Annotated in this window: 54 protein-coding genes (1 of these 54 running past the window's edge); 21 read left to right on the top strand and 33 right to left on the bottom strand. The window is 59.4% G+C overall.

Annotated features, from left to right (window positions below; genetic code table 11):
- Both nusA and rimP read right to left on the bottom strand, forming a co-directional pair.
- On the bottom strand, positions 1 to 759 hold the 5' end (the start) of the coding sequence (gene nusA, locus GSQ80_RS04835; protein ID WP_158786408.1) for a transcription termination factor NusA. Its footprint begins 879 nt before the window's first position; only the first 759 of its 1638 coding nucleotides appear in the window; it begins with the start codon at positions 757 to 759; the stop codon falls past the left edge of the window.
- Between the two features lie 67 nt (positions 760 to 826).
- Positions 827 to 1408 carry a ribosome maturation factor RimP gene (gene rimP, locus GSQ80_RS04830; protein WP_158786406.1) on the bottom strand — a complete coding sequence of 194 codons (582 nt, stop codon included), beginning with the start codon at positions 1406 to 1408 and terminating at the stop codon, positions 827 to 829.
- A 260-nt stretch (positions 1409 to 1668) separates the two neighbouring features.
- On the opposite strand from rimP, the gene guaB reads away from it, so the two are divergent.
- Positions 1669 to 3192: an IMP dehydrogenase gene (gene guaB / locus GSQ80_RS04825; protein WP_158786404.1), complete on the top strand. Its 1524-nt coding sequence runs from the start codon at positions 1669 to 1671 to the stop codon at positions 3190 to 3192.
- Positions 3193 to 3205: 13 nt separating this feature from the next.
- Here guaB and GSQ80_RS04820 read toward each other — a convergent pair whose 3' ends face one another.
- The 8 genes from GSQ80_RS04820 to GSQ80_RS04785 form a co-directional block, all read right to left on the bottom strand.
- A complete protein-coding gene (locus GSQ80_RS04820; protein ID WP_254059446.1) occupies positions 3206 to 4288 on the bottom strand; it encodes an N-acetyltransferase in 1083 nt (360 codons plus the stop codon).
- Positions 4289 to 4309: 21 nt separating this feature from the next.
- Entirely contained in the window at positions 4310 to 6037 is a 1728-nt protein-coding gene (locus tag GSQ80_RS04815; RefSeq protein ID WP_371315681.1) for an ArnT family glycosyltransferase, read from the bottom strand.
- Between the two features lie 211 nt (positions 6038 to 6248).
- Positions 6249 to 7274: a bifunctional oligoribonuclease/PAP phosphatase NrnA gene (locus GSQ80_RS04810; protein WP_158786400.1), complete on the bottom strand. Its 1026-nt coding sequence runs from the start codon at positions 7272 to 7274 to the stop codon at positions 6249 to 6251.
- Positions 7275 to 7299: 25 nt separating this feature from the next.
- Positions 7300 to 7719 (bottom strand): 30S ribosome-binding factor RbfA, encoded by a 420-nt coding sequence (gene rbfA / locus GSQ80_RS04805; protein WP_158786398.1) that lies wholly within the window; start codon positions 7717 to 7719, stop codon positions 7300 to 7302.
- 54 nt (positions 7720 to 7773) lie between these two features.
- Positions 7774 to 8079, bottom strand: coding sequence for a DUF503 domain-containing protein (locus tag GSQ80_RS04800; RefSeq protein WP_158786397.1), 306 nt, complete (start codon positions 8077 to 8079; stop codon positions 7774 to 7776).
- A 19-nt stretch (positions 8080 to 8098) separates the two neighbouring features.
- Positions 8099 to 9163 carry a LacI family DNA-binding transcriptional regulator gene (locus GSQ80_RS04795; RefSeq protein WP_158786395.1) on the bottom strand — a complete coding sequence of 355 codons (1065 nt, stop codon included), beginning with the start codon at positions 9161 to 9163 and terminating at the stop codon, positions 8099 to 8101.
- 120 nt (positions 9164 to 9283) lie between these two features.
- On the bottom strand, positions 9284 to 12913 hold the full coding sequence (locus GSQ80_RS04790) for a carboxypeptidase regulatory-like domain-containing protein (protein WP_158786393.1): 3630 nt from the start codon (positions 12911 to 12913) through the stop codon (positions 9284 to 9286).
- A 216-nt stretch (positions 12914 to 13129) separates the two neighbouring features.
- A complete protein-coding gene (locus tag GSQ80_RS04785) occupies positions 13130 to 14731 on the bottom strand; it encodes a protease pro-enzyme activation domain-containing protein (RefSeq protein ID WP_158786391.1) in 1602 nt (533 codons plus the stop codon).
- Between the two features lie 131 nt (positions 14732 to 14862).
- On the opposite strand from GSQ80_RS04785, the gene GSQ80_RS04780 reads away from it, so the two are divergent.
- From GSQ80_RS04780 to GSQ80_RS22875, 3 genes are read left to right on the top strand one after another with little or no spacing between them, the layout of a single operon-like run.
- Positions 14863 to 16056, top strand: coding sequence for a Xaa-Pro peptidase family protein (locus GSQ80_RS04780; protein WP_158786389.1), 1194 nt, complete (start codon positions 14863 to 14865; stop codon positions 16054 to 16056).
- A gap of 50 nt (positions 16057 to 16106) precedes the next feature.
- Positions 16107 to 16532, top strand: coding sequence for a DUF6677 family protein (locus GSQ80_RS04775; protein WP_158786381.1), 426 nt, complete (start codon positions 16107 to 16109; stop codon positions 16530 to 16532).
- Complete coding sequence (locus tag GSQ80_RS22875) at positions 16532 to 16705, top strand: hypothetical protein (protein ID WP_174241305.1); 174 nt, start codon at positions 16532 to 16534, stop codon at positions 16703 to 16705. The genes GSQ80_RS04775 and GSQ80_RS22875 overlap by 1 nt, the downstream gene beginning before the upstream one ends.
- A 136-nt stretch (positions 16706 to 16841) precedes the next feature.
- Here the strand turns inward: GSQ80_RS22875 and GSQ80_RS04770 are convergent, their stop codons facing one another.
- The 8 genes from GSQ80_RS04770 to GSQ80_RS04735 form a co-directional block, all read right to left on the bottom strand.
- Positions 16842 to 17783, bottom strand: coding sequence for a type II secretion system protein (locus tag GSQ80_RS04770; RefSeq protein WP_158786379.1), 942 nt, complete (start codon positions 17781 to 17783; stop codon positions 16842 to 16844).
- Between the two features lie 161 nt (positions 17784 to 17944).
- The gene (locus tag GSQ80_RS04765) at positions 17945 to 18622 is read right to left on the bottom strand and encodes a hypothetical protein (RefSeq protein WP_158786378.1); all 678 of its coding nucleotides are present in this window, start codon (positions 18620 to 18622) and stop codon (positions 17945 to 17947) included.
- Positions 18619 to 19323 (bottom strand): GspMb/PilO family protein, encoded by a 705-nt coding sequence (locus tag GSQ80_RS04760; RefSeq protein WP_216850142.1) that lies wholly within the window; start codon positions 19321 to 19323, stop codon positions 18619 to 18621. Before GSQ80_RS04760 ends, GSQ80_RS04765 begins: the two co-directional genes overlap by 4 nt.
- On the bottom strand, positions 19320 to 20069 hold the full coding sequence (locus GSQ80_RS04755) for a PilN domain-containing protein (protein WP_158786376.1): 750 nt from the start codon (positions 20067 to 20069) through the stop codon (positions 19320 to 19322). The genes GSQ80_RS04760 and GSQ80_RS04755 overlap by 4 nt, the downstream gene beginning before the upstream one ends.
- A complete protein-coding gene (locus GSQ80_RS04750) occupies positions 20069 to 21238 on the bottom strand; it encodes a hypothetical protein (protein ID WP_158786374.1) in 1170 nt (389 codons plus the stop codon). Before GSQ80_RS04750 ends, GSQ80_RS04755 begins: the two co-directional genes overlap by 1 nt.
- A gap of 103 nt (positions 21239 to 21341) precedes the next feature.
- A complete protein-coding gene (locus tag GSQ80_RS04745; RefSeq protein WP_158786372.1) occupies positions 21342 to 22979 on the bottom strand; it encodes a GspE/PulE family protein in 1638 nt (545 codons plus the stop codon).
- 37 nt (positions 22980 to 23016) lie between these two features.
- Complete coding sequence (locus tag GSQ80_RS04740; RefSeq protein ID WP_158786370.1) at positions 23017 to 24210, bottom strand: type II secretion system F family protein; 1194 nt, start codon at positions 24208 to 24210, stop codon at positions 23017 to 23019.
- Positions 24211 to 24299: 89 nt separating this feature from the next.
- The gene (locus GSQ80_RS04735; protein ID WP_158786368.1) at positions 24300 to 25166 is read right to left on the bottom strand and encodes a Crp/Fnr family transcriptional regulator; all 867 of its coding nucleotides are present in this window, start codon (positions 25164 to 25166) and stop codon (positions 24300 to 24302) included.
- A gap of 238 nt (positions 25167 to 25404) precedes the next feature.
- Between GSQ80_RS04735 and GSQ80_RS04730 the strand changes: the two genes are divergently transcribed.
- Positions 25405 to 25557 carry a hypothetical protein gene (locus GSQ80_RS04730; RefSeq protein ID WP_158786366.1) on the top strand — a complete coding sequence of 51 codons (153 nt, stop codon included), beginning with the start codon at positions 25405 to 25407 and terminating at the stop codon, positions 25555 to 25557.
- 280 nt (positions 25558 to 25837) lie between these two features.
- Here the strand turns inward: GSQ80_RS04730 and GSQ80_RS04725 are convergent, their stop codons facing one another.
- On the bottom strand, positions 25838 to 26224 hold the full coding sequence (locus GSQ80_RS04725) for an iron-sulfur cluster assembly accessory protein (RefSeq protein ID WP_158786364.1): 387 nt from the start codon (positions 26222 to 26224) through the stop codon (positions 25838 to 25840).
- A gap of 560 nt (positions 26225 to 26784) precedes the next feature.
- Between GSQ80_RS04725 and GSQ80_RS04720 the strand changes: the two genes are divergently transcribed.
- Together GSQ80_RS04720 and GSQ80_RS04715 are read left to right on the top strand one after the other, a co-directional pair.
- A complete protein-coding gene (locus GSQ80_RS04720; RefSeq protein WP_158786363.1) occupies positions 26785 to 27063 on the top strand; it encodes a hypothetical protein in 279 nt (92 codons plus the stop codon).
- A 266-nt stretch (positions 27064 to 27329) separates the two neighbouring features.
- Positions 27330 to 28523 (top strand): pyridoxal phosphate-dependent aminotransferase, encoded by a 1194-nt coding sequence (locus tag GSQ80_RS04715; RefSeq protein ID WP_158786361.1) that lies wholly within the window; start codon positions 27330 to 27332, stop codon positions 28521 to 28523.
- Between the two features lie 96 nt (positions 28524 to 28619).
- Here GSQ80_RS04715 and GSQ80_RS04710 read toward each other — a convergent pair whose 3' ends face one another.
- Both GSQ80_RS04710 and GSQ80_RS04705 read right to left on the bottom strand, forming a co-directional pair.
- Positions 28620 to 29090, bottom strand: a complete 471-nt coding sequence (locus GSQ80_RS04710; protein WP_158786359.1) for a hypothetical protein — start codon at positions 29088 to 29090, stop codon at positions 28620 to 28622.
- A gap of 103 nt (positions 29091 to 29193) precedes the next feature.
- Positions 29194 to 30060, bottom strand: coding sequence for a prephenate dehydratase domain-containing protein (locus GSQ80_RS04705; protein ID WP_158786357.1), 867 nt, complete (start codon positions 30058 to 30060; stop codon positions 29194 to 29196).
- A 148-nt stretch (positions 30061 to 30208) separates the two neighbouring features.
- Here GSQ80_RS04705 and GSQ80_RS04700 point away from each other — a divergent pair, with 148 nt between their 5' ends.
- Together GSQ80_RS04700 and GSQ80_RS04695 are read left to right on the top strand one after the other, a co-directional pair.
- Positions 30209 to 30358, top strand: coding sequence for a lmo0937 family membrane protein (locus GSQ80_RS04700; RefSeq protein WP_158786355.1), 150 nt, complete (start codon positions 30209 to 30211; stop codon positions 30356 to 30358).
- Positions 30359 to 30477: 119 nt separating this feature from the next.
- Complete coding sequence (locus tag GSQ80_RS04695; protein ID WP_158786353.1) at positions 30478 to 30822, top strand: CsbD family protein; 345 nt, start codon at positions 30478 to 30480, stop codon at positions 30820 to 30822.
- A gap of 85 nt (positions 30823 to 30907) precedes the next feature.
- On the opposite strand, the gene GSQ80_RS04690 is transcribed toward GSQ80_RS04695, so the two are convergent.
- From GSQ80_RS04690 to GSQ80_RS04675, 4 genes are read right to left on the bottom strand one after another with little or no spacing between them, the layout of a single operon-like run.
- Positions 30908 to 31774 carry a UbiA-like polyprenyltransferase gene (locus tag GSQ80_RS04690; protein ID WP_158786351.1) on the bottom strand — a complete coding sequence of 289 codons (867 nt, stop codon included), beginning with the start codon at positions 31772 to 31774 and terminating at the stop codon, positions 30908 to 30910.
- Positions 31775 to 31828: 54 nt separating this feature from the next.
- The gene (locus tag GSQ80_RS04685) at positions 31829 to 36232 is read right to left on the bottom strand and encodes a translocation/assembly module TamB domain-containing protein (RefSeq protein WP_158786350.1); all 4404 of its coding nucleotides are present in this window, start codon (positions 36230 to 36232) and stop codon (positions 31829 to 31831) included.
- The gene (locus GSQ80_RS04680) at positions 36229 to 37101 is read right to left on the bottom strand and encodes a peptidylprolyl isomerase (protein ID WP_158786349.1); all 873 of its coding nucleotides are present in this window, start codon (positions 37099 to 37101) and stop codon (positions 36229 to 36231) included. The genes GSQ80_RS04685 and GSQ80_RS04680 overlap by 4 nt, the downstream gene beginning before the upstream one ends.
- 2 nt (positions 37102 to 37103) lie before the next feature.
- Positions 37104 to 40490, bottom strand: coding sequence for a POTRA domain-containing protein (locus GSQ80_RS04675; protein ID WP_254059445.1), 3387 nt, complete (start codon positions 40488 to 40490; stop codon positions 37104 to 37106).
- Positions 40491 to 40779: 289 nt separating this feature from the next.
- Between GSQ80_RS04675 and GSQ80_RS04670 the strand changes: the two genes are divergently transcribed.
- The 3 genes from GSQ80_RS04670 (at position 40780) to GSQ80_RS04660 (ending at position 43199) form a co-directional block, all read left to right on the top strand.
- Entirely contained in the window at positions 40780 to 41955 is a 1176-nt protein-coding gene (locus GSQ80_RS04670) for a ThiF family adenylyltransferase (protein WP_158786348.1), read from the top strand.
- A gap of 252 nt (positions 41956 to 42207) precedes the next feature.
- Complete coding sequence (locus GSQ80_RS04665) at positions 42208 to 42903, top strand: RNA polymerase sigma factor (RefSeq protein ID WP_158786347.1); 696 nt, start codon at positions 42208 to 42210, stop codon at positions 42901 to 42903.
- Positions 42900 to 43199, top strand: a complete 300-nt coding sequence (locus tag GSQ80_RS04660; RefSeq protein WP_158786346.1) for a hypothetical protein — start codon at positions 42900 to 42902, stop codon at positions 43197 to 43199. Before GSQ80_RS04665 ends, GSQ80_RS04660 begins: the two co-directional genes overlap by 4 nt.
- Before the next feature lie 193 nt (positions 43200 to 43392).
- Here the strand turns inward: GSQ80_RS04660 and GSQ80_RS04655 are convergent, their stop codons facing one another.
- Positions 43393 to 44454 carry a cytochrome c3 family protein gene (locus tag GSQ80_RS04655; protein ID WP_254059443.1) on the bottom strand — a complete coding sequence of 354 codons (1062 nt, stop codon included), beginning with the start codon at positions 44452 to 44454 and terminating at the stop codon, positions 43393 to 43395.
- On the opposite strand from GSQ80_RS04655, the gene GSQ80_RS23230 reads away from it, so the two are divergent.
- The 4 genes from GSQ80_RS23230 (at position 44453) to GSQ80_RS04635 (ending at position 47683) form a co-directional block, all read left to right on the top strand.
- Complete coding sequence (locus GSQ80_RS23230; RefSeq protein ID WP_254059442.1) at positions 44453 to 45037, top strand: hypothetical protein; 585 nt, start codon at positions 44453 to 44455, stop codon at positions 45035 to 45037. The two genes, GSQ80_RS04655 and GSQ80_RS23230, sit on opposite strands and share 2 nt — an antisense overlap.
- A gap of 164 nt (positions 45038 to 45201) precedes the next feature.
- Positions 45202 to 45927 (top strand): hypothetical protein, encoded by a 726-nt coding sequence (locus GSQ80_RS04645; RefSeq protein ID WP_254059441.1) that lies wholly within the window; start codon positions 45202 to 45204, stop codon positions 45925 to 45927.
- Between the two features lie 128 nt (positions 45928 to 46055).
- Positions 46056 to 46739, top strand: coding sequence for a hypothetical protein (locus GSQ80_RS04640; RefSeq protein WP_158786344.1), 684 nt, complete (start codon positions 46056 to 46058; stop codon positions 46737 to 46739).
- 326 nt (positions 46740 to 47065) lie between these two features.
- A complete protein-coding gene (locus GSQ80_RS04635) occupies positions 47066 to 47683 on the top strand; it encodes a shikimate kinase (protein WP_158786343.1) in 618 nt (205 codons plus the stop codon).
- 28 nt (positions 47684 to 47711) lie between these two features.
- Here the strand turns inward: GSQ80_RS04635 and GSQ80_RS04630 are convergent, their stop codons facing one another.
- Entirely contained in the window at positions 47712 to 47909 is a 198-nt protein-coding gene (locus GSQ80_RS04630) for a hypothetical protein (RefSeq protein ID WP_158786342.1), read from the bottom strand.
- Between the two features lie 14 nt (positions 47910 to 47923).
- Positions 47924 to 49297: an amidohydrolase family protein gene (locus GSQ80_RS04625; RefSeq protein WP_158786341.1), complete on the bottom strand. Its 1374-nt coding sequence runs from the start codon at positions 49295 to 49297 to the stop codon at positions 47924 to 47926.
- A 195-nt stretch (positions 49298 to 49492) separates the two neighbouring features.
- Here GSQ80_RS04625 and GSQ80_RS04620 point away from each other — a divergent pair, with 195 nt between their 5' ends.
- From GSQ80_RS04620 to GSQ80_RS04600, 5 genes are all read left to right on the top strand, one after another.
- The gene (locus GSQ80_RS04620; protein WP_158786340.1) at positions 49493 to 50272 is read left to right on the top strand and encodes a glutaminyl-peptide cyclotransferase; all 780 of its coding nucleotides are present in this window, start codon (positions 49493 to 49495) and stop codon (positions 50270 to 50272) included.
- Positions 50273 to 50364: 92 nt separating this feature from the next.
- Positions 50365 to 51627: an AI-2E family transporter gene (locus GSQ80_RS04615; RefSeq protein ID WP_254059440.1), complete on the top strand. Its 1263-nt coding sequence runs from the start codon at positions 50365 to 50367 to the stop codon at positions 51625 to 51627.
- Between the two features lie 189 nt (positions 51628 to 51816).
- Positions 51817 to 52500 (top strand): RNA polymerase sigma factor, encoded by a 684-nt coding sequence (locus tag GSQ80_RS04610; protein WP_158786339.1) that lies wholly within the window; start codon positions 51817 to 51819, stop codon positions 52498 to 52500.
- A complete protein-coding gene (locus tag GSQ80_RS04605) occupies positions 52497 to 53126 on the top strand; it encodes a hypothetical protein (RefSeq protein WP_158786338.1) in 630 nt (209 codons plus the stop codon). Before GSQ80_RS04610 ends, GSQ80_RS04605 begins: the two co-directional genes overlap by 4 nt.
- Positions 53127 to 53145: 19 nt before the next feature.
- A complete protein-coding gene (locus GSQ80_RS04600) occupies positions 53146 to 53739 on the top strand; it encodes a Spy/CpxP family protein refolding chaperone (RefSeq protein ID WP_158786337.1) in 594 nt (197 codons plus the stop codon).
- A 723-nt stretch (positions 53740 to 54462) separates the two neighbouring features.
- Here the strand turns inward: GSQ80_RS04600 and GSQ80_RS04595 are convergent.
- The 5 genes from GSQ80_RS04595 to GSQ80_RS04575 form a co-directional block, all read right to left on the bottom strand.
- Positions 54463 to 55530, bottom strand: coding sequence for an aldose epimerase family protein (locus tag GSQ80_RS04595; protein ID WP_158786336.1), 1068 nt, complete (start codon positions 55528 to 55530; stop codon positions 54463 to 54465).
- A gap of 34 nt (positions 55531 to 55564) precedes the next feature.
- Positions 55565 to 56413 carry a class I SAM-dependent methyltransferase gene (locus GSQ80_RS04590; RefSeq protein ID WP_256369870.1) on the bottom strand — a complete coding sequence of 283 codons (849 nt, stop codon included), beginning with the start codon at positions 56411 to 56413 and terminating at the stop codon, positions 55565 to 55567.
- A gap of 169 nt (positions 56414 to 56582) precedes the next feature.
- Positions 56583 to 56855: a hypothetical protein gene (locus tag GSQ80_RS04585; protein ID WP_158786335.1), complete on the bottom strand. Its 273-nt coding sequence runs from the start codon at positions 56853 to 56855 to the stop codon at positions 56583 to 56585.
- Between the two features lie 170 nt (positions 56856 to 57025).
- Entirely contained in the window at positions 57026 to 57475 is a 450-nt protein-coding gene (locus tag GSQ80_RS04580; RefSeq protein WP_158786334.1) for a zinc ribbon domain-containing protein, read from the bottom strand.
- Positions 57472 to 57671 (bottom strand): hypothetical protein (locus GSQ80_RS04575; protein ID WP_158786333.1); only part of this gene is annotated, 200 nt, incomplete at its 5' end. The genes GSQ80_RS04575 and GSQ80_RS04580, both read right to left, overlap by 4 nt.

Genomic DNA, 57671 nt, shown 5'->3' with positions numbered 1-57671 from the left:
GCACGCGCCAACCGGATCAACATCCTTATCGCGGCTCATCACCGCAATCTTGCTGCGCTCCCCTGCCTCGCGGGCGATAGCGCGAATCGTCACCGTGCCGTCGTAGATTTCGGGCACTTCGGACTGGAACAGCGACTGCACCAGCGCCGGCGCCGCGCGCGACACGATCACCTGGGGACCTTTGGCCGCGCGATCAACGCGCAGCAATACCACGCGCACCCGCTCACCAACGGCAAACTGCTCCAGCCGCGACTGCTCACGCTTCGGCATCCGCGCCTCGGTCTTACCCAGGTCGAAGATCACATCCATCGGCTCCAGCCGCTTGACCGTCGCCGTCAGAATCTCACCCGCACGATGCGCATACTCGTTGAACACGGTATCGCGCTCGGCCTCGCGAACTTTCTGGAAGATGACCTGCTTGGCCATCTGCGCGGCAATGCGTCCCAGCGGTGTGGTGTCCTTATAGAAGCGCAACTCTCCGCCTACTTCAACCTCAGGCGCCAGCTCGCGAGCCTGTTCCAACGTCAGCTGGTTGTCCGGGTCCTCGACCAGCTCCGGCGTCTCCACCACGGTCTTGTACACGTACGCACGAATCTCGCCGGTCTCGCGGTCCATCTCGCCGCGCATGTTCTCGACCGTCTTGTAGTACTTGCGGGTCGCGAGCGCGATAGCGTCTTCAACCGCGTTCACCACGATCTCAGGGTCAATCCCCTTCTCGCGTCCCAAAATCTCAATCGACTGATACAGAGCACTTGCCATGTCGTCTCTCACTTCTTTCGGCGATCTACCGCCGATGATTCAATTTCCTTACCGTCTGAAACCTTGCCTAAATCTCCGCCACCAGGTTCGCCTTCTCCACATTTGCCAGCGGTATCTCGACCGTCTGCGCCGTCTGTGTCTTCTTTGCCTTCCCCTTCTGCTTCACCGCAGAAAGATCGAGCATAATCGTCTTCCCATCAAACGCCGTCAACCTGCCCGTGAAATGGCGATTGTTGTCGATCGCTGTAAACGTCTGTACCTTCGCCAGGCTGCCCCGAAAGCGCTCGTAATCGACAGCCTTCAGCAGCTTTCGCTCCAGCCCCGGAGAACTCACCTCCAGCGTGTACTCCGAACCAGGGATGAGATCTTCCACATCCAGCACGGTTCCGAAGTCGCGAGCAAAATTCGCACAATCTTCATGGGTTACCCCAGAAAGCGTTTCAACCGGAACACCCTTGGGAAGGCCTGCTTCCTCATTGGATGCTGCCTCCGCCGCAAACTTGGCACGCGCCTCTGCATTCTTCTCCAGAAACACCCGCAGTATCCGATGCTTCGCCCCGCCCGTGAACTCCAGGTCCACCAGGTCGAGCTGGTGCGAGGCCGCAACGCGGTCAGCCGTGGCGCGAATTGTCTCCATCTGCAAAGCCATAGTGCTTACGGCAACTTCCCGTCTTGTCGTGCTTGGGTTGAGCGGGTGCTTTCACCGTCCGCCAACCTGTGTTTAAAGCAAACAAAAAGTGGGCTCTCGCCCACTCCTCTCTTCCGCCACTTTTCCGGTGTACTCACGGATACCGACCGTTTGCCAGACGGCTGCTTTCAGCGGCAGAACAAATTCGTCTGCTTAGGGAATTTTAGGCCAAGTCCACCGAAAGTTCAACTCTGGCCTCTCCAGTGCAACAATAGAGAAGTATGATCCCTACTCAAATCCCCGAAGCGCTCACGTTCGACGACGTGTTGCTGGTTCCAGCCTACTCTGACGTAGTGCCCACCCAGACAAGCACCCAGACCCGGCTGACTAAGAAAATAGTACTGGCTACCCCGCTGATGTCGGCTGCCATGGATACCGTGACCGAATCGCGTCTGGCCATCGCCATGGCCCAGCAGGGTGGTCTCGGCGTCGTCCACCGCAACCTGACCATCGAACAGCAGGCCGGCGAGATCGACAAGGTCAAGCGCTCCGAGAGCGGCATGATCGTCGACCCCGTCACCATCGAGCCCGAGCGCCCCATCTCCGACGCGCTCGAAGTCATGCGCCGCTTCAAGATCTCCGGCGTGCCCGTCACCAAAAAAGGCAAGCTCGTCGGCATCCTCACCAACCGCGATCTGCGCTTCGTCTCGCGCACCGACATTCCCATCAGCGACGTGATGACCAAGACCGACCTCATCACCGTTCCCGTCGGCACGACCCTCGAACAAGCCGAGCACATCCTCCACCAGCATCGCGTCGAAAAGCTCCTCGTCGTCAATGACGACTACGAACTCAAGGGCCTGATCACCGTAAAAGACATCCAGAAGAAATTGAAATACCCCAACGCCAGCAAGGACGAGCAGGGTCGCCTGCGCGTCGCCGGTGCGATCGGAGCCACAGGCGACTTCCTTGAACGCGCCGCAGAGCTCGTCAAGTACCGCGTCGACGCCCTCGCCATCGACTCCTCGCACGGCCATTCCACCCGCGTCCTCGAAGCTGTTGCCGAATGCAAGAAGCGCTTCCCCGAAGTTGATCTCCTCGCCGGTAACGTGGCCACCTACGAAGGCACCATGGCCCTCATCGACGCCGGTGCCGACGCAGTCAAAGTCGGCATCGGCCCCGGCTCCATCTGCACCACGCGCATGGTTACCGGCGCCGGTATGCCGCAGATCACCGCTATCGCCGAGTCCTATCGCGCCGCAAAATCACGCGGCATCTCCATCATCGCCGACGGCGGCATCAAGTACTCGGGCGACATTACCAAGGCCATCGCCGCAGGCGCCAGCGTCTGCATGATGGGATCGCTCTTCGCAGGCGTGGATGAAAGCCCCGGCGAGACCATCCTCTATCAGGGCCGCAGCTTCAAAACCTATCGCGGCATGGGCAGCCTGAGCGCTATGGCCCAGGGTGGCGGTGAACGCTACTTCCAGAGCAAGGCCGACATCGACGAATTCTCATCCGGCGACCGCCCCTCCATCACCGCGCGAGAAGAGAGCGGCAATCGCCTTGCCAAGTTCGTCCCCGAAGGCATCGAAGGACGCGTACCGCACCGCGGACCGCTCGAGGCGATGGTCTACCAGCTGGTCGGCGGCCTCCGCTCCGGCATGGGCTACCTCGGCTGCGCAACCATCGAGGATCTCCAGGAGAAGGCGAAGTTCGTTCGCATCTCCGGCGCCGGCCTCCGCGAAAGCCACGTCCATGACGTCGTCATCACGCGTGAGGCTCCCAACTACCACGTGGAATAGCCCTCTCCAAGACCTAGTTTGCCTTAAAGCTTGAGAACTCCGAGCGAAACGATCCCTCTGGCGCATTTGTGTCGCGGACCATCGCTTCGAACCGATGCAGGGTTATAAATCCGTTGCGCTCGTACAAATGGCGCGCTGGCAGGTTAGCCTCTGTCACCGTAAGCGAGAGTTGACGAACCCCACGCTTCGCACCCTCACGCGCACAGTGCTCCAGCATCATCTGACCGAGTCCATGACTGCGCAGAGACGGCGTAATGCAAATTTGCGTGATGTGGTCGACATCGCTGCGCACCTTGGAGCAAAGCAGTACCGCCTCGATGGGGGCAGTCCGTTGGGTGGTGTCATTGCCGCCATTGCTGTGTGCCAACGCTGCGGCGTCCCGCAGCACCCAGGAGTTCTCCGGATCGAACACACCGCAGCCGGGAAATCGGATAATGTTGTGCAGAAACCGCTGCGCCCCGTGCAGCGTACGATACTGGTCGTTGATGCCTGCATCCATATGGTTGGCATAGCAACGATGGATCAGCTGCGCGGTTCCCTCGTAAAACTCCGGCTGCCAGGCTTGTAGAACCAGACTCCTGCCAGGATGCAGCGAAGCGAGATCGGTATCCATGCGCGATGGATGAGCTTCTAGGTCGCGCAGCATAAAACACCGCGGGAAGCTCACAAATCCGCGCGCCTGAAACGTCTCACAGAGCGCCCCATCCGGAAACATCAGCAGCTGCGACTCGATACGATCAACTCCCGGCGTAGCCTGCACCAGCTCCAGCAGATGATGCAAAAGCGTATCGCAGATCGGGTTCTCCGTGGACTCGGTCTCGCCGAACGCGTAGACGTCCCCAATCACGGCCTTCGCTCCCTCGCAGACGCAGAAGGCGTAGCCGACGATGTTTCCCGCCTGGAGCGCAACAAAGCCCGGAAGAATTCGGCTATCCAGGTAATCCAGCAGCATGTTCGAGGCGCGGCCATAGTCCCAGTGCAACCGCCGCTGCCAGCGCTCAGCCTCGTCGCGCAGTAACGGCCTCAACTGCGCCGCTGAGAAGTGGCGAAGGTCCAGTATCTCGAGTTGCGCGAAGTGACTCAGCGTTTGGCTCAACTGCGCTCGACCTCTAACTTCCTAACTCCGAGGATAGACCCTATACACCGATAGCCCCTGCGCCTGATACAGAAGCAGTGGCTGTGTAAATCTCCCCTTCAGATAATTCTCTAACAAGGGTTCATCGCGCGTAGGAAATACCACCAGGTGTTCACCTTCAGGAACCCCCCCGCTGGTGTAGCTGACGATTTGCTGATCGCGATAGAAAGCCAGTCCATATACCAGGTCACGGCGCACATTGAATTCGGCGACCACCGTTGCATTCGGATCGGCTTGCTGAATCTCCCGCGCCAGGGGACGAGCGGAGTAGTTGAGATCTAGCAGTCGCCCATTTCTGCCCAGCAGAAAATACAGCAGAATCACCAGCGGAATCATCGTCACCAAACGCAGCATACGCACACCGTAATGACGTGTCGCCAGGACAACCATCAGCCCCGCCGCAATACCGAGCACGATCGCCACGGACAATATCCCCGCCGCCGGAATCAAGCGTTGGTAGACCATGTACTGCGGGCAAAGGATCAGAACGAAAGTTAGAACGGCCGTCAGCACCCCATGGGTGTACAACAACCAGTTCGAGATGCCCTGCCTCCGAATCCGAAACAGGTAATCCCCCGTGAGGATCGCCAGCGGCGGCATCGAAGGAAGAATGTAGCCAGGAAGCTTGGAATCGGAGAAGGAGAAGAAAATAATTGGAAAGAGCGCCCACAGCACTAGGAACTCCGGGAACGCGTCGCCGGCGCGAACGTGGCCTACGTACCGCTGCCGTTTGGAGCGAGCCTTCCACTCCGCAAAAGAAGTGGACAAGCCGTCGACCAACGCGCGAACAGATAGCGCCGTCCACGGCATCATGCCCAGAATGAGCACGACCAGATAATAGTAAAACGGCTGGCGATGATGGTAAAGATTGGTCGTGTAACGCTCTAGATTGTGCTTCCAGAAAAACTCGTTTAAAAACGTGGGATTTCGGCGCTGCACTGCGATATACCAGGGCAATACCATGACTAGGTACAGCACAATTCCCGGAATCCAGATCGTTCGGCGCAGGGCCGACCACTCACGGCGCAGACCCAGAAATAGACAAATAATCGACAGCGCAAGAAAGGGCGCTACCGGACCTTTTGCCAGCGTGGCCGCGGCGCCAAAAAAATAAAGATCGAACAGCCAGAACTTCTTGCCCGTCTCATACCACGCATACCAGCCCAGCATGCCGATACAAAAAGGCGCTGCCAGCTGCATGTCTGTCGAAGCGCCGCGCGAGAACGCGAACATCGCGATAGCCGACACCATAATGAGTGCGGCATCGAGGTGCCCCCCTGGCCGGAAGCGCTTAAGATGCAGGAACGCCAGAATGATGAGAGCCAGCGCTCCCGTGGCCGAAGCCAAACGCGCCGTCCAGTCGTAAACGCCAAGCTCGCGATAATAACCCATCGCCCGCCAGTAATAGAGCGCCGGCTTTTCCAGCCACGGCTTGCCATACAGTATCGGCGTTACCGTGCCGCCCATCAGGCATTGGTACGACGCTCGAAGCGACGCAGCCCTTAGGCTGTTCGGCAGGATACTCGCGTGCACCGCATCGCATGTCGCGGTATGGGCCGCAAGCATCTCGCGCGCAATCTGCGCATATCGCGGCTCATCCGCTCCCACCAGCCCCAGCTGATCCCCACCAAAAATCGGAATCAGGCCATAAAAGAGGAAGAAGCCAACAAACAGCAGCAGAACAACGAACTCTGTGGCGGTATAGCCCAAATGAGTATGACGTATCCAGTGCACGACGCCGTTCGCGCCGCCTGGCCGCGTCGACGACGATGCTGCGGCGGTTGAGTCCGAAGGCGCAAGCGCGGATTGGGGGAGGTCCGTCAAAGTGATATCAGAGAGTTCAGTTGCAAGCGCAACTCGTTTTGGCCGAAGCCCTTGCAGGTCTACTTGAACCGCCTGCTGCATATTCGCGAAGCGAAACTTAGGCTAACAGAATCGACGGCAGCGTAGGAGCGTCGATCGATGCAGCTTCGTCCCGCAGGGGTAAACAGGCCTCACGCATGTGTGCAACGATGCGGCGAGTCACTTCCGCGAGCGTCCCCTCCATGCTGCAGCCGCTTGCATTGCGATGCCCGCCGCCGCCAAAAGCCTCGGCAATTACCGACACGTCCAGCGCTCGCCGGCTTCGCAAACTCAACCGGAATTGATTCTGCTCGGGCAATTCGCGCAGAAAAGCAGCCGCTTCGACCCCCACAATGCCAATCAGATGATTCGCCACGCCCTCGCAGTCCTCCACGCTCGCACCCACACGCTCCATCTCCTCCACCGTCACATGACTCCACGAGACCGCACCCTCAATCTGGATGTTGCTGAGCGCTATGCCAAGCAATCGCACCTTGCTTGGCGGGTTTGAAAAGTAGACATCCGCGGCTATGCGATTCGGATTGGCCCCACTCTGCACCAGATGCTCCGCCATCGCGAAGGTAGAAGCACTCGTGCTCGGATAGTTGAAGGAGCCGGTGTCAGTAAGAATCGCCGCGTAAAGGCATTCAGCCATCGAACGGCTGATCGGAATTCCTGCCGCCATTGCAAGGTCGTAAATCATGCAACCGACAGCGGCCGCCTCCTGGTCGATCCAGTTAAAGTTGGCAAACTCGCGACCGCTGCGGTGATGATCAATGTTGATCGTCAGCGCCGGCGATGCCGCCTCAAACTGGCGCCTATCAATACTGCTGCGCTCAATCGAATCGCATTCGAGAAAGATCGCCGCATCCACAGGCGGAAAGGTGCTCGCAACTCGATCGCTTCCATCAAGAAACCGAAAGTTCGCTGGAACTGGATCCACAAAGCACACCGTGACTTGCTTACCCATCACCTCCAACAGATGCATCAATCCCAGCGCAGAGCCGATCGCGTCCCCATCCGGACGGAGGTGTGAGCTGATCACGAAGCTGCTGCGTTCGCGGAGAAGCTCGAGCAAGGCGGCAATCGAGGCCTTATTTTTCATAGCAGACAAAAAACTCCGAGCCAGCTCACTGAGTTGGCTCGGCTGGTTTCGACGTCTCCTTCGCACCCTTACCGGCAAGTTTATTGCGGCGCTTTTCCATACGCCCCAGCAGCTCATCCATGCGTGAGTTGATCTTTTCCGAGCGGTCGATTGCGAAAGTGATCTCCGGAACATGACGCACGTTCATGCGTTGACGAATCTCGGTGCGTATAAAGCCGCGCGCCGTCATCAATCCTTCCAGCGTCGCCAACTCTTCCTGCTCCGTACCCACTACAGCAATAAAGACACGACAACTCTTTCCGCCCGGCGCTAAAACCACCTCGGTAACATGACAAGGCGCAATGCGCGGATCAGATAATTCGCCCTCCAGCATAGCTGTGATTTCTTCGGCGAATGTGTTGACGACGCGACCGCGGTGATACGTTCTGGCTCGTTGCTCGGGCATGGCTGACTCTACAGGTTAGCATCCCTGAGGCGGCGAAATACCCACATCTGTCTTTTAATCATCCAGCGACAGGTCGCTTTCAATATAGCTGTCCACAATCTCACAACCCAGGCCCACGGCCAGACGGCGAGCCGCCGTTTCCACCTCGCGCAACTGGCCGCTCAAGTAGGCTGTCGAATTCGAAATGGCGACCACCCCCAGCGTTGCCCGGTTCCACAGCAACGCATCGTCCAGCTCTGCGATCGAGATATTAAACCCGTGCCGCAGCCTGTCCTTCAGCGACCGCACCACCTGGCGACGGTCCTTAAGCGACTGTGCATGTTCAATCGCGAGTTCGAGGGTCAGCGTTGCAATCGGCATCATTCACAAGACAAAGCGATTAGCTGCGCGCAGGTGCCGTCGATTTGCGCTCCACGAACGTCGGCAGCACAAGAATCGACTCGGACGCTTGCGCCGTCGCATCGCTCGCCTTCGGATGGCGTATACGGTGCAGAAGAGCCGTCGCAGCCGCCCTCCCCATCTCTTGCAGCGGCTGCCGCACGGTAGTCAGCGGGGGATTATTCGTCGCTGCCCCAACCACGTCATCAAAGCCCAGCACCGACACCTCCGATGGCACATCCACCCCGGCTTCGCGCAGGGCCACAATCGCCCCCATCGCAGACAGATCATTAAACGCAAAGATCGCGCTGAAGGGCATACCCTCTGCCAGTAGCTTGTGCGTCGCAACGCGCCCCGGCTCCGGCGTCGGATCATCGCCCTCCAACGCAATCACTAGGTGCGGCTCAATCGCGATCTTGAGCTCGGCAGCGACCCTCGTGATCGCCTGCCAGCGGACCTCCGTATCAGAACTGAAACTCTGCCCCTTGATAAACGCGATCTTGCGATGACCCAACCGCTGCAGGTGCTCGAGTGCATAGCGCGCCGCGAGATTATGATCCAGCTCAATATTCAGGATCGACGGCGAACGCAAGTGGCCCGACACAGCTACGATCGGCACCGGCAGCTCAACATTCAGCGCGGAGTCAACCGCAATGATGCCTTCAACGGCCCGCGAAAGCAGCAGCGCAGGATAGTCGCGCAGCAGCTCCTCACGGTGATGGTGGCTCACCACGAAGTAGAAGAAGCCGCTGATCAGCAGCACGTCTTCAATCCCGCTCAGAACAGCCGCCGAGTAGCCACCGCTGATCTCCGGCACCATCACGCCGATCGTCTGCGACCGCCGGCTACGCAAGCCGCGCGCCAACGGACTGGCCTTATAGTTCAATTCAGCCGCAGCCGCGAGCACGCGCTTCTGCGTCGTCTCCGAGATACGGTGCGCGTTTCCAGAGTTGTTGATCACCCGTGAAACAGTGGTCTGCGAGAGCCCCAGGTGCTTCGCCAACTCCTTCAGGGTGCGCCCGGAACCCATGTGTTTGATTGCATTTATCTTGCGTTCTTCAGTCATAGCGGCAAATCGACCATGAGTCTCACGAAGCGAATCCACGTTCAACTGTAATGCATGGTGCAGAGCTGTAATGCAAAGGGCGCGCCGTAGCGCGCCCTCTGCCGTTCATCTAGCATCGGTTTAGAACGAGAAGCGCGCCTGGAAGCTCACTGTGCGTGATCCAAGCATGACGTTCGAGTTGCCCAGGTTGACACTCCCGAAGTTCGAATTGTTGATGTTGTTCGAGATCGAGGCAACATTGAGGTTGGTCTTGTTGAACAGGTTATAAGCGTCGCAGCGAATTTCGATGCTCGCGTTGTCGCCCAGAACCCGCGCCTTCGGAAGGCCAAACGCCTTCGTCAGCGACGCGTCAAAGTCCTCATATTTTGGACCATTGTAAGAATTACGCGCAATGCCCGGAAGTGGAGGCAGTGCTGCGTTGACTCCCGGGAATTGTCCGGTCATCGCCGCCTGGAAGTTCGGCACGTTGAAGTACTTGTTGGAGTAAGCGACGACCGTCAAACAGTTCGGATACTGGGGGTTGCCAGGAACACAGGTAGGGTTGTTGACGGCCGCTTTGGCAGAAACCTGATTTGTCAGGATACCGGGGAAATTGCTACCCGATACGAACGCGTTATTGCTGGTCGATGTTCCGCCACCGCCGAGATACTGAGGACGCAAATTGTAGTAGCCGCAATATGCGTTGCAGTAAAGCGATTGCGCCGTTCCGAAATTTGGTGTCCAGGGAAATCCAGTATGAATGTTATAGATTCCGCTGAACGACCAGCCACCCGCAATCTTCTCCAGCCATCTGTTGTTGCCCTTGAAGAAAACAGGCTGCCAAAGACCGAACGCCTTGAAAGACTTCCCAACATTGAAGTCGGACCGTCCCCACGAGTAAAACGGGTTTTCCGGATAGTATGGATCCTCTTCATACGGTCCAGAAGCATTGTCCATGCTCTTGGCCCACATAAACTGGGCGTCCACCTGGAAGTGATGGGCCATCGGATGCTTCAACTCCGCCAGGAAAGCGTTGTTATTGGAAGAGGCATCGTTGGGATAGTAGTCCAGGTTGGTGATCAAAGGATTGAGCGCGACACCCCGAACGAGCGCAGTTGCCATTGCGTTTGTCTGGGTATTCAGGTGGTGCGACGAGCTACCTTGATAACCAATGCTTGCCACGAGTTGTTGCCCGATCTGATACTCCATATCCACCGAGTAGTGCTGGGTATAAGGCGTGGGGAGTCCGCCCGACGTGTTGCCGAACGCAAAGACGCTCGCACTACCCCCGGTCGGAAGATTAGCCGAGTTGAACGTTGTTTTCGTCGCGGGATTTGAGGCGAAGCCGTTTAGAGACGTCGGACTGCTCGAAATCCCATAGAGAATGTTCGGATTGATGTCTGTCGGCGATCCGCTTGGGAAGTCGTAATAACCTTGAGCCGGCGGATTCTGGTCCGCGTTCCCCGTGATCGCAATCTCTTGCTGGTTAAAGTTCAACCCATACCCGCCCCGGACAACGAGCTTGTTATGGAACATCTCCGGGCTCCAGTCAATCGCAAGCTGCGGCCCGAAGTTGCCCTTCTGAGGCGTGTAGAGATGTCCACCTTGCCGGATGCTAAGTCCGGTGAAGATGTCCCCGCCTGACCCGAAGACCACCACACCGAGATTATTTTGCGTGGTATAGGGCGCTCCAAAATAGGAGTAGCGGATCCCGGCATGCAACGTTATATTCGGCCGGATCTTCCAGTCATCCTGAACGAAGGCGCCAAACATATTCTCCCGAAAGTCCTGACGCGTTCCGCCCGGGAATCCCGTTGCTGTATTGAAGACTCCGTTCTCGTCTCGCGGAGCGTCGTTCAGAAAATCCCAAACGTTGTAGAAGTTATAGGTCGGACGTCCAATGGGATCGCTCAGGTAATGAAGGTTAGTGAAATCAGCACCGAACTTGATGGTCTGGTTACCCATCACCTTGGTAGCTACATCCTTGTAGCCATAGGTCCACTGGTTGAAAATGCTACCCAGGGCGGAACCAAACTGATTGAGTGTGATCGATCCGATCTGATCGATGTTGTCTTGTGGTAATCCAACCGGTGCCTGGGGATTGTCTGCAATCTCATTCCAGCGCCAGCCGGCTGCATTGGCACGCGCTTCATTCAAGAAAGTCGGAGCGAACGTATGGTTCCAGATGACTGAAAACGCATCGTTGATCTGATTGTGATGGAAGAGATTGTACGTACGTGAATTGGGGTTGTAGTCCGTGCTGCCCGCCGGCACCCAATAGATAGCAAAGGCTACGTGATCTTTCTTGGTCACGTCAGCATCCATACGACCGTTGTACTGCGTGTAGTAAGAGGAAAACGGGCTGGTCACAGCAAAGTCCGCAATATCTGCCACGTTGCTCAAACCACCGCCGACACCCGGATTGACCGAAGTACCCGTTGCCGTGGGGTCCTGCGTTCCCAGCGGATATAGCGCAGGATTAAGGGGAGAGCCAATATTCAAGCCCTGCCCGGCAATGGTATTGCAGTTCACCCCTTCCACCAGACCAATGCCGGCGCACGTTGCTGGGATGATTCCTGTAGCCGTCACACCTGCTCCCGGAAACGTCAGATACGTCGAGGAGATGCTGCCCGAGGGTCCCAGGGCGTCAAACGCCGACGTGTCATACCAGCCTGTTCCAGTAGTGGTCGAATTATTTGGCGATGTCTCATAGGCGAAGAATGCAAACACCTTGTTCTTCCAGATGGGACCGCCCACGCTACCGCCATACTGATTAAAGCGTGCCGTATCTCTCTGTGGGTTACTCGAATTCCCTTCGAACGTAAGCCCGTGCTGGTAAGCGTTCAACCCCGGCCTATGAATATTGATGAACAGGCCGCCGTGGATGGTGTTACTTCCGCTCTTGGAGGTCACGAGGGTCTGTGCGCCACTGTAGCGACCAACTTCGGCGTCATAGTCGTTGCTCACCACGCGCACGTTCGCCACCGACTCCAGGTCGGGGGTGATGACCGTGCTTCCACCCCATACCGCGCTCGATGTGCTGATACCGTCGATCGAGATGCCGTTGGTCTCCATGTGGCCGCCGTTTGAGTTCACCGGCGGTCCGTTCTCCGTTGGAGCCGTGCCACCCGAACCGCTGCCGTTCGCACCGCTCTGCTGCCCCGGCGGGGTATAGACGCCGCCACCGTTCGACTGTGCACCGTCACTGATCACACCCGGTACCAATTGGGTCAGGGTGAGAGGATCGCGGTTCCATGAAGGCATATGTTGAAGCTGGTTGTCGGTAATGGTGCCGCCTATGTTGGCAGTCTCTGTATCCATCGCCGAAACCGTTGAAGCATTAACGGTTACTTCTTGCGTAGTTCCACCCAGCGACATCTGCACCGTGAGCGAGTTCGCCTGCTCCGGGATGAACGTCAGATCCGTCAACACCTTCTGCTGGAACCCCGTGTGATCAACAGTCAGCGTGAATGTGTCAGCGGGCAATGCATTGAAGTTGAATGTGCCTGTGCTGTCGCTCGTCCGCACAACCGTTTCATTGTTGGTGTTGTTCTTGAGCGTAAGCGTGGCGCCGGGAATGACGGCGCCTGTGGGATCGGTGACGACACCCTGAACGGATGTACGGAACTGGGCATGAGCGAAGTTCGTAGTAAACATCGCAAGGAGAAGAACCAGTGCCGAGAAGGCGGAGTAGCGAAGCCAAGCGCGAAGCGTAAAAGCTCCGTCGACGGTCGTGCTCGGACTGGATAAGCATGGACGTGCGTGCGGCATAGTGCCTCCGAAAGTGTTGCTGTATGTTTGCCCGTAACTGGGTCTGCACAATCGTTTGCACACCTTGCGCAAACGATTGTGCAACGGTCGAATTTTTAGCAGCGTCAGAGTACCCCTGTCAAGCGCTTAGGTTACGTCGGTACCACGATGTATATTTCAGGAGCATATCCGCGTACGTTCTCGCCCGGAATTGGCGCCACGGCAGCACCCCCCTATTCACTTCTTAGGTTTTTGATTTGTCGCTCCTGACCCAGCGCCCAGCAGCGCAATGACCGCGCTGCCCACCGGGCTCCCCTGCCCCGAGCAAGCGTCCCACCCGGGCCCTGCCGAAAATGCCCCGTTATCACCCCCAGTGATATCCCGGAACGCATCCTTCGCTCCAGCCGCGTACAGCGCAGGATTCACAAAGCCCGCCGCCACGCCCATCTGTTGGTTCGCAAGCGCAATCAGCCCGGCCCAGAGTGGCGCCACCGCACTGGTGCCACCGATGACCATCGTCTGTCCATCGACGCGAACCTCATAACCCGTAGAAGGATCGGCATCGCCAGCAACGTCCGGCACGCCGCGCCCACCAGCCGAGGTCGTCGACGCCGGCACCTTCGAACTCTTCTGCCACGTCGGCAGCGCAAACAGCGTGCTCACGCCGCCGCCCGTAGCTCCCTCGCCGAGCGCCAGCTCGTTCCACACCACCTCGCTGCTGATCTTCGTGCCGGAACCCTCCAGCGTAGTCCCCCCACATGCCAGCACATACGGGCTCGACGCCGGAAAATCCACGTTGTTCCCCGTTACACCATCCGTCGACCCATCGTCTCCACACGCCACCGTAATCGTGACACCCACCGCAGCCGCTGCCTGGCAAGCCGCATTCAGTGCAGTCGACGCCTGCGCCGTCCAACTCGACTCCGGCCCTCCCCAGCTGATCGAGATCACGCTCGGCTTATGTGTCGTGTCATGCACCGCCGTTGTCACCGCATCGATAAATCCCTGGTCCGTATTTGGCGCAAAATACACGGCGACCTTGGCGCCCGTCGCAATCGAAGCGCACACCTCGATATCCAGCATCACCTCTCCATCCGCACCGTTCGCGTCCCCAGGAGTGTTCTTCCCCTTGTCCACCGAGACGGCCGTAATCGTCGGCGCCGGCAGGCCCAGCGTCTTGAAGTAAGCCGTCACGTCGGCTTCGCGATAGCCCCCGCCAAGCTCGATCAGCCCAATCGTCTGTCCACTGGCCGTTGCTCCCGCCGGAAACCCATACAGCGCGCCCACCTGCACCGGCGTGTACGAGACGTTATCAGCATGCGGTTGCGCTATTCGAAAATGAGGCCGCGCTTGCGGCCGATTATCCAAACCCAGCACAGCCACAACATGTCCATACAGCTCCTCCGGAAGATAGATCGCTCCCTCGCGCACGCGGAATGTCCCAGCCTCCGTGGTTTCCGTCCTGAGCGAAACACCGAACGCCTTCTCGATCGCAGCCAGGCTGCCGCTAAGACGCACCGTGCACGGGCAAGCCCTCGGCGAAGTCTCCACCGTCAAGCCAAACTCCTTCGCAAACGCCTGGACCAGCTCCACCGATGCAGGATTCGCTCCATGACGGACCTCAAACTCCTCGCGCGTAAGTCGCTCCGGCGGTCCATCCCCGTCCATCGTGAACGGCGTCTTCGGCGCAACGATCACAGACACAGTAATCTCCCCAGTCTCCGTCGCAGCCTGCGCAGTAGTCGACTGTGGCTGGGCAGCTTCCGCTGCAAACGGCTTCTTCTCACTGCCCGCCAGGGCCACTCGGTGCTGAGCTGTAAAGCGTGATGCGGTTTCCATGAAACTCTCCTTGGGATAAACATCTGCGGATAAATCCTTACGATAAGATGCGACTTCTCCAACTCCCGCCAATCGCGCCGAAAACGATTCACACAGGACACTCCGCGACCGTGAAAGCTAAGATAATGTGCATGAATCTAAACGCGATTCAATCCGCGCTGCGCGAACACAAGCTCGACGGTTGGCTCTTCTACGACCACCACCATCGCGACCCCATTGCTTATCGCATCCTCGGGCTCGATGAGGACAGCTTCGTCTCCCGCCGCTGGTTTTACTTCATCCCCGCAGACGGCGAACCGCGTAAACTCGTGCACCGCATCGAGTCCGGCAAGCTCGACTCCCTCCCCGGCACCAAGGACGCCTACTCCTCCTGGCAGGAGCTCGAGAATAAGCTCGAAGCGATGCTCGACGGCGCAGCCACCATCGCCATGCAATACTCCCCGCGCAATGCCATCATGTACGTTGCGATGGTAGACGCCGGCACCGTCGAGCTGATCCGCTCCATGGGCAAGAAGGTCATCAGCTCCGCCGATCTCGTCAGCGTCTTCGAAGCCGTTCTCACCGACCACCAAATCGCCACGCACTTCGAAGCCCAGCGCCGTCTCGACGCTGTTCTCGCCTCCGGATGGAAGCAGATCGGTGAAAGCGTCCGCAGCAACACCCCAATCACCGAGTTCGATGTAGTCGAGTTCCTCAAGCAGGAAATGGAGAAATCCGGCCTCTGGACCGACCACGGTCCGAACTGCAGCGCCGGCCCGAACTCCGCCGACTCACACTACGAGCCCACTCGAGAAACCTCTCGCGTCATCCGCACCGGCGACTTCATCCTCATCGACATCTGGGCCAAGCTCGCAAATGATCCCACGGCCATCTGGTACGACATCACCTGGACCGGAGTCGTAGGCCGCGATCCCACCACCCGCGAGCAGTTAATCTTCAACACCGTTCGCGACGCACGCGATGCCGCCATCGAAGCCATCCAGCGCGCCTACGTCCAGGGTCGCCCCATCGCCGGCTGGCAGGCCGACGACGCAGCCCGCGCCGTCATTCGCGATGCCGGCTTCGGCGACTTCTTCACTCACCGCACCGGCCACAACATCGAAGTCTCGCTCCACGGCAACGGCGCGCATCTCGACAACCTCGAGACCCACGACGAGCGCCTTCTCCTGCCCAATACCTGTTTCTCCGTCGAGCCGGGCATCTACTTCCCCGGCGAGTTCGGCATACGCAGCGAGGTCAACATGATCACCCGCCCGAGCAGCCCTGAGCATGCGGGCAGCGCCATCGTCACCGGCCCCATCCAGCGCGAGCTCCTGCGAATTTGAGCCCCACCCTCTACCCCCCGTCAACACAATTGACGATAGAATCGAGAACGATGGCATCACCCTCTCAGCAGCAACAAATCGCTCAACCAATCCCCGGCGAGAAGTCGATGTTCCCCGCCCTGGTCCTTCTCGCAGGCTGGCTCATTCCCGGCGCCGGACACTTCCTCGTCGGCAAGTGGGTGCGCGCCCTTCTACTCTTCGCCGCAATCCTGACGATGTACCTCACCGGCCTTGGTCTCTCCGGAAAAATCTACACGCCCAACACCGGCGACCTGCTCGACATGCTCGGCTTCGTCGGCCAACTTGGCACAGGCCTGCTCTACGTCCTCGCCCGCTTCTTCGGCTGGGGAGCGACCTCGGTGATCAATGCCATGGGGGACTATGGCACCAAGTTCCTGGTCGTCGGCGGCCTGCTCAACATCATCGCAGCCGTCGATGCGCACTCCCTGGCCAATGGCAGAAAGGCCTCGCTCTAATGCTGACGCACTTCTCCGCCATGCTCGTCTTCGCGCTCTGCGTCTCGATAGTCTTCGGCATCACCCAACGCGCGGCCCCCAAAATGATGCTCCGTTTCGGAGCCCTCTGCTTCGTCCTTCTGGTAGGTGCCGTCATCGTCGCCAGCTGGGCGATGTGGCTCATCAAACACTAGCCCGACCCGCACCAGACAGCCTCAACTGAATCGAGCCCATTGTTGGGGGCTCGAAGCTTTTGCTTTTCTTTCTGTCATTCCCCCTGGGAATCTGCTGTTTGCTCGCCGGCCATGGGTACGCTCCTCCGAGCCCTGATTAAAACGGGTTCGGTACAGAGCTATTCGGATTAGTCGACCCACTCGTTCCGTTGCCGCTCGTCGCACCCGGCGTGGTATTTGTCGGCGAGTTCGGTTGGCCAGTGACCCCATTCTGCCCGTAGCTGCTAGCCGATTGCGAGCCCATGCCGCTTCCCGGCGCCCCGCTTCCCGTCATCCCGCCACCCGTAACGTTCACGCCCTGCTTCAGCATCTCAATGCGCGGATCGTACCAGAACTCCCACGCCTCATAGTTGGTCTGCGCGTTCGGCTCGGTGATGGATGAACCACTCTTCGCCGTTCCAACCCCCACAATCACGCCCAGGCTTCCAATCGACGAGTCTGAGCTCGAACTCCCACTCGTACCCGAAGTTCCATTCGTCCCATTAGTCCCATTCGCGCCCGTCGAGCTGCCGCTGCCCTGCGATCCGTTGGTACCCGATGCGCTCGTCGACCCCAACCCACTCGTCCCGCTACTCCCACCAATCGTCGCCCCCCCAAACCCTGAGTTCAAAGCATTCGTTGACGTGACATTGGTAGATCCGCCCGCCAACCCTCCCGGAGCCATGCCGCCACCCGACTGCATCCCCGCCGCCGACCCTAAACTAGCCGCAAGCCCGCCCAACTCCTGCCCAAAAAACACGTGAATCTTGGTCTTCTGCTCGCCCAGGTGAATCAGTTTATAGTCGGCCTTCCCGGTAAGCGGATCAACATACACATGCCGCAGAAACCGTACGTTGTTGGTACTCTCCAGCACCTTGATCGATGCCGGATACTGCCCCGGAAACTTCCGCTGATACAGTTGAATCGCGCGAACGTACTCGTTCATCCGATGCTGGCTCTCGACCTCCTTCTCCCGCTGCAGCTGCCGTGCAACAACAGGCGCAGCCACCGACAGCGCAATCAACAAAATCGCGACCATCACCACCACCGCCAGCAGCATGAAACCCTCTTCGCCTCGGCGCACGTCGTCGCGACTGCCTACAGTCTGTTTGCAATCGAGTTGAATAGGCCGGTTCATAGAAATGGAAAACGCGCACCCTGACAAGATTTGGACGAATCGGAAGGCCCGTGGTCTCAGTTCAGCCGGTCGCCCTATGAATCTCAACGCCCAATCAGCGGGATCGCCTGTGTGTCCTTGTACACCAGGTCTTCCACCTGGATATTGTTCGTGCCAATACTGACAATCCGGTACTTCCGCGCCACAATGTCACCCTCGGACGCCAGGTAAACATCCTCGCCCTGCAGCAGGAACGCCTGCCGCCGCCCATTGATGCGGACTGCCGTCCCGAAATACTTCAGATTGATCGGCGGTGGCGGAGGCGGCCCAACCGGCATAGGCGGCATCACTGGCAGCACAACTCCCGGCCGCGCCTTCGGAACATTGGTCGGAATTACCATCGGCGGCGCCGAAATCGACGAGAAAATATTGCGCCCCGTACCCGAATACACCAGGCTCTCCGTCCTCAACATCGCCGACTCATCCAACGTCGGGTCAAGACTCGACGACGTACTAGCCATCCGCTTCGCCGCAACTCCCGGCGCCGCACCGCCCTGCCCTGCCCTCGCATTCCCCGCAGGAATCGTCGTGCCCTCTGTCTCCACGCGACTTTCACTCGACCGCGTCACCACCGGCGCAGTTGCCGTCGGAGCCGTCGCCGCAGGATTCGGCGATCCGCCAAAGAAACTGTTGTACGCATACACCACAAACACCAGCAGCAGAACTCCAAAGATGGAGACCACCACAATCTGCTTCTTGTCTCTCGCTGGAGCAGCACTCATGGCCGGCCTCCCATCTCGCCGTCATGCTTCCCAGCGTCATTCGCCGCAGCCGCCGGCACCTCTGCAGACAGCTCATCCGCATTCCCTGGCCGCAGATACGTCGTCAGCCGTATGCGTAGGTTCACCTGCCCGGTCTGCTGTCCCGTCAAGTTGATGCCATTGATCACAAAGAAAAGTCTGTCCCGCTCAACCGCATTGATAAACTCCACAATCGGCCGATAATCCCCTGAGACACTCGCATCAATGCTCATCTGGGTGAGCCCGTCGCTGCCCGAGAGCTGCGGGTTATACGCATACTGCGCGTGCGTCCAGCGCACGCCTGCTTTATGCGTCAACGCACCAATCTCTGCCAGCACCTGCGAATTCGCATACGGCAGGCGCGTCTCATAAAACGCATTCGCGTCATGCGTCGACGCCACCAGCTTCGTATCCAGCCCCCGCAAAGGCTTCGCCGAGATCTGCGCCGCGGTCAACTGCACCCGCTGTTGATCCAGCGCGTCGGCATTGTTTGCGTTCAACCCCTGCCAAACAAAAATTAGGTGCACGATCAAATACAGAACCAGCAGCGCCAGCACCGCAACCCCGGCAAGGTGCAGGTTCAGCGCAGTCATCAACGCTCGCGCTCGCGCAGTCAACCTCGGCACCGTGCGCTCCGGCAACGAACGATTGGGCGGCGGCGTAACCATTGCAGTCAGGCTCATCGCGCACCAGCCTTCCTGGGCATCGCCGCGCCATGCCGTCTGCCGCTCGCCGTCCCGCCCTTTACCGCCCCGCCACGCGGCTCGTCCGTATCCGTCGCAGCATCACTCTTCGCGGCCTTCGGGCTCGCATACGATTCACCGGGAGGCAGCGGGTTGTAGTTCGCCAGAATCTCAAACTCGACCCCCGCAGGCGCCAGGCTGTTCGCATTGAAGTTGTTGCCCTGCGATCCGGCCTCCTTCGCCTGCGTCGCCTCGCCCGTCAATCGCGGCGCCAAAAATCGCTTCGACCGCTCCAGATTCCTCACCAGCTGCACCGCGCGATCTCGATCCCCAGATACTCGCAGCCGAATCATCACGTCGCCATCGCTGGTCGGCTCCGGCTCAATCGACGTCACCTGCACGCCCGCCGGCAACACCGTCTCCAAATCCATCATCACCGCGGTCCACGAAAAACTCTTGCGCAAAAACAGCGCATTCAGAAAGTGCGCGCGTGCCAGTACCGCCGCGTTTTGCGGCTCGCGCATCCGCTGCTCATTTCTGCGCTTCTCATCCTGCGCTGCCACCACCTTCGCGTGCACCGCATTGATCTGCGCCCGAGCAACGTCCAGCCTCCGCTGCAGAATGTGGCTAGCCACCAGCGCGCCCAGGGCCACGACTGCCAGCACCGCCATAAAAATCCGCAGCCGCAGAAAGATCGGCCGAAGCTCAATGAACGGTCGCGTGGCGAGATTGACAGTAATCTTCATCAGCCCCGCAGCGCCCCCACCACTCCTGAAAGCCACGCCCGCGGCGCACTCGCCGTCACCGCATCCGGCAACAACGCTGCCGCGTCCACCAACTCCCGCACCCGCAATCCGTCTTCCTCACCCACGCCCGACGTCTTGAGAATCCGCTCCAGCCTCTCCGCCCCCAACGAACCCGCACTCAGCACCTCGGTCGGCGCGACCGCCAGCGTGTCCTCAAAATAAGCAGCAGCCACGCTCACCGCCTGCGCAATTTCAGCCGACAGCGGCACCGGCTGCAGATCCGACGCACCCACATTCCCCTGCCCTGCCAAATAAACGTCCGGCAACTTGATCCCCGTAATGCTGCCCGGATCCTGCACCGCAGCTTCATCCTCTACCTGGTCGGCATAAGGATTCCGCCCGTGCTCCGGCAGCGGCTCCTGCGCCGCCCACTCCCCAGCCGTCTCATGCGCATCTACCAACGGAAGACTGATCTCACCCGCCAACGGCGTAGCTGTCGTCACCGAATGCTCCTGCAAATCCACGCTGCGATGCAGCAGCAACACACCGCCGCGCACGATCGCCGCCGTCACCCCAAGTGAATTCGCGTTCACCAGCAGCGCAGGCTCAGCATCGCCCACCGCGGCCAAACACGCCAGCGTACTCGGCAGCACACACCCCGGCTCAAATCCCGCCTCCCGCGCCGCCGTCTCGTACTCGCTCAGCACATCCCGCGGAATCGCCACAGCCAGTACCCGCACCACGCCCTTGCTGGTGCTCATCGTCTGGTACGTCACCATCGCCTCATCGGAATCGAACGGCAGCAGCTTCTTCAGCCGAAAACGCACCAGCGGCAGCGCCTCAGCCTCGCGGCTAGGCAGCGCCTCAAAGTCCAGCAGCAGCACACGCACCGCCGAGTCCGGAATCACCAATGTCAGGTTCGCATCCCGCACATTCGCTCGCGCGCCAATCTGCTCCAGCACACTCCGGATCGCCGCCGTCACCGCAACCCTGTCCACAATATTCCCCGGCTTCAGACTCGGTACGACCGCACCCTCCACCAGCGTCACCCGTGCCACCGCGGACAACGGCGTCGCAGCGTCCGCAGAGCACCCTGCAACGACGCCCTGCGGCATAATCTCGCACGCCACACGTGGGCGGATTCCGGAAGCTTTGGGAAGTAAATTCATCGAGCTCTATCTAGAGTACCCTGCAACGGTTAAGGAGGTCATTGCTGAGTCGTTGGACGTTCCATTCAACGTCCCGTTTATGAAAATCGACCCAATCCTCCCCTTACCGCCCCTGCTCAATGAATGTGACCTTATTAATCTCCCGCAGCGTAGTAATCCCCGCCCGCACTCTCTCTAAAGCCGAGTCTCGCAGGAACGACATGCCCTTGTCCCTCGCCTTCTTCCGAATCTCCGACCCCGGCCGCTTCTCCAGCAGCATCTCCCGAATCTCGTCGTCCAGTTCCAGCAGTTCATGAATTGCCGACCGCCCGCGATATCCCGTCCCACCGCACTCAATGCAACCCGGCCCCTCCTTGAACACCACGTCCCGCCACTCCGAAGGCACCAACCCGTTCAGCTCCAGTTCCGCATCCGTGTAGTGCACATCCTTCACACAGAACTCGCAAACCTGCCGCACCAGCCGCTGCGCCAAAATGCAGTTCAGCGCGGACACAAAGTTGTAAGGCTCCACGCCCATGTTCAGAAAGCGCCCCAACACATCCACCACGTTGTTCGCATGCACCGTCGTGAACACAAGATGCCCTGTCAGCGCGGAATTGATCGCAATCTGCGCCGTCTCTGCATCACGGATTTCGCCCACCAGGATCTTGTCCGGATCATGCCGCAAAATCGATCGCAACCCGCGCGCAAACGTCAGGCCTTTCTTCTCGTTCACAGGAATCTGCGTGATCCCGCGAATCTGATACTCAACCGGGTCTTCAATCGTGATGATCTTGTCCTCTTCACTCTTGATCTCATTCAGCGCCGCATACAAGGTCGTCGTCTTACCCGAACCCGTTGGCCCCGTCACCAGCACCATCCCGTACGGCTCCTTGATATACCGCCGAAATCGCGTCAAATCCTTCTCCGCAAACCCCACCACATCCAGCGAAAGCTGCTTGAACTTCTCCGACATCGACTCTTTATCCAGCACGCGCAGCACGGCATTTTCGCCATGCACCGTCGGCATAATACTCACGCGGAAGTCTATCAGCCGCCCCTTATACCGCACCCGGAAGCGTCCATCCTGCGGCACGCGACGCTCCGCAATATCCAGCTCACTCATGACCTTGATACGCGACAGAATCGTCTGGTGATGCTCCCGCGCAATTGGGGCCATCGCCTGCTGCAGCACGCCGTCAATGCGGTACTTCACCAGCAGGCAATCGTCGTAGGTCTCCAAATGAATATCCGAAGCCCGCCGCTCGAGGGCCGTAAAAATCGTCGTATCCACCAGCCGGATAATCGGAGAAATATCATCGTCCGCCGTCAGCTTCTCAATCGAGATATTCTCTTCCGCATTCTCCTCGTTCGAGAGCACATCGAACGCCAACCCCTCGCTCGCCTCATCCAGCACGCGCTGCGACTGCTCATTCTTTTTCAGCAGGTCGGTAATCTGGCTCAGCGTGGCCACGCGCGTCACAATCCGCGCCCCCAGCAGCCCCGCAATCTCGTCAATCACCATCAGCTTCGACGGGTCCGCCACCGCAATCGCCAGTCGCCCCTCACTCTGTTCCAGCGGCACAAAGTTATAGCGGAACATCATGTCCACCGGCACCGACTTAAACAGCTCCACCTGGATCTTGAAGTTCTTCAGATCGACAAACTCAGCGTGATAGCGTCGCGCCAGCATCTGCGCCCGCTCCACCTCACTAAGCGCCTCATTGCTATACGGAATCGCGACGGGAATTGTACTTGCCATAATGTTTGGACTCCTCAAAAACGCAACAGTCTACTGCCTACCCGCCAACGCCATTCAAACTAAATATCGGCAGATACAGCGCAATCAACACAATCACCACCACCACGCCCATCCCAATCAGAATAATCGGCTCCACCAAACTCATGATCGCAGCCAGCGACGTCTGCACGTCCTCCTCAAAAAACTCCGCCACCGAGTTCAGCATCTGCGGCAGCGCGCCCGTACTCTCCCCAACCTCAATCATCTCAATCGACAGCTCAGGAAACACCCCCGTCCGCTCCAAGCTCAACGCTAGCCCTTTACCCTCGCGCACCGTCTCCACCGACACCCGCACCGCCTTCGCAATCGACCGCGACTCAATCGACCGCGCCGCCGTCTCCAAACTCGGCACCAGCGGCAACCCGCCCGTCAGCAGCGTAGCCAGTGTCCGAGAAAATAGCCCCACCTGGTACTTCAGCCACACCGTCCCCAGGATCGGCGTCCTGATCCGAACCCTGTCGATCAAATCCGCCCCAGCCTCGCTCTTGCTCCACCGCACCAGCAGGTACCCGATCAGCACCAACACCGGCGCAATATACAGCCCATAATGCTGAGCATTCTGCCCCAGCGTGAGCAGCCATAGCGTCAGCGTCGGCAGCTTCGTCCCTAACTGCGCATACAGCGACGCAAACCGCGGCACCACAAAGGTAATCAGGAAGGTAAACAGCCCAATCACCATCACAATCAAAAACGCCGGATAAATCAGCGACGCCCGCAGCTTCTTCCGGAACGTCAACGCCACCCGCTGGAAGTCCAAATACCGCTGCAAAACCTCTTCCAAATTTCCCGACCGCTCTCCCGCCAGCAGTGTTGTCGTGTACACCAGCGGCACGGTCCCCTGCGCCTCAAACGCCGCCGAGATCGACTCGCCCGTCTTCACCCGCCCGCCAACATCCTCCAACTGCGCCCGAAAGCTCAAATCCTTCTGCCGCTTCGCCAACAAATCCAGCGAACTCAATATCGGCAGACCAGCCCGAATCAGCGTTAAAAACTGCTGGTTGAAGATCAGAAATATGTCCAGCTTAACCTTCTTCTTCGCCGACCGCCCCAGCGTAGACCGCGGCTTTACCGAATACACCAGGTAACCCGCCTGCGTAAACCTCGACCGCAGCTCCTCGGCCGTCGCCGCCGCATGCGTCTGCTCCTGCACACGGCCACGTTCATCGGCGAGTTTGACAATAAATTCGTTCATGCGCGCAGTTCGGCTCTAAACAGAGGGCTCTCTGCCATCTTAGACGTTCAGCCCGCCGTTTCGCCTCTATGCGGTAAACCACCCGCATTCTAGCGTTTTGGCGTCTTCGTCTTCTTCGCCGCCGCCCCGCGCCCCACGAAATCTTTGTGTCCCAATGTGTCTGTCCCGCCAGCCCCATTGCCTCCTGCCGGCGCAACCACCTTTGCCATCTTCTCGCCCGCCAGTGCTCCCGAAGCCTCCATGTCAACCTCTCCCGCCAGCACCGGGTGGCTATACAAGCTCGCATACAGCTCTTTCGTAATCTGATAACAGTCGCACGACGCCGCCTCCAACGCCGCGCGATCGATAATCTTCACTTTTCCGCGCTGATACTTGATCAGCCCTTCGCGTTGCAGCACACCCGCGATCAATGTCACCGTTGTCCGCCTCGACCCCAGCATCATTGCCAGGAACTCCTGCGTGAAGTTCAGCGTGTCCGTCTGCGTTCGATCCTGCGCCATCAGCAGCCACCGCGCCAGCCGCTCTTCGTTGTCATGCAGACGATTGCATCCCGCCAGCTGGCTCAAACTCACCGCCTGCTCCTGCACAAACTCCAGCAAGCGCTCCCGAATCTCCTCGTTCGCCCGGAAACAGTTCATCAGGTCAGCAAAGCGTATCCGCAGCGCCGTCGCCTCCAACTGAATAAAGCAGCTCGTCGACACCTTCGCCGGCCCCAGAAGGTGAAAGCTCCCCACCACCCCTTCCCGCCCAATCAGCCCAACTTCGGCCATTCCCCCGTTTTCCATCATCGCCACCACCGACGCAATACCCGACGTCATGAAATACGCGTACATCGGCGCAATTCCCGGCTCATATAGCGACTTCCTAAGCGGTAGGTCGACCTCCACGCACAACCGCACAAGAGAATTCCGGCTCTCTCGCGACAGCGATTCTAGAAAAAGATTTTGGTATTTCAAGGCCGCGCGCACTCCTTCACATCCGTTCGCAAGGGAGTCCGCAATACAGTTCAGCGGCTTTCACGCACCGGGGTCCAGCCCGTCGTTAGCACCTCGACGGGTGATGTAGACCATACTCTTTTATTCCATGCTGGGTCGGCTGATAGATAGAAAGTGTTCTTAATTGAACAGACAGGATGCTTGCGAGCGCATATCTTCCATGGTTGTATATTTCGATTCGGTGTAAAGGATGCCGCGCATGCCCATGCTCACTCCCGCTTCCGTGCTAGTGTTTGGGCGGGACTACCAGCTCGTTCACACCCGCGGCCTCATCCTTGAAAAGGCCGGCTTCCAGGTTCGAACCGCCTCCAGCCTCCCCGACATCCAACAGCTGCTCTCCGAACCTCGATAGATGTCATGCTGCTCTGCCATTCGCTCTCCATCCAGGAGTGCGCAGACGCCTGGCCATCACCCACGAGCGTTGGCCGCGGATCCAAACCATCGCCCTCGTCTCCGGCTCATCAGGCTGTGGCTCCAAATCCGCCGATACCATCATGGAAGCAAGCGAAGGTCCCGCCAAACTGATTAGCGCCGTCCACAGACACCTGAACTAGACCCCACCTAAGCTCTACCCCACGCAAAAAGGCCTCGCCATAATTTGGCGAGGCCTCTTTGCTAACAATCTCGATTGGTTACACGCTGAAGCTCGAACCACAACCGCAGGTCGACTTCACCTGGGGATTCTCAAACTTGAATCCCGCAGCTTCGAGCGTCTCCACATAGTCCACCGTGCATCCGTTCAGATACATCGCGCTCGTCGCGTCCACGAAAACCTTCAGGTCGTCAAACCGCGCAATCTTGTCCATCATCCCAGCCGCGTTCTCAAACGACATCGAGTACTGGAACCCCGAACACCCACCACCCGCAACACCGATGCGCAGCCCTGCCGGCACCGGATCCTGCGTCGCCATAATCTCCTTCACCTTCGCGATCGCGGCGGGCGTAAGCACAACCGGCGACGACGGCGGTGCAGGCGCATTCACAACTTCTACGGTCGGATTAACGGCGGCGGTAGACATAATGGGTATCTCCTCAAATCTCAGGCTTGTTTCGGTTCTGCGTCCGGACAGACCTTCTTCCCAGTCTAGCCCCGGGCGTTGGTTGCAGCAAGCCACAACCATTCCCATATTGGATGTTCCTGTACCGCGCTGGATTCTTTACCCCCTACCAACCCCGACAGGGAACTTGCCCCCGTCTGCAATCCGACCGCGGACCCCCTGCAATTCAACGGCGTACCATCCAGGTATGCGATTCTTGGAAGCCCTCGCAACCGCCTTCTTTCGAACCTTCGGCATCACCCAGCCCAGCGACGGAGCCCTCCGTCGCGCCGTCTGGTTCCTTTTTGGGCTTTTGACCCTCATCGTGTTCGCTATCGGAACCGCGACTATCATAGTTTTCCACAATATGTAAACTAAAGTTCATAAAACCGATGAACCAAGGTAAGTTACCATAAAATGTTAGCAACAAAGCACTTTTGGGCGTATTCTTTGCTTGCCGGCCCTACCTACCGTCGGGCTCACGCCGACTGTGATCTCTGCGGTATTTGGGACTAGGCCATCCTTTTTTTCTGGGGAACACCATGAACACACTTCATATCGTGGCCGTAATCTGGGGCATTTGCGTTACTGCTTTCGTTGGTCTGATGGTCTACCGTGGCACTCTCACGCAGCACGAAACAGATCAGCTTTTTCTAAGCGAGACCGCTCTTCCGATGGCCCAGGAAGAGAACGAGGAGATCATCCGCCGGGTTAACTTCATCCAGCCCTTCTGCGCTGGTGCCGGTGGCGTTGCCGCCCTCATGACCGTGCTCGTCTTCGGTATCTGGGTCGCGCAAATGGTCGCCAAGTCGCGTTCCTAGGTTTAGATGTCTGACGACTGGCCCACCGACGTGTTGGGTTACCGCGCAGCATGGCCTGTTGAAAGTCCAGTAGCCTACTCCCCGTGAGTAGGCTTTTCATTTTCCGTCACCAGGTTCTCTCGAAGTTCATCGCCTTTTGCGGCTAGCTAGACGCCAGCTCTCACTTCAGGATTTCGACGGCATCCTCTCTCTCCGCTTCCTGACTGCATACATGCGATAAAGTGTTTGCAGCCCCGCACCATAAAACCACTCTGCAGGTGACCGCCATGTCGTCATCCCATCGATGTCCGTCTTTCGAATCTTCCCGCGGTTCGTCTTTAGGATCCTCCCGCCGTTCTTTCCTGCAACTGGCCGGTCTCGCCGCCACGTTCCCTCTCATCTCCGAGGGCCATCTCGCCCGCGCAGCGCAACAAGCCGCAGCGCCGAAAGCTCCCGACGACTTTCCCCACATCACCAACCCCAACGCAGTCATGATCAACGCGAACGAGAATCCGCTCGGTCCCTGTGACGCCGCGCTCGCCGCCATCACCACCATCGCGCGCACCGGCGGACGTTACGATGCGACCGGCTGCGAAGCCGAGCTAACGGCGCAGCTCGCCGCTGAATTCGGCGTCCCCGCCAATCATCTCGCCATCTACGCAGGATCCAGCGAGCCTCTGCAGTTTGCCACCCTCGCCTTCACCTCTCCCACGCGCAGCTATGTCACCGCCGACCCCAGCTATGAGGCCGGAATGGTCGCCGCCAACGCCGCCGGAGCCAAGGTCATCAAAGTCCCCCTGACCCGCACCTACGCCCACGACGTCCGTGCGATGATCGCCGCCGATCCCAATGCGGGCGTCATCTATATCTGCAGTCCGAACAATCCCACCGGGACATTGACACCAAAGGATGACATCCTTTGGGCACTCGAACACAAACCAGCCGGCTCCATCCTCCTCGTCGACGAGGCTTACATCCACCTCAGCGGCTCCCCGTCGGTAACCGACCAGGTCGCCCTCGGCAAGGACATCGTCGTCCTCCGCACCTTCTCCAAGATCTACGGCATGGCCGGAATCCGCTGCGGCGTCGCCTTCGGACGCCCCGATCTCCTCGAAAAACTCAGCCTCTACGGCCGCAACCCACTCCCGGTTACCGCCATCGCCGCCGCCTCCGCCAGCCTCAAGCAGTCCGACCTCGTTCCTACCCGGCGTAAAATCGTCACCGACACCCGCACCTCCACCTTCGTCTGGCTCGACAGCAAGGGCTACAAATACATCCCGTCCGTCTCCAACTGCTTCATGATCGACACCGGCCGCCCCGGCCGCCAAGTCATGGCCGCCATGCGCCAGCAAGACGTCTACATCGGCCGCACCTGGCCCGTCTGGCCAACCTACGTTCGCATCACAGTAGGCACGCCCCACGAAATGGAACTCTTCCAGACCGCCTTCGAAAAAGTCATGACCACCCCAGTCTCAGCTTGAATTTTGCTTCCTTGGCACAAAAACAAAGCTGCATTGTCATCTCCCAACAGGAGTAGATGGCAATGCAGTTGTTTGGAAAACGATCGTTCGGTTTCGCTAGTTCTTAACGTTCATAGCGTCAGAGTCGACGGCCTTCTTGCCGGTAATTCCCTCCAGAGCAGCAAGCACCCCGCGGTAATCGCTCTTGTCACACTGCATCGCGAAACCACCCTTCTGGTCACCATTAGCCCAGGTGAGGCCGACAAAGTGTTTCTTCGATTTGCTGAGAGCCAGGAGCGCCCCCAATCCAAAGGAAAAAATCGCAAGCCCAATCGCAGCTCCGACGCGGCGGTGCACATCCTGCCCATACGAAATCTCTGTGACGCTACCCGCCGGGATCGTCACCAATGTGTCCTTGCCATGGACGATCCGAATCTGGTTTGGATCAATGAACAGCTTTGCGTCCGTGCCAGCTTTAATTCCCGGAAGCGACCCGCCGTCGTAGTTGATCTTGTAGGAATTCTCATCACTTGCAAACGCGGCGACTGGGAACAATAGACAGAGAAGGACCGCAATGACACGCTTCATGAAACTCTCCTTGGCATGAATGGGGAACTATATGGATGGAAGAACTATATGGTTCGCCACTCACTGACGCAAGGAGAATACGGACGCAAAACCCACCAACGTCTCACGCAGCCGCGTACCGCCCCAACTCCTTCACCATCCCGCAATGCGGAGCCAGCGAGCGAACCGCGCGATCCGCCATCGCCTCATCCGCATAGCGCAACTCCACATAAAACACATACTCCCACGGCTTTCCCGGCACCGGCCGAGACTCGATCTTCGTCAAATCCACCCCCGCATCGCGCAGCTGCTCCAACGCCGCAACCAGCGTCCCCGGCCGATGCTCCACAGCAAAGGCCAGCGTCAACTTATTCGCCACGCCGAAGCCCTCCACCCGCGCATCTACATCCCGGCGCAGCAAATGAAACCGCGTAAAATTCTGCGCGTGGTCTTCAATCCCCGCCACCAGCGCCTCGGCTCCGTACTCCTTCGCCGCCAGTTCTGGAGCCACCCCCGCGGTATCCCGCAGCCCAGCCTCCATCAAATGCTTCACACTCCCGGCGGTGTCGTAGAACGGCACGGTCTTCGCCTGCTTGAACTCCCCCAGAAACTTCCGGCACTGCGACAGCGCCACTGGATGCGACAGCACACTCCGAATCTCCTCCAACTTCACCCCCGGCGCGGCAATCAAATTGTGTCGAATCCGCAACAGGCTCTCGCCGTCAATCCTCACCGGGTTCGCCAGTAGCAGATCATAGTGTTCCGCCACCGATCCATGCAGGCTGTTCTCAATCGGCAACACCGCCGCGTCCACCCGCTGCGTCAGCACCGCATCGATCACCTCGGCCGAGACGCCGCACGGCACCACCTCCACATCGCCCAGCATCTCCACCGCAGCCATGTGGCTGTTCGATCCGCGCTCGCCCTGGATCGCAATCCGACCTAAACCCGCGCCGATTGTCCGCTCCTGCAAATTTCCTTCACTCACCATGCAACTCCCGCGCCCTCATAAAGATTCTCCCACGCACAGGACAACCTCGCCTCTCCGCCCCGCAACTTACCATAACGAACGCTGCGATGCTGTCGGCGGGACTCTCGGGTGGCGCAACCCTGGCCGCACGATCACTTAGGAGCGCGTCATGCTTTGGACGATCACTGTCATCCTGGTAATTCTTTGGCTTCTCGGCCTCGTCAGCGGTTATACGCTCGGCGGCTGGGTACACCTTCTGCTAGTTCTCGCCGTTATCGTTCTTATCTTCAACCTGCTGTCGGGTAGGCGAGCACTCTAAGCCAACCCGCAGCCAATGAATCAAACCGCGGCCCGGATATGACCCCATGTCCTGGCCGCATAAATGTTACGCAAGCAGAATTATTTCCTGGCGTCCTGCTTGAGAAGGGAATTTGGGCTATGAGCACTGCAACCGAAAACAAACTGAAGGGCAAGTTTGATGAAGTCGCCGGCAAGGTAAAGCAGTCCGTCGGTGAAGCCACCCACAACGACAACCTCGCCAACAAAGGGACAGCGCAGCAGGTCAAAGGCCACGCCGAGCAAGCCTGGGGATCGGTCAAATCAGCAACGAGCGACACAGCCGCCGATGCCCGCGCGCGCGCCAATGAATCCCGCGCAATCCACGAGAACGAGGGGGAACACAAGGCTCACGACGTCCGTGAGTCCATTGCCTCGACCGCACAGAACGTCAAGAACAAAATCCAGGACAGCGTCGAAGACTTCCGCGCCAAACACGACCGCTAGTCCCAATCAAAGTCACAGAGATTGACCGAACCGAGGTTAAGCGAAGAGGCCCGCATCAGCGGGCCTCTTCGTTTAACCCGTCTACCTAGCGTCGGTGCAGCACATCCACCGCCACCGACACAAAGAACACCACCGAAATAATCCCATTCAACGTAAAGAACGCAGCGTTCATGCGCGTTAAATCCGTCGGGCTCACAATCATGTGCTCATAAGCCAGCAGCACCACCACAATGCACATCCCTACCAACGCAATCACGCCCAGCCCAAACACATGCAGCATTACGAACAGCAGCACCACCACCCCCAGGTGCATCACTCGCGCAATCCAGAACGCGCGTTCCAGCCCAAACGCCGCTGGCACACTGAAGAGCCCAACCTTGCGGTCATAATCAAAATCCTGGCACGCATACAGCACATCAAAGCCGCCAACCCAGAGAATCACGATGGCAGTCAACAGCGCCGCCCGCGGCGAAAAGGTTCCTCGCACCGCAATCCATGCTGCCGCTGGAGCAATCCCCAGCGCCAGTCCCAGCACCAGGTGCGACCACCGCGTCACCCGCTTCATGTAGCTGTAAGCCAGCACCACCACCAACGCCAATGGCGCACATTCCAACGTCAACCGATTCAGCAGCGCCGCTCCCACCAGGAACACGCACGACGCCACAATCGTAAACACCAACACAAATCCCGACGACAAATGCCCCGCCGGAATCGCCCGCATCGCCGTTCGTGGATTCTCCGCATCGAGTCGCGCGTCCACCAGCCGATTGAACGCCATCGCTGCCGACCGCGCAGACACCATGCACAACACGATCAGCCCCAGCACCCGCAGCGTCGGCCATCCATTCGCGGCCAGCACCGCGCCCGTCAAAGCAAACGGCAGCGCGAAGATCGAGTGTTCCCACTTGATCATCTCCAGCGTAACGCGCGTACTACGAAGAACGTTTTCCATCTCTATCTATCGTAATTGCTGCGGCCGCACCCTAACATCCGCCTGAACAATCCGTTATTTATACCGCTTCCGAATCTTGAACACGAACGAGAACACGCCCGACTCATCGCGCGTCGCCACAATCGAATACTGCTGATTCAACTGGTACTGCACCTGGATCAACTGCTGCGCCGTCTCGTTCACATTCGTCGCAAACACCAGCGTCAACTGCTTCGACAGCGGTTCCGACACCGTAATCCGTGCCGACGAATTACCCAGCGTGCCAATAAACGCCGGATCGATCTTCACCGACCCCGCGCCAAACAGCTTACCTACGCGGCTCGCCACCGTGGCATTCAGCGCTCCGCCCAGCAGCGCGCTCGTCGTCGGATCCGCCCCTATCTGCGACTGCTGCTCCTGGTACAACTGGGCCTCCTCCTGTGTTCGTCCCAGCGCCAGCAGGTTGAAAATATCCGCCTCCGTCAGCGGCGGTTCCGATCGATACGTCGGCTTCAGATTCGTCACCGTTCCATGCACGCCGATCGTCAAGTCGTAGTTCTCCACCCGCGCCGTCGCGTCCAGATCGATGGTCGGATCGATCCGCACCGGGTTGCTGAAATAAATCGTTCCTCGTTGCAGCTCATACTTTGTACCGAGATACGTCGCGCTCCCATCCGTAATCTGGATCCGCCCCAACACACTCGGCTGCGCCAGCGTCCCACGCACCGTCAGATTCACCGACCCCGCCAGCTTCGCGTACGAGTTCTGAAAATCCAGTTGCGGCGAGCTCGTAATGTGTACATCCAGCCGAATCTTGTTTAGCGCTGAATCCGGATCCGGCGGCGCCTGCACGCCTCCTGCAGCAGACAGCGCGGCGAAGTCCACATCCGCGCCCACACCAAATCTCGTCACCAGAATATTCCCCGAAAGCAGCATCGACTGCGGCTGTCCCTGCAGTCGAAAGCTCGCATTCGCTGTCGCACTTAAACCGTTGTAGCGCACGCGCACCACGTCGCCGGTAGCCGTAAGGTCTGCAAACAGGCCCTTCTGGTACGCCAGGTAGCCGCCGATCTTTAGCTGCCCGCCGCCCGTCATCGCCGTCATGGTTTGCACCTCCAGCCGGTCTTCGTTGAACACCAGTGTCCCATTCAGATTGCTCAGCCCGTTCGCAATCCCTTCGATGGAAAGATTGACATTCTGGAACCGCACATCACCCGTAAACGTCGGCTTCTTCATCCGCCCACCAGCAGCCACGTTGAACGTCACCTTGCCCGAACTAATCAAATCTGGATTGAAGGTCTTCGCCAACGCCATGCTGATGCTGCCATTCGCATGCACCGCCATCCGTCCACCCAGCGGATTTGGATCGCCGAAGACGACCGCTGTGCCGTACACAAGAAGGTCCGTGTCCTGACCGATCACATGGATCTGATCCAGGGTCACTGTGCCATTGCGCAAGCTCGCACGCGCCGGCTCTGCCGCCTTCAACTCCACCCCCTGCAGCTTTAAGTCGAGTTCATTAAACTCAGCCGACCCCACCATCACCTTCGGCGTCGCCGCTGGGCCCGACACATTAATTGTTCCCGCAATCGCCGAGCTCCCTTTGAACGACCCCGGTGCCATCAGCGTAATCACATTCGCAATATCCAGCCCGCTTATCGTGAGCTTCGCCTTCGTCTCATAGTCGCCCAACAGCGACGTCTCACCGCTCCCATTCAACTGCGCACCCACCAGCTTCGACTGCAGTTCGTAGTTCAAATTCGAACCCGCACTATCGGCCTTCGCCTCCAACCCACCTAGCGGCTTACCCTGCACCGAGATTTTCTCGAGCGTCAGCCGCGCATGCAGATCCGGCTCCTGCAACGTTCCATTCGCAATCGCCGTAAACGACAGCACCCCATCCGCATCCGGCTCTGCCTTGCGAATCGTATCGAACTTCGATAGCTGCAGATTGTTGCCGCTCGCCTGCGCGCGAATCAGCTTCGTGCCCAGGTTGTACCCCGCACTCCCCGTGATTGAAAGCCCATGCGCCTCCAGCAGCACCTTGGTCAGGCTCACCTGCTGTCCCTCGGCTGCTATATCCACCGCAATCTTCTGGTAATTTTCCCCGTACGCCACACCGTTGGTCAGCGTCACCATGCCGCCGCCAATGATGTTGTGGATCGTACCGCTCCCGCTCAGATCCAAATTCACCGTGCCCGTAACCGGAACCTTCGCCTGCATTCCGGCAATCTGCAAGACATCCGTCGCCTGCCCATTCGCAAGCTTCGCCGACGCATCAATCTCCATCTCCTTGTCCCACGCATACGTCCCTGCCCCATGCAAAATCTCGTGATGAGGCTTCACCGTCCCCACCAAATTCAGCACCGCCGTGCCGCGCTCAATCGTGGACGACACCACCGTCACGCCCCCATTCGGCGAATAGTCCGCATTGGTCACCAGCGAATCGATATGTACATCCGGTACATCCTCCCCGAATTCACTCGCCTGCAGCACCAGGTCATTCGCGGTCAAATGACCCTTCACCTCCATATTGCGAATCGCACCCTTCGCCGTGCCCACAAAATTCGCATTCCCATGCAGCACCACTGGAATCGCCGCCGCGCCCTTTCTGCCATTCCCCTCAAACGCCAGCGTCTGCAACAGCTGATCGAACTCGCCCAGATCCCGCGTCTGCAAATTCACCTGCAGATTCGTCAGAGGGTCTCCCACATTCACACCCAACACCCCATTCGTTGTGAGTGTGGCCGACGGACTCCGCAGCGTGAGCTGCGCAATATTCACGACCTCGATGCGGCCGTCGTAATGTCCCACCACCTCCCCACTCACCGGCACATTCGATAGCGCGCCCTTCCGCCTCACTCCCGTTGGAGCGAACGTCAAATGCGCCTGCACCTGCACCGTGTCAGAAATATCCTTCTCCGGTCCGCCCCACTCCACCGTCGTCGGCCCCGTGATCGACGTGTCGAATCCCAAGTCGCCATAGCCTGGAGTCGCCGTCGCATCCATGATCGTGCGCAGCGGTATGCGTTCCACCACCACCGTCAGATACGCATGCGCGCTCTGCACCGGCGCCGACTTCAACGAAGTGATGGGAGCCTTCGCCCCAATGCTCTTCGCCCCCGAGTTCACCGTCGTCGCTGCCGCAACCGTCGTCGGAGAGCTGGCCGCAGAATCCGGCGAAGCCTCACCCAGCCAGTTCTCGATCTTCAACTGCCCCTTCGCATCGCCCCCACCCGGCAGATACCCGCTCAGCGCGGTAAACAAAAGTTCCGTCGGCGTAATGTGCAGATCCGCTCCACCATTGATGCCCTGCAGCCGCACGTTTTCGTCACGATACGCAATGTCGTGCATCTTCATCGAGCCCACCAGGAGATATCCCGCCGCGCAGTTCGGATCCGGCGGCAACACCTTCGCACTCGGCGGCAGATGCTTGTGCCCTTGCCAGAAGTGCGGATTCTTCTGCGCCACCTGCGGCGTCACCGAGCAGCTGTGCCCATTCACCTTCAGATCAAGCGTTCCCCCCTTCAGCCCCTCCACATCGGTCAGATAGCCCAACTGCTTCACATCGACATTGCCCGTTACCGAAGCCTGCCACTCCGGGCTGGCGAAGTGCTGCACCAGGGCATCGGCAGTCAAATGGGTTAATAAGCCACCGTCCGGAGTCGTCGAGAAATCCAGGCTCTTCAGCGCAAACATGTCACGCCCCAACTCCGCCGTCAGATGCATCTTCGACTGCACCTCTTTCTCGTTGGCCAGCTTCGTCCGCAGATCCGCCAGGTCGATCGTTATTCCATAGTGATCAGCCTTTCGCTCATAATGCGCCTCCGCGCTCACATCCTTCGCCGCTACATTGAACGGAACCGCCTTATCATTCACCACCGCCAATCCATCTACCAGCTCAACCTTGCGCGCTCGCAGATCCAGCAACGTATCCTCCACCGACTTGTTGCTGGTACTCCGATGCTTGGGCACCGGCGCGTTGCTGTGTCCGTTCTTATCCATGATCAAGTGAAAGTGCGGCTGCTCCACCCGCAGGTACCGCAAGCTGATCCGCGACTGCGGCCCCAACCCCCGCACATGCGTCAGGATCATGTTGAGGTGCAGGCGCAGAAAAATCTTCGACGCCGACAAGTACGGCATCTCTCCTGGCGCCTCCGTTCCGTGAATCACCAGCCCATCCGCCTCGACCGCTAGGTGCCACAAGTTAAACGAAATGTATCGCAACTCCACGCGCCCACCCGTAGCGTTCTCCAGCGTGCTCACCACCTCGCCGCCCACGCGACGCTGAAAGTCCGCCGTGCCCGTATACCACGTAGCCACCAGCGCCAGCACTGCCACCAGCCCCACCAGCACCAACCCAACCCATGCAAACCCCCGCAGCACACGGTGCCTCTTCCTGGTCACATGCGCAGTCGATGTCGTCTCTCCCGTTGTCACAGTCTCGTCGGGCGGCGGCAATTTCGCATCGTCACTCATCGCGCCTCCTCTCCCGGATGCAACACCACCACGTTACCCTGCGCGCGCAAACTGGCCAGCCAATCATCCAGCAGCTTCGACACCCTCTGCTGCAGAAGCACCTCCTGGATTCGCCTCGAGATCGTGCGCATCGGCGGAGGCGTCACGTGTTGCGCGGCATACTCTGGCAGCATCGTCTTCGTGTAGTACTCCTGTATCTCGGCCGGCAAAATCCGTATTCCCATGCGGAAGCGCTGCTCAATAAACGCCAGCACCTCCATCCGCTGCCGCCACAGGGTGGTCAAACTCTCTTCGGTAAATCCCTCGCTCGCCAGGAACTTGTCCCAGCCTTCCTCCGTCTCGCAGTGATACTCCGCGCAAGCCGGTATCGACTTCCGCAGCGCATCGAGATCCTTCGCCGCCGCCTGCTCCGTGACCTCGCCAGCCGGCTGCAACTGCACCTGCTGCAGAATCAAATCCCGATTGATCAGCCGTTCGATCGCCTCGTCCCGGTTATAGGGCCCGCTCGCCTCGCGATACGGCAGCAACGCCGCAAACCGTCGCTCCCTATCCACATCGCTGTCCAGAATCAGCTGGCTATTCACGATCGCCACCACCCGATCAACCTCTTCACCCTGGGCCGGCGGCATCCCCGGCAGCGTCGGCTCCACGATCTTCGTCGGCCCTGCCTGCGACTGCGCCACCGAAGGCACCGATCCCGCAGGCAACGCGGGCACCGCAGGCGCGGCCGTAGTCCCGGTCGGCACCACGGGCACCACCGGTGCGTTCTGCGCGATACACCGCGGCACCCACATCAACAGCGCGCACAACAATAGCAGCGTCCCTCCGCCCCATTGCCTGCTCTCGAGTTGTGCCGCGCGTCGCATCATCGTTAGAAGCTCTGTCCAATACTGAAGAAGAAGTTGAAGTGGCTAGCCTGCCCCACATAAGGCGCAGCGCCCGTATAGTCGTCAAACACCGGATAAATTGGCGGATTCAAGTTCCAGCTGAAGTCCACGCGAATCGGTCCCACTGGCGTCCCATACCGAATGCCCAGCCCCACCGCGTCCGAGTAATAGTTGAAGTTGCAGGTGCCCACCGCTTCCGACGCATTGCCGCCAGCGGCCGCGAGCGGCCCCGCCAGGTCCCTGCACTGTGCCTTGTCCGGCTGATGAAAATGTTCGATGCTCTTGAACATATCTCCCGAATACTGAAACGCATTGCCCATATCCCAAAACAACACAAACGAGATGCTGCTGCCCACCAGCGGCAGCGTTGGCGGAGGCATACGCAGTTCGAACGTGTTCACCACCGCTCCTCCTCCACCCACCGGATACCCTGTCGTGCCATCGCGCGGCCCTCCGTCATTGATCCCGAACCCGCGATGCGACGTCGCTCCACCCACATACAGCCGCTCCGGCAGCGGCACCGCATTGCACGTCGGATTGGTCTCCAGTAGTGGTCCTGCGCAAGCCGTCGGTTGCACCCCAATCTGGTCGCCGCCATTAAACGCATTCGGATTCGGCCCCCACGACTTTTCAAATCCAATCCGCAGACTGCGCGCAAACACGTACTTCCGCTTCCCGAACGTGTAATACGTCGACTCCGTCCCGTCCAACTTGTTGAACCCAACCTCCGATCCGAATTGGGTTGCCGCCAGAAATTCCGTCAACGAAAAATAGTTTCCCTTTCCCGCATTCAGAGGGCTCGGATCCCGCGTGTCATGGATCCACGTCACCTGCGGCCCTCCCACAATCGCCGGCTCCGACAACTGCGGAATCAAATTCGGCGTGATCGCCAGCGAGTTCGGATCCACCGACACCCGCCGATACTCAAAGTCGTAAATAAACGTGTCCGCCCGCTTCGCCTTCTGCACCATCCGCACATCGCCCTGCAGCGTCGACGACGCGAACGTCGTAATGTTCTGCACATTCGAGTAGCCGCCCGAAAGGCTTCCCGTCAGCCTCCTGTTCCCAAACAGCTGCGGCACATTGAAACTCAGCGTCGCTATCTTTTCCAGCAACCCGTACGCCGTGCGCAGCGTCAGCGAGTCCTGCGTCCCGCGCAGATTAATCCGCGACACATCCAGCGATACCCGCGGACTCACCCCCGCCTTCCCGTTCTGCGCCGCCGTCCCTCCCTGCGTCTCGCCCGTAATGAGGGTCGGCGTCCCCGTCTGCGCCTCGATCCCAAACCCGTACGTAATATCCCACCGCTTAGCTTCGGTTACTTGCACCAGCACATTCTTCTCCGGCGCATTCCCCATTGGATCCTGCACCGCTGTATTCACTTCACTGAACAGCGCCAGGTTGTAAAGATTTCTCTGCGTCTGCAACAACGCCGACTGATCCAGCGGATCGCCTGCGTGCACCAGAATCTGACCCTGCACCACCTTCGGCCGCGCGTGCACAATCCCCGAGAGCAGTACGTTCTGCACCATGACCCTCTGCCCTTCGCTCACCGTCAGTTCCACATCGGTGCGCGATTCATTCGTATTCTCCTTGGCCTGCGCAAGCTCCACCCGCGCTTGATCGAATCCGTGCGCCAGGTAGTAGTTGAGAATCGCGTCGCGGTCGCCCGACAGGGTAATCAGCGAAAACGGTTGTCCCGTCTTCGAACTCAGCATCGCCAAAATATCCTTCCTGCGCTCCTCCGCCACGCCCGTCAATTCCACGTTGCCAAACTTCTGTTGCGGCCCCTCATGGATCGTGAACACCACCTGGATCTGTGCCTCTTTCAAGTCCGCTCCATGCGGCCCCTTGTCCTCGTCCTTCACCTCCGACGTCACGTTCACCGCGCTGAATCCGTTCGCACGATACAACGCCTCAATCGAGCTCACATCTGCCGCCAGCAGCTGCGCGCTATATCGTCCGCTGCGCTGGTACGCGTCGGCCTTCTTCACCCGCATCACGTCCTCCAGCGTGCTGTCGTCGAAATACTTGTTCCCCTGCAGCTTCACCTCGGTCACCTTGTGCTTCCTGCCCGGATCCACCGTGTACACCACCTGCACCTGCGCCGTCCCCGCGCCCAGTATCTCCACCTTGTCCGTGACGTCGAAGTACCCACTCTGCTGCAGGAAGTCCTTGATGTTGAACGCACCTTCATTCAGCAGATCGATATCCACCGCGCCTTCCGCATACACCGGAACCAGCAGCTTGACGCGCGACTTCGACAGCTTCACCCCATTCACCACCACCTGCACCACCGGCCCCTGGTTCGCCGAGAAATCGTAATCCACCTGCCGCCGCGGCGCCGCGTAGATCGACTTCTGCAGGCTGATCGTTCCTTCCAGCCGTTCCTGCTTCTGGTAGTACTCCCGCACGCCCGACAGCGCATTGCTGGTCGTCTCGCGCGTCACCTTCAGATCGCATGCGCGGCCAAACAACTTATCCCACGACGTCGTCAGCCAGCTGCAATTCAGACGCCCCTTCTTCCGGAACGTCGCCACATCGATCCCCGCATCCGTTCCCCCAACCTCCACCGTGCCAACCCGCGCCTGCGGTCCCGTCTCGATTGTGAATGTCGCATTTACCTGACGATTCACATCATCCACATCGGTCGCCAGCGTCACCTTCGGAATAAAAAATCCGTTCTCCGCCAACGACTCCTTCACCGCCTCCACTGCCGTAGTAAGCGCGCCATTCGCAAACGGTACTCCCGGCTCCAGCCGTGTCGCAAACTCCAGCAACGACGCCAGCCGTTCACTCTTCACCCCGTCAATCGTCACCCGCCCCACAAAATACTGTGGCTGCCCGGAATACACCAGCGCCACACCCTTCCCCTCCGGCACCACGCTTGTGCTGATATTCACGTAAAGCCCCGACGCAAACAGACGCCGCAAATCCGCCCGCACCTTGTCCGGATTCAGCGGCTCGCCCACCTTCTGCGACAACTCCCCAACAATCGCATTCTTCTCCCCAAACACCACTCCCACAAACCGGACGGCCGTCACCGTTGTGCCCGCCTTCGCCCACAGGCTCGTCTGCAACGCAGGAAGTGCATCGGTCACCTGTGCGCTCTGATTCTCCGCGCTCGGATGCGGCGCCGGCGGAGCAACCGTGTCCACCGTCTGCGCCCGCACAGCCGTTCCCACGCATCCCAGCACCAGCAGCATCGCCCATCGCGTCCATCCCCACGGACGCGTCCCACCCTCAACCCCCAGCAGGCGCGCGGAGAGTCGCTTCATCTCGCGCTCGCCCAACCACTCGCTCCGCGCCAACGCCGCTATCCTCTCAACCTTCAATTTCGCAAATTCGAAAGCCGCCCTGTCTCTCGTCAATCCATCATCCTGCGGCCCGTTCCGCACAGCCTCAAAACACACGGCTTTCACGCATCCCGTATGGGTTTCATTTTACAGATGCAATCCACGCTCCGCGGGTTCGCTCCCCCTTACCGACCCCCTCCGGATTCCCATCGACGAACCTGACCCAAGAGACCTGTCATCCTGAGCGCAGCCGAAGGACCCCGAGGCTCTCATCTCACCCACAACCCTCATTCTCTTTCTCACACGCACTCGCAGAACCTGTGGCAGACCCGAGCCCGCCCTCCGCAAACCGTATACTTCGCTTATGTCTGCGTTGACCACCCACGACCTGACCACCCCCATCCCAGACCCAATCTCAGATGCAGACCGCTACTCCCGCCAAATCCTCTTCGCCCCCATCGGCCAAGCCGGCCAGCAACTCCTCGCCCGCGCCCACGTAGCCATCGTCGGCGTAGGAGCCACCGGAGCCGCCACCGCCAGCCTCTTAGCCCGCGCCGGCGTCGGCCGTCTCACCCTCATCGACCGCGACTTCGTAGAGCCCTCCAACCTCCAGCGCCAAATGCTCTTCGACGAAGACGACGCCCGCGCCTCCCTCCCCAAGGCCGAAGCCGCCCGCCGCCACCTCGCCCGCATCAACTCCAGCGTCCACATCGACGCGCACATCACCGACCTCGTCCCCCAAAACGCCCCCGGCCTCCTCTCCGCCGACATCGTCCTCGACTGCACCGATAACTTCGAAACCCGCTACCTCATCAACGACCTCTGCGTCCGCGACCACCGCCCCTGGATCTACGCCGCCGCCGTAGGCGCCTACGCCGCCACCATGAACATCCTCCCCCGACCAATCCCTTCCGAAGTTGCACACCGTCATTCTGAGCGCAGCGAAGAACCCCCGTATTTGCAGACGGAGCGAAGCGACGTACCGCTATCCTCTATCCCCTATCCCCTATCCCCTGCAACCGCCTGCCTCGCCTGCATCTTCCCCTCGGCCCCCTCCGGCAACATCGAAACCTGTGACACCGCCGGCATCCTCTCCACCGCCGTCAACCTCGCCGCCTCCCTCCAGGTCACCGAAGCCCTAAAGTTCTTAACCCACCAACCCGATCGCATGCGCCGCACCCTCCTCTCCTTCGACCTCTGGGCAAACACCCGCTCCGAAATCAACACCTCCACTCCCCGCGCCGACTGCGAAGTCTGCGGCCAGCGCATCTTCCGCGCCCTAGCCGGAGAGCAGCGCCCCCACATCACCCTCTGCGGCCGCAACTCCGTTCAGATCCACCAACACAACCACCCCCTAAACCTAGCCGAGCTCGAAACCCGCCTCCAACCCTTAGGCCAGGTAAGAGCCAACGGCCTCCTCCTCCGCTTCACCTACGACCCCTACACCCTCACCGTCTTTCCTGACGGCCGCGCCCTCATCCAAGGCACCACCGACCCGGGCCTGGCCCGCTCCCTCTACGCCCGCTTCCTCGGCAGCTGACCCCGCAAGCTTCAGCTCTACTAATCAACCGAGAACTGAGAACTGACAACCGCCTTCCGGCAGTTAGGGTACACTTGAATCAACAACAAACCCTTTCCTGCTATCACCTTAGCCACCCCAGGAATCCACCGGACAACCCTCCGGCTCATTCCTCAGTCCAAGCTCTTGAAACCTTTATCTATCGCGCAGCGTTCAACTCCTGAGTACGTGAAGAACCTGCGCCGTTCGATTTAGCCGAGAGCGGACAAATTCATGGAACTTCAAGGCCTACCTAGAATGCAGACGAAACCGAACCCCGGCTTTTTCAAGCGGAACGCTCCAATTGCCGGTGAAGCTGAAGCCATCGAGCGCGCCAAAAATGGCGACCCCGATGCCTTTGCCAAGCTCTACGCCCTCCACAAACGCCGCGTCTACACCCTTTGCCTGCGCATGCTCGGCAACGTCTCCGAAGCCGAGGACATGACCCAGGAGGCCTTCCTTCACCTCTTCCGCAAGCTCGGCAGCTTCCGCGGCGAGAGCGCCTTCTCCACCTGGCTGCACCGCCTCACCGTCAACCTCGTGCTCATGCATCTGCGCAAGAAGGGCCTCCAGCTCGTCTCGCTCGAAGAGACCATCAACCCCTCTGAAGAAGACGCGCCAAAGCGCGACTTCGGCTCCCGCGACACCATGCTCTCGGGTTCGGTCGACCGCGTCACGCTCGAGCGCGCCGTCGCCCTGCTTCCCCCCGGTTACCGCATGGTCTTCGTACTCCACGACGTCGAAGGCTTCGAGCACAATGAGATCGCCACCATGCTCGAATGCTCCACCGGCAACAGCAAGTCCCAGCTCCACAAGGCCCGCCTCAAGCTTCGCGAACTCCTTCGCGAGTCCCAGGCCCTTCAACCCGCTTCAGTTCAATCTGCAGACAGCCTCGCAGAGCCCGCAGCGCAGAAGGGGATCACACGATGAAAGATCTCGCTTCAGCCAATCTCGACAACATGACCACCGCAGAGTTTGAAGAATATCTCCCCGAGCTCTTCGAGTCCGGCGGCGGCTCCATCAGCAAAGACCCCCGCTTCGCCAACTTCTTCAAAGCTCATCCAGACTGCGCCTCCCTGGTCCGTGACCTCGAAACCATCGCCGAACAAGCCAAGAGCCTCTTCGAACCCAGCGGCGAAGGTTCCGGCTCCGAACCCAGCGACGCCGTCTGGTCCAACATCGCCAGCAAGCTAAAAGAAGAACCCCCCACCACTAAAGAAAACTAGCCACCCTTCCACCAATTCCCTTCGTACCCTCAGGCACCCGCCTGTTCGCCTACGAAGGGAATTCGCTTTTAACCTCAAGCAGCCGACAAACCAACGCCAAAGAATCAATAGCCCCTCAACAATCTCATCGGCCCATTCCCAATTACCAGCCACTGCAGTTGCTCGAAACCCAACTTTGCGGGAGCTTCGCGAGCTACTGTCCAACACGCCACGGCGAAGTTGTTGTCCAGCTTTGCAACTCTTTCTTTGCCCACGCATTTGACTTCCCTACATGGCAGCTCGTACAGGGATTGGGTACACCCGAACTCTCCGTCAAGCTCGGCGTGATGAAGCGGAACGTATGTGCATGGACGAAGTTGTCTTTGATCGTGGCCTCGATCTTCGGCATATGGCAAGCCACGCACTCACTGCCGGCACTCCCCTCCGCATGATGAGTGTGAGCGCTCACCGTTCCCTTAAGTCCTGCAGCATTTTCCATCTCTGCCGCGTGGCAGCTCAGACAGAGCGCGTTCCCCGGCAGCTTCAGGCTCGCTACGTTCGCAGTGCTGTGGACATCGTGGCAGTCGAAGCAACGCAGCTCCCGGTGGTACATCGTGCTCTGCACGAAGTCGTTGCCCTGCATCCGGTTCTTGTGCGCCGTCATGTCGGCATATTGATAGAAGTTCGTCACACCCGGCTTCAGGTCTTCCAGCTTCCAAATATCCGCCAGGCGCTGCCCGGGCAGATACCCCACCGGCCAGTCATAGACCTTCCCGTCCGCCGAAGCTGTTACCGGACGACCCTGGCTATGGCATTGGATACAGGTGTCATTGCCACGCACGTAGTCCAACGTCTCGGGATTGACGATATTCTGTTTCGTTGGATGCGCCGCATGAAGGCTTCCTGGCCCGTGGCACTTCTCGCACCCGACATTCCACTCCGTGACCGTCTTTGTTGCGATGTCATAGTTCACGGAGTGGCAACCGTCGCACGTTGGTCCCGTAGGTCGATCAAAGTTGCTGGGACCGTAGAACGGCAGCCACCAATCGGTGCCCGTCTCAGCGTGGTATGGCAACCAATGCTTTTTCGCAACGTCCCATTGAGCCGGGAGCGGAAAGTAGTCATCACCGCGCTTGGTAAAGTACCTCTGCTTCCATCGGCTGCCGTACACGAACGCCACCTCATCGAGTCCGAACGTCCGGACCGGATCGGCCGTTGAGAAGTCTCCCAAGACCGCGTCAGGATGTGTGTGCGGATCGCGAACGACATTCGCCATGCGGGTTTTTTCCCATCCTTTGAACTCCTTTGCATGGCAGTGTTCGCAGGTCGCAGATCCAACAAATTTCGCCTTCGCTTCTTGCGCAAGCGCGTCGGGCATCGTCAAGAATAACGAGCAGAGAAGCATCAACGCTTCGAGCAGCGATTGGATAAAACGCCTTCCCAAGGGGCACCTCTATGCTTCTGCGATCAGCGTATATCAGGCCTGTCGAAAAAGTTGTCACAGTGATGTCACGGTGACTGAGGCATCGCTCGGGTTCGGACCGAGCAAAGACAGAAAGCTCCTCCGAGAAATTCGGCCCGAAGCAAGTGGCACCCTCGCTCACAAACGGTGTCTTCGGAAACTTAAGCTGACCTTGCCGAAAACCAGATTTTGCGAACGAGTGTTGAAGGCCAGATATTTCTTCGCTGTAAAACAGCAAACCGCCCACCACCCAATCAACCGTTTTGTGACGGATGCTATTCTCCTCAGCATGCTAACCAATGAGTTTTGGTACGGTTTCCTGCTGGGCGCCGGTTTGGTGTTCTTTGTATTTTTCGTCTCCCGTTTGATAATCCGCAACCGCAAAGAGGGTCGCTAGCTTTATCCCAAACAACGCCTGACGGTGTTTGTGCCGGTGGCTTCCATCGACGTTGCGCGCCGACCGAGGCGTACACTGGGTCGGCAATCATTCGGAAAACCAACGATTCGCTGGGCATTGCCGCCCGAAACCTGCAGCTATCCAATTTTCTAACGAGGAAAAATATGAAGACTCATCTGACATCCACGGTTTCGGCAGTCGTCCTTTCAGCCATCGCTTCCGGTCTGGTATTTGCTGTCCCCGTAGCCTACGCACAAAATCCAGAATTGATGGCGAAAGTGCAGGCAGTCAAACAAGCTGCTGCGGCAAACAAACAGGCCCTCGCTCGCTACACCTGGCAGGAGCAACAAGTGATCAGCCTGAAGGGCGAGGTTAAGAAGACGGTAAGCTACCAGGTCAGTCTCGGCCCCGATGGACAGCAGCAGAAGATTGAATTAGGTTCAACCTCCGCACCCCCTCCCTCGGGTGGAAGATTGAAGCAGAGGATTGTCGCAAAGAAGACCGGTGAGTTTCAGCAGTACGGCCAGGACGTCGCCGGGCTCGTAAAGCAATATGCACCGCCAGACCCGCAGCTATTGCAGCGGGCTTACGCGACGGGCAATATTTCGATTCAACTAGGCGGAGCCCCCGGCACAATTACTCTGGTGATCAGGAATTACATCAAACCGGGAGACTCAATGACTCTCGTATTCGATCAGGCGTCGAAGTCGATTCTGTCGCTGCAGGTCGCCACTTATCTAACCGCGCCGACCGATACTGTCACCCTCGCCGTGCAATTTTCCAAGCTGCCGGTTGGAGTCAACTATGTTTCCAGCGTACTGGTCAACGGGGTCAGCAAACAGATGACAGTTGCGATCAAGAACTTCAATTATCAACTCTCGCAGATGTGAGACTAACGAAGGCCACTCCCCGCAAAACGGTGTTTTCGGCAACACAGCGCGGCCTCTCAACACTGCCGGCATATGCTAAAGTTCGACCCGTGATTTACCATAGGACGCTCTAAGAGGAGACCTTCCGAATGCCCGAGGCTGGAGGTTCTAACATCGAAATCGCTCACCACCTAAGCGAGCGCAAAGAACCATCACAGTCCGTGGGGCACGAAATATTGGAGATCGTCGAGGCCTTAATCCTCGCCATAGTCGCTATTACCACTGCCTGGAGTGGTTATCAGGCAGCGCTTTGGACCGGGCATCAGTCAGAGCTCTATGGCCAGGCAAGCAAACTGCGGGTTCAAGCCGAGGGAGCTGCCACCTACGCGAATCAGGAGCGTTTGTATAACTCTTCGACCGTGGTTGAGTGGCTGAAAGCGGAAGCGCACGGCGACAAGAAACTCGCCGATCTTTTTGAACGGCGTTTGCTTCCTGAATTTCGTCCCTCCTTTGAAGCTTGGAAGAACACTGACCCCATCAACAACCCAAATGCTCCGCCAGGTCCTCAGTCGATGACGGCATACCGAAGCTCCAAGACGGAAGAAGCTGCCAAATTGAATGACCAAGCTACGGAAGTATTCGAGCAAGGCACTCGAGACCGACAGCTCTCCGACCAGTACGTGCGAGTAACCGTGACGCTGGCAACGGTGCTCCTGTTGATGGCAATCAGTCAGCGTTTCAAAACTCGCGGTGTCCGATTAGCACTACTCGTAGTCGCTACTCTTCTACTCTGCATTCCGGTTTTCCATATCCTGACGCTGCCCCGCGCATAGAACCTTCGTCCGGGCTCGGGAAGAAAATCTATAGGCCGCATAGGCCCCCACACTACTGTCAAGAGTTACAGCCTGCGTTGCACGCAGAATTGCTTCTTGCCATTAGCTCCTCATCGCGCTACCATCAATCTCGATGAACCTGCGCCCCACCACCGGCCGATTTAGCTATTGCTACTGGTATCCCCAGCGGCCCGGCGGCCTTGTGCGCTTCTCTGATCACCCCTAACGAGAACCCAAGCCATCCACCGAGCCGCAGCCCACAAGGTCTGCGGTTTTTCTTTTGCCCCAACAAACTTTGCTTCACCGAACCACCAACGGAGACGACAATGAGTACAGCCACCCTTATCGAACCAACCCAGGCCATGCCCACCAAACCCAAACCCGCCACGAACCATTCCATCCCCAAACGCGACACCCTCGATCGCATCATCCTCACCGGCTTCATGGGCTCCGGAAAAACCACCGCCGGCGCTCTCCTCGCCGAGCGCCTCGGCTGGCGCTTCCTCGATCTCGACCGCGAGATCGAAACTCGCCACCAACGCACCGTCCCCCAGATCTTCGCCGAGAATGGCGAAGCCCACTTCCGCCACCTCGAATCCTCCACGCTAGCCTCTCTGCTAGGCGAGCGCCGCCTCGTCCTCGCCCTCGGCGGCGGAGCCCCCGAAGAGCTCGGCAACCGCCTGCTCCTCGAGCAGACACCCCACACCGCCGTCGTCTACCTCTGCGCCAACTTCGACACCCTCGTCGCCCGCTGCGCCGTCCAGGCAACCGACCCCTCTGCCACCGCCCGCCCCAACCTCGCCGACCTCAACCTCGCCGAGCGCCGCTTCCGCCTCCGCCGCCCCCACTACGAGCGCATCGCCGCCCACACCATCCACACCACAGACCTCTCCCTCGACCAAACCGTCGAAGCCGTCCTCGCCGCCATCAAAAGCCCCCGCTAACCCCGGGGGCTTTCAACATCGTTGCCGTTTACCAGCCGGGCTTCGCTGTTGCTTTTCTTTCGGTCATTCCCTCTGGGAATCCGCTTCTTCTTTTGCCTCTGCCGTTGCCATTCTTCGACAATTTCCAACGGAAATTGTCATTCCGAGCGAAACGAGGAACCTGCTGTCTCCCGTTCTTGTCCTTGCTTTTCTTTCTGTCATTCTCCTGGCGAATCTGCTTCTCCATCGCCACCCGCACCTCTATCGCGGCCCCTCCGCGTTCACAATGTTCTTGTAAATGACACCGTCTTTCATAATCACCACGAAGTTCTTCCCAGGATCTTCGATCAACTTAATATCCGCCACCGGATCGCCATCCACCAGCAGCAGATCCGCCAACGCTCCCTCTTCCACCACGCCCAGTTTTCCCGGATAAGGATTGCGTGGCCCCGACAGCGCCAACAGCTCAGCATTGTCCGCCGTCGCCATCTTCAATACCTCCGACGGCGTGTACCAGCGCACCAGCGTGGTCAATTGCGCGCCCTGCCGCGTTGCAAGCTTTGCGTCAAACAGCGTGTCCGTCCCCCACGCTGTCTTAATCTTGTATTTCTTCGCTAACTTGTAAGCCGTGTCGATCCCCGCTCTCATCTGCAGCCTCTTCGCCTGGTTCGCCGGGTTCGGCAAAACAGCGCTCTCATCATCGGCATCGAGGAACGGCTGCAGACTCCACCAAATCCCCTTCTCTGCCATCAGCTTCGCACTCGCATCATCCGCGAGCTGTCCATGATCGATGCACCTCACTCCCGCCGCAATCGCCGTCTGAATCGCTTTCGGCGTATACGCATGCACCGTCACGTACGTGCCCCAGTTGTCCGCCGCCAGCACCGCCGCATGAATCTCCGGCTCCGTGTACTGCGCCACGTCGAGCGGATCGTACACAGACGTTACCCCGCCGCCCGCCATCAGCTTAACCTGCGAAGCTCCCTTCATCAGCTGTTCGCGCGAGCGCAGCAGCACCTCATCAGGACCATCCGCAATCGCAGCCACTCCTATCACTTCCGCGTGGCTCAACGGTCCTCCAATCACCCGCGGAATCTCATAAGGCATCCGGAAATCACCATGCCCGCTGGTCTGCGAAATGAACGCCCCCGATGGATAAATGCGAGGCCCCGGCAACAGCCCCTGGTCGATCGCCATCTTCAGCCCAAACGACGGCCCACCCAGATCGCGAATACTGGTAAACCCACGCATCAACGTGTCCGTCGCCGCCTTGCCCGCCACCAGCGTGATGTATCCAATGTCCGCAGTCATCGCCACGGACATCGGAATCTCCTGCATCATGATGTGCGTATGTGCATCGATCATCCCCGGCATCAACGTCCTCCCGCCGCCCTCGATGATCTTCGTAGTCGCCATCCGGTCCGTCGGAATCGGAGACGTCGTAATCCGCTCAATCAAGTTGCCCCGAACCAGCACATTCGTAGGCGCAGTAAGTTCTCCCGCCCTGTTCAACACACGCACATTATTAAACAGCGTCACCGAGCCAGGTCTTCCCCCCGGCCCTTGCGCGCACACTTGATATCCGAAAGCACCCCAAAAAATAAAGACGAGAAGCCGACAAATCCTAGTATTCATGTTGACCTCGATGAGCTATACCGGCGTTGGACCGCAGCATCCCATACTCAGCTAAATAAGAAGGAGACCCTTCACACACTCGAAAATGTTCGTAAACAACAAAGCACTGCGAGTCACTTCCTGACGGCGATTAAACTCGACGATCATCTATTGCGCAATCAGTAATTCTTACCCCTCTGCGATATCCTCACCTTCATGCGCCGCGCCATCCTCCTCGCCCTCACCTTGCTCTTCGCCCTCCCCTCCGCGCCGGCCCAAACCTCGCCCACCCCCGTCTACAGCTACAAAGTTGTCGCCACCTTCCCCCACTCCACCTCCTCCTACACCGAAGGCTTCTTCTACCTCAACGGCCTCTTCTACGAAGGCACCGGCATCAAGGGCCACTCCCAAATCCTGGTCACCGACCCCGCCACCGGCCGCATCACCCAGCACATCGACCTCGCCCCGCAATACTTCGGCGAAGGCATCGTCGACTGGGGCTCCAACCTCTACGAGTGGACCTGGCAAACCAACGCAGGCTTCGTCTACAACCGCGCCACCCTCGACAAGCTCGCCAACTTTACCTACACCGGCGAAGGCTGGGGCATGACTCACGACGGCACCCACATCATCACCTCCGACGGCACCGCCACCCTCCGCTTCCGCGATCCCAAAGACTTCCACGAAGTCCGCAACATCACCGTCACCGACCAGGGCTCACCCGTCACCCTCCTCAACGAGCTCGAGTACATCCACGGAGAGATCTACGCCAACGTCTGGCACACCAACCGCATCGCCCGCATCAATCCCCGCGACGGCCATGTCATCGCCTGGATCGACCTCACCGGCCTCCTCTCCCCCATGCTCCATCTCGACGACGAAGCCGTCCTCAACGGCATCGCCTACGACGCCCAGCACGACCGCCTCTTCGTCACCGGCAAAGAGTGGCCCACCATCTTCCAGATCAAACTCATCCCTCCTGCACCCAACAAGTAACCACACCCACTAAATAACAGTAGCCAGCCAAGTTGCGCACCCTTGCATCCAAGTGAGAGCATCCGTTACAACCGCATCCGCCCAACCAAGGAGTGTGCCCGCTGTCGCTGCAGCCCTACAACTCCAATCCCGCTGACGATCACGCGACGCAAGTCTCCACCGTGCGCGGCTACATCCTCTTCGCCTTTGGGATCGCTCTCTGCCTCGCGCTAGCCTGGCGCCTTCGCCAGGTTCTTGAGATCGTTTACGTCAGCGCGCTCTTCGCCGTCGTCCTCGGCCCCATCGTGCAGCGCATCATGTGCCTGCGCATCCGCAAATACTCGCCCTCGCGTCCGGTCGCGATCGTTGCCCTCGTCTTCTCCGTCTTCGCCGCTCTTACCGTCTTCCTCTATGTAGCCCTTCCCCCCGTAGCCAAAGACATCCAGCACTTTGCTACTGACCTTCCCCCACGCATCCCCAGCCTCATTGCCAAACTCAAACATCTGCCCATGGCAGACAAATTCGGCGTCGACTCTCTCGCCGCAAAAAGTGAAGCCGCCCTCGCAGCCACCGCGCAATACATCTTCGCTACCGCTCCGCTCTGGCTCGGCCACTTCCTCGACCTCATCACCGCCTTCATCCTCTGCATCTACTTCATGCTCGAAGGCGACGCTGTCTACTACTACCTCCTCTCCTTCGTCCCCGACGGTTCTCGCGACCGCCTCGCCAAAACCCTCGTCATCGGCGAAGCGCGCATGAGCAGCTGGCTCATCGGTCAACTCGCCCTCATGCTCATCCTCGGCGTTTGCAGCACCATCGTCTTCGGCCTCCTGCATGTAAAATATTTCGTTCTCCTCGGCGTACTCATGGGTTTGCTCAACATCATTCCCATCGCCGGCGGTCTCATCACCATCGTGCTCGCAGCCTGCGTAGCCGCGACCGATTCCTGGACCAAGATGGCTGGCGTCCTCATCTTCTACGTCATCTATATCCAAATAGAAAACGGCTTCCTCACCCCCCGCATCATGCGCAGCCGCGTCAACCTCCTCGGTCTCTCGGTCATCGTCGCCCTGCTCGTAGGTTCAGACCTCGCTGGCATCGTCGGAGCTCTCGTCGCCATCCCCACCGCCGCCCTTATCGCCGTCATCATCGACGAGTACTTCGTTCAGCAGGACGCCGCCGAAGCCGCTCAGGCCGCCGCCCAGGCCGCCGCCGTCGCCTACACCGAATCCAAGGAGGCCGCCGCCGTCGCCTACACCGAATCCAAGGAGGCCGCCGCCGCCGCCCACGCCGCCGAAGCCTCGGCAGCCTCCGCAGCCGAGTCCGCCGCCCACGCCGCCGAATCCGCCCAAGCCTCTGACAAAGCATCCCATTAGCCCCCTCCCCACCACCACCCGCCGTCATCCTGAGCGAAGTGAAGGACCCCCGTATTTCGAGTCGCGCAGCGGCTCCCGCGAGCGCGGCGAGCCAATCGTCCAGAAGACGAACCCCCACCCTGAAACTTCCCCCCGAATTCCCTCATCTTTTATGTAACCTGAAGGAGAGGCCCGCACGTCTCCAACCATATGCAGTTAGCTCTCGACGCATCCATCGCCAACGTCCCCGCCACCGAGCGCACCGCCTCGGAGCTGGACGACATGGACACCCTGGTCCGCACCCACAGGCCACGGCTGCTGCGCTTTGTTGCCTTCTCCGTCGGCGACGCTGACCTCGCCGAATCCATCACCCAGGATTGCTTCCTCAAGGCCTACAACGCCCGCGAACGTTTCCGCGGCGACTGCTCCGTCAGTACCTGGCTCACCAGCATCGCCGTCAATCTCATTCGCGATCAGCAGCGCCTGCAGAAGTTCCGCTTCTGGCGCCAGGCCCGCGCCACCGCCATCGACATCACCGACGCCGCCAACTTCCTCCCCAGCCCCGAGAGCTCCCCCGAGTCCCGTCTCCTGGTCAAAGAAAAGGCCGCCCAGGTCTACGCCGCCCTCCAGAACCTCTCGCCCAACCAGCGCACCGTCTTCCTCATGCGTTTCTCTGAAGACCTCGAGCTCTCCGAGATCGCCGCCATCACCAACATCCCCGTCAACACCGTCAAGACTCATCTCCACCGCGCGCTCAAATCCGTGCGCGCCCAGGTTCGCGCCGCCCAGTCAGCCACACCCGACCAAGCCCGTAACCCCAAACCGCGCCGCCGAGCACGGAGTTCGCAACACACCGCATCACCTGAATCCCATCCTGCCGGAGAAACCCTATGAACAATCATCCGGACCAACTCGCCTTCATCGCCGCCGAGTCTTCCGCCGCGCGTCTCACGCACCACCTGACGCCGGACCAGATTGACGACCTCCTCATCGGCGACCTCGCCGCCACCCCTGCCGCGCACCTCGCCGCCTGCACTCTCTGCGCCGAGCGCGTTGCTGCTGCCCGCTCGCCCATCGCCAGCTTCCAGCAAGTCTCCACCGCCTGGAGCGAGCGCCGCTCCGCCACTCTACCCATCCCCATCCCCTCGCAACGCCCCAGTTGGCAGCGTCACACAGCCTGGGCGACCGCCACGCTCTCGATGGCCCTCGGCTTCGCCTTCATCAATGCCACCCACCAGTTCTCCGTCCTGAACACACCCCAGCCCGCGCCCGCTGCATCGGCCCAACCGGCTCCAATTCAGCAACCATCCGTCGCGCCCAAGGCTCCCGCGCTCACCGAGACCGCCAGCATCGCCCCTCCTCCGCGCGCCGCCCACTCCGCCGCCCAGGTCTCCGCCGACAATCAAATGCTTCATAACATCGACGCCTCTCTCGATCCCGCCACCGATTCACCCGCGGCCCTCGGCCTCCAATCCCCGACCGCACCCAATCCCGGGCCCCCGGCTTCGATCCAGGACTAATTCAGACTGCTGAGGACGCTTGACCCTTAACCTCACATCTCGACGCATCGTCGCCGGGCGCTTTGCCCTGCTGGTAGCTGCGCCGTTGTGTCTGTTCGTGACCCTCGCTTCAACCCCCGCCCTGGCCCAGCACGGAGGCGGCGGCCATCCCATGGGAACCGGCAATCCCGGCGGCATGATGGGCGAGCGCGGCATGCACGCCCCCGCACCCGGCAACCCCGGCCGCTTCGAACACCCCAGGTTCGACTCCCACGGTCAACCCCGCATGGGCCTGCAGTTAGGCCTCAACGGTCGCTGGTGGGACGATCACGGCACCGTCAAAAAGCTCAACCTCTCCTCCGATCAGCAGCACCGCATGGACAACATCTTCGAGACCAACTGGCCCACCATCACCAACCTCTACACCAACCTCCAGCGCGAACAGATCGGCCTCGCCAGCCTCTCCCGCACCGATCTTCAAGACGAAACCAAAGTCTTCGCCGCCATCGACCGCGTCTCCCAGGCCCGCAGCGACCTCGAAAAGGAATACGCCCACACCTTTCTCCAGATCCGCCAGCAACTAGACCCCCAACAGCTAGACACCCTGGACCGCCAGATAGCCAGCTCCCACTAATCCAACCTCTTCGCCCACCAACACCGCCGTCATCTCGACCGAAGTCGCAACGCAGCGAAGACGCAGTGGAGAGATCCCTGCATTCCGCCTTTGCCTTTGCTCCTGCCGTTACTCTTGCCTTTGCTCCTGCCTTTGCTCCTGCCTTTGCTCTTGCCTTTCTGGCTGTCATTCCGAGCGCAGCGAGGAACCTGCTGTTGCTGTTGCGGTTGCAAGTTTCCCGCCGTCATCCTGAACGCAGTGAAGGACCACCGTATTTGTCGTTGCTGTTGCTGTTGTTCCTGTACTTGCACTTGCCTTTCTGGCTGTCATTCCGAGCGCAGCGAGGAACCCGCTGTCTCCCGTTCTTGGCAAACTCCTAACCCACCACTCCGTCATCTCGACCGAAGGCGGCACAGCCGCCGTAGCGGAGAGACCCCTGTATTCCGCTTTCGCCATTGCACTTGCCTTTCTGGCTGTCATTCCGAGCGCAGCGAGGAACCTGCTGTCTCCCGTTCTTCCCACCTACACCCCACCCACCAGCCGCCCTCATCCGCCGTTGCGCTTGCTCCTGAGATAGGTCCGGGCTTCAGCCCGGACAATATCCCAGCCCAAACCTCAGGGCTTTAGCCCCCGGAATCCTCTTCGCCCACCAACACCGCCGTCATCTCGACTGAAGCGCAGCGCAGCGGAGAGTCCCTGCATTCCGCCTTTGTCTTTGCCAGAAACAATCCGTCCGCGCCAACCCTACTCCACCCCAAACTCCCAAGTAGTCACGCTCGTATACTCCTCCCCCGCCTTCAACGTCGCGCTAGGGAAATTCCCGTGATTCGGCGCATCCGGAAACGCCTGCGTCTCCAAACAAAACCCACTCCGCTGCACATACGCCACGCCCGACTTCCCCACCAGCGTTCCATCCAAAAAATTCCCCGAATAAAACTGAATAGCCGGCTCCGTAGTCTCCACCACCAGCACCCGCCCCGACTTCGGCGCAACCACCTTCGCCGCCGGCCTCAACTCCCCAGCCTTCCCCCGCACCACCCAGTTATGGTCATACCCACGCCCAAACGTCAGCTGGTCGTTCGTCTCGCCAATCCGCGACCCAATGACCGTAGCCTTACGAAAATCAAACGGCGTCCCTTCCACCTTCGCAATCTCTCCTGTAGGAATCGCCGCCGCATCCGTCACCGGCGTATACGCATCCGCCTCCAGCGTCAGTTCCTCTCCCAGAATCGTCCCCGAAGCCTCTCCATCCAAATTGAAGTACGCATGATTCGTCAGGTTCACCACCGTCGTCTTATCGCTCTTCGCCGAGTAATCAATCCGCACCACACTCCCCTTCAGCGTGTACCGAACCCGCACCGTCAGCGCCCCCGGATACCCCTGATCGCCATCCGGACTCACCAGCGCAAACTCCACGCCATCGGCCACCACCTCGCCCTCCCAGTTCCGCTGATCAAACCCCTCCACCCCGCCATGCAGCATATTCTCGCCGTCATTAATCGTCGTCTGCACCGTCTTGCCCTCGAGCTCAAACCGCCCATTCGCAATCCGATTCGCATACCGTCCCGCAATCACCCCAAAGAACGCATTCGTGTTCTCCACGTAAGGCTTCAGCTCGCCATACCCCAACGTCACATCGCCCCAAACTCCATCGCGATCTTTCGTCTTCAACGCCACCACCCGCGCGCCATACGAGATCAGCTCCAACTCAACCTCAGCGCTCGTCAGCGTGTACTTCTGCACAACGCCGCCACCAGCCAGCGTCCCAAACATCTCAGTCTTTACCTGCGTTCCCGAATCGACGATTCCCATAGGTGTCCAGCATACAACCCACCCCGCATCCCTCTCACCGCCACGCACACACCATTCGCCCGCCCTTGCCTCCCAGGCTCAATCGATCCGTCCGATTCGCCAGATACCGGGCGTTGATCTCGTTCGTGTCCACATCCTCAATCTCCTGAAACGCAGCCAGCTCCGCCCCCATCTCTTCCGGTGTGAAGAAAAGCTGAAACGGTTCGCCAATACTCGCAACCCTCGCCGACAGCAGATCCCGGCCCTCTAGCTCTTCCTCCGGCAGCGCATGCCGCGGCAGCGCATAATCCATCACCACACCACTCCCCTCGGGAAATCCGCTGATCCAATCCAGCGTGCCCCGAAACGCAGGATGCGTCAGATACAGCACCACCCCCAGCCACGCAAACATCGTTGGCTTCGAGCCATCGAGGCCCCCAGCCTCCAGCTCCGCCGCCAGGCTCTGCCGCTCAAAGTCCACCGGCACATACTGCACGTCATCCACCTCCGGCAGACCACTCTCCGCCACCAGCCATCGCTTCCACGCCTGCGTCGCCGGATGGTCCACCTCGAACACCCTCACCCCGGCATGCGGATTGCGATGCGCAAACGTGTCCAGCCCCGCCCCCAGCAGCACATACTGCTCCGCCCCGCGTCTCACCGCCTCCGCCAGCTTGTCCTCGGCAAACCGGCTGCGCGACACCATCCACGCCCGCATTCCCAGCGACGATCGTTCGTTGAACGTCCCCGCCGCCTCATCCAGCTTTGCCCCATACGTCTTGCGCAGCAGCGGCACTGCTATCGGATCGTCCAGCACCCGCGGCTCTGCATCGTACAACTGATGCGTGGCTCTGCGGATCGCCACCCCCAACGCCGTCCTCGATGGCTTCCCTGCGTCCAGCACGCACCCCACTACCCAGTCTCGATCGCAACCCCGTCAATCACCTGGGCTCTTCCCGATTCTATAAAAGACTCTCCCCAATCGCGCGAAGCCTCACGCGATGGCCCGAAAGTGCGGCAGTGCGCCGCGCCGGAGCCCGCCGCTCCGGCTACCCCTACCCTGTACAAACTCTCTACAGCAGGTGCGACACCATGTCCTTGACAAACACCACAAGAATCACGGCCGTCAGCGCACCAATCGTCCATACCATGGTAACCAGAGCCGGTCGGATTCTCAGCAGCTTCCGCTGAATGTCGGTCTGTTGCTGAGACTCCATGCTGACCGCATCACTCAGAAAGATCTGGTCTTCTTCATACCGTGTCAGCGTTCCACGGTATCCAAGCAGCACCAGCAACGCGGCCCCAACAGCTCCCCACGCAATGACCAAAACACGTAGCATTTCCATACAACACCTCAAGACTCAGTATTGAGCCGTCCTGATACCGAGCAAGTCAGGTTCTTCCCGGGCTCGGGGGGTAGGAGAGGCGGTTCGACAGCATAATAGTCCCGTTCAACAACGATTGGCAGTGATTTCGCTCATTTTTTTCAGCCCAGAAGGCTAGCATCCTAACCTCCTCAAACTGCGGGCCCAGACTCCGCCCCGGAAGCCACCGGCGCCGGCGTTCCGCACCACGAGCAGAATCGCTGGTCCAGCGTCACAGGCTGCCCGCACTTCGGGCATCGTGGCGTCATCGGCTGCCGCAGCGCAAAGTACAGCAGGAACCCGAACAGGTGAGGAAACAGCGCCGCAATCAGCGTCCACAGCACCGGCCGCATCCCCCGCCGCTTCGCATCCGCATACACATACCCCAGGCAAAGCGTCCACGCCGCCATAAACGCGCCCATCACCAGCCCGCCGATCGCGCCAATCGCCACGCTTGCCACCGCCCCCATGTGGCAACTCCCGCTATCTCCCCAATGCGGAAACATCCAGCCAGCCACAATCCCCAACACCACAATCGCGCACATCCAAACCACCGCGGTAACCTTCACGCCCTTCGGCACCAACTCCATAAACTTCTTCATATCGTCCTTCCCTTCCCATTCCCTTTCGCCGACAACAACGGCAGCATCGGAAACAACACCAGCAACCCAAACGACGGCGCAATCCAAAGCGCCAACAACCCGTGATGCACCGCGCTCGACGGTAGCCCAAAGAACGCCGCAGCCCAGCGTCCAACCTGCAAATCCACAACCGTTCCCAGCACCGTCAATACCAGCG

The organism is Granulicella sp. L46 (genome assembly GCF_009765785.1).
Classification (GTDB): Bacteria; Acidobacteriota; Terriglobia; order Terriglobales; family Acidobacteriaceae; genus Granulicella.
This window is presented reverse-complemented; position numbering and strand designations above follow the sequence as displayed.

Coding starts and splice junctions, on each gene's coding strand:
- GSQ80_RS04750 (WP_158786374.1), bottom strand. CDS start 21,238: ATGAATTTACTTCCCAAAGCTTCCGGAATCCGCCCACGTGTGGCGTGC.
- GSQ80_RS04775 (WP_158786381.1), top strand. CDS start 16,107: ATGGCATCACCCTCTCAGCAGCAACAAATCGCTCAACCAATCCCCGGC.
- GSQ80_RS04785 (WP_158786391.1), bottom strand. CDS start 14,731: ATGGAAACCGCATCACGCTTTACAGCTCAGCACCGAGTGGCCCTGGCG.
- GSQ80_RS23230 (WP_254059442.1), top strand. CDS start 44,453: ATGCGGGTTTTTTCCCATCCTTTGAACTCCTTTGCATGGCAGTGTTCG.
- GSQ80_RS04765 (WP_158786378.1), bottom strand. CDS start 18,622: ATGAGTGCTGCTCCAGCGAGAGACAAGAAGCAGATTGTGGTGGTCTCC.
- GSQ80_RS04605 (WP_158786338.1), top strand. CDS start 52,497: ATGAACAATCATCCGGACCAACTCGCCTTCATCGCCGCCGAGTCTTCC.
- rbfA (WP_158786398.1), bottom strand. CDS start 7,719: ATGCCCGAGCAACGAGCCAGAACGTATCACCGCGGTCGCGTCGTCAAC.
- GSQ80_RS04610 (WP_158786339.1), top strand. CDS start 51,817: ATGCAGTTAGCTCTCGACGCATCCATCGCCAACGTCCCCGCCACCGAG.
- GSQ80_RS04800 (WP_158786397.1), bottom strand. CDS start 8,079: ATGCCGATTGCAACGCTGACCCTCGAACTCGCGATTGAACATGCACAG.
- GSQ80_RS04695 (WP_158786353.1), top strand. CDS start 30,478: ATGAGCACTGCAACCGAAAACAAACTGAAGGGCAAGTTTGATGAAGTC.
- GSQ80_RS04580 (WP_158786334.1), bottom strand. CDS start 57,475: ATGAAGAAGTTTATGGAGTTGGTGCCGAAGGGCGTGAAGGTTACCGCG.
- guaB (WP_158786404.1), top strand. CDS start 1,669: ATGATCCCTACTCAAATCCCCGAAGCGCTCACGTTCGACGACGTGTTG.
- GSQ80_RS04710 (WP_158786359.1), bottom strand. CDS start 29,090: ATGAAGCGTGTCATTGCGGTCCTTCTCTGTCTATTGTTCCCAGTCGCC.
- GSQ80_RS04740 (WP_158786370.1), bottom strand. CDS start 24,210: ATGAACGAATTTATTGTCAAACTCGCCGATGAACGTGGCCGTGTGCAG.
- GSQ80_RS22875 (WP_174241305.1), top strand. CDS start 16,532: ATGCTGACGCACTTCTCCGCCATGCTCGTCTTCGCGCTCTGCGTCTCG.
- GSQ80_RS04760 (WP_216850142.1), bottom strand. CDS start 19,323: ATGAGCCTGACTGCAATGGTTACGCCGCCGCCCAATCGTTCGTTGCCG.
- GSQ80_RS04595 (WP_158786336.1), bottom strand. CDS start 55,530: ATGGGAATCGTCGATTCGGGAACGCAGGTAAAGACTGAGATGTTTGGG.
- GSQ80_RS04635 (WP_158786343.1), top strand. CDS start 47,066: ATGAGTACAGCCACCCTTATCGAACCAACCCAGGCCATGCCCACCAAA.
- GSQ80_RS04645 (WP_254059441.1), top strand. CDS start 45,202: ATGAAGACTCATCTGACATCCACGGTTTCGGCAGTCGTCCTTTCAGCC.
- GSQ80_RS04810 (WP_158786400.1), bottom strand. CDS start 7,274: ATGAAAAATAAGGCCTCGATTGCCGCCTTGCTCGAGCTTCTCCGCGAA.
- GSQ80_RS04625 (WP_158786341.1), bottom strand. CDS start 49,297: ATGAATACTAGGATTTGTCGGCTTCTCGTCTTTATTTTTTGGGGTGCT.
- GSQ80_RS04725 (WP_158786364.1), bottom strand. CDS start 26,224: ATGTCTACCGCCGCCGTTAATCCGACCGTAGAAGTTGTGAATGCGCCT.
- GSQ80_RS04620 (WP_158786340.1), top strand. CDS start 49,493: ATGCGCCGCGCCATCCTCCTCGCCCTCACCTTGCTCTTCGCCCTCCCC.
- GSQ80_RS04780 (WP_158786389.1), top strand. CDS start 14,863: ATGAATCTAAACGCGATTCAATCCGCGCTGCGCGAACACAAGCTCGAC.
- GSQ80_RS04795 (WP_158786395.1), bottom strand. CDS start 9,163: ATGACTGAAGAACGCAAGATAAATGCAATCAAACACATGGGTTCCGGG.
- GSQ80_RS04680 (WP_158786349.1), bottom strand. CDS start 37,101: ATGATGCGACGCGCGGCACAACTCGAGAGCAGGCAATGGGGCGGAGGG.
- GSQ80_RS04705 (WP_158786357.1), bottom strand. CDS start 30,060: ATGGTGAGTGAAGGAAATTTGCAGGAGCGGACAATCGGCGCGGGTTTA.
- GSQ80_RS04770 (WP_158786379.1), bottom strand. CDS start 17,783: ATGCTGCTGGCGGTGGTGGTGATGGTCGCGATTTTGTTGATTGCGCTG.
- GSQ80_RS04720 (WP_158786363.1), top strand. CDS start 26,785: ATGAACACACTTCATATCGTGGCCGTAATCTGGGGCATTTGCGTTACT.
- GSQ80_RS04670 (WP_158786348.1), top strand. CDS start 40,780: ATGTCTGCGTTGACCACCCACGACCTGACCACCCCCATCCCAGACCCA.
- GSQ80_RS04585 (WP_158786335.1), bottom strand. CDS start 56,855: ATGGAAATGCTACGTGTTTTGGTCATTGCGTGGGGAGCTGTTGGGGCC.
- GSQ80_RS04790 (WP_158786393.1), bottom strand. CDS start 12,913: ATGCCGCACGCACGTCCATGCTTATCCAGTCCGAGCACGACCGTCGAC.
- GSQ80_RS04715 (WP_158786361.1), top strand. CDS start 27,330: ATGTCGTCATCCCATCGATGTCCGTCTTTCGAATCTTCCCGCGGTTCG.
- GSQ80_RS04665 (WP_158786347.1), top strand. CDS start 42,208: ATGGAACTTCAAGGCCTACCTAGAATGCAGACGAAACCGAACCCCGGC.
- rimP (WP_158786406.1), bottom strand. CDS start 1,408: ATGGCTTTGCAGATGGAGACAATTCGCGCCACGGCTGACCGCGTTGCG.
- GSQ80_RS04730 (WP_158786366.1), top strand. CDS start 25,405: ATGCCCATGCTCACTCCCGCTTCCGTGCTAGTGTTTGGGCGGGACTAC.
- GSQ80_RS04640 (WP_158786344.1), top strand. CDS start 46,056: ATGCCCGAGGCTGGAGGTTCTAACATCGAAATCGCTCACCACCTAAGC.
- GSQ80_RS04690 (WP_158786351.1), bottom strand. CDS start 31,774: ATGGAAAACGTTCTTCGTAGTACGCGCGTTACGCTGGAGATGATCAAG.
- GSQ80_RS04745 (WP_158786372.1), bottom strand. CDS start 22,979: ATGGCAAGTACAATTCCCGTCGCGATTCCGTATAGCAATGAGGCGCTT.
- GSQ80_RS04685 (WP_158786350.1), bottom strand. CDS start 36,232: ATGAGTGACGATGCGAAATTGCCGCCGCCCGACGAGACTGTGACAACG.
- GSQ80_RS04660 (WP_158786346.1), top strand. CDS start 42,900: ATGAAAGATCTCGCTTCAGCCAATCTCGACAACATGACCACCGCAGAG.
- GSQ80_RS04630 (WP_158786342.1), bottom strand. CDS start 47,909: ATGGAGAAGCAGATTCGCCAGGAGAATGACAGAAAGAAAAGCAAGGAC.
- GSQ80_RS04700 (WP_158786355.1), top strand. CDS start 30,209: ATGCTTTGGACGATCACTGTCATCCTGGTAATTCTTTGGCTTCTCGGC.
- GSQ80_RS04755 (WP_158786376.1), bottom strand. CDS start 20,069: ATGAAGATTACTGTCAATCTCGCCACGCGACCGTTCATTGAGCTTCGG.
- GSQ80_RS04655 (WP_254059443.1), bottom strand. CDS start 44,454: ATGGCGAATGTCGTTCGCGATCCGCACACACATCCTGACGCGGTCTTG.